Here is a 44,891-nt window from a genome sequence, read left to right on the forward strand (position 1 = left end):
CCCAAGCAAACCATTCCGCCGAGAGGTGCACCATGTCCAAATGCCACTGCGGCAACGACCTGCCTTTCAAGCAGTGCTGCCAGCCCATCATCGCCGGCCAGCCCGCCCCCACCGCCGAGGCCCTCATGCGCGCGCGCTACAGCGCCTACGTCGTGGGAGACATCGATTTCCTCACCACCTCCCTCGCCCCGGAGGAACGCCACGATTTTGAGCCTGAACAGGCCAAGGCCTGGAGCGAGAATTCCAAATGGATTGGGCTGACCATCCACGCCGTCAAGGGCGGCGGCCCGGACGACCAGGTCGGCCTCGTGGACTTCACCGCCAGCTACGAGTACCAGGGCGCCCGCCAGGACCACCGCGAACTGGCCAGCTTCAAGCGCATCGACGGCGTGTGGCACTACACCGACGGCCGGATGCGCACCCACGATCCCATCACGCGCGGTCCCAAGACCGGCCGCAACGATCCCTGCCCCTGCGGCAGCGGCAAAAAGTTCAAGAAGTGCTGCGGCAAGGCCCAATAGTTTTCCCGCCTAGCTTGCCCGCAACGCCCCGGCCCGGACGCGAATTGTCCAGGCCGGGGCTTTTTTTTAAGAAGCGTTGAGGGAATGGGGACCAGGAGCGGTGTTCCGGGAACGGCGCCTTGGGCGCAACAATCCGTCGCGGAGGGATGCGGGCAAGGGGCGTGCGCGGGATACGGCTGGGGGAGGCCCCCGCATTCCGGGTTGACGCTTTCCCGCAACATGCTGGCCGCGACGCGCGGGCGCTCCGGAACGCTCTTGCACAGGGCCGGGTCGCGGAACTGGTCGAGAAGGTCGCGGCTCACTGGCGGTCATCCTTGGCGTCGGCGACCGCGCCGCAGGCCGTTTCGGGAGCGGCCGGGGGTGCGGGCGCGGCGCACGCGTCCTCGCGCAGCATACGCAGGGATTCCCTCGCTTCCGCAAAATCCATGACGCGCAGAGCGAATCCGGCGTGTATGATGAGGAAGTCGCCAATGGCGGGGTCTTCGGTCAGAAGCATTGTGGACGCCCGGATGGTGGACTGGCTGTCGCCCAAACGGCAGGTGGCCACGCCGTCATGCAGGTGCAGTATTTCAGCGGGTATGGCGAGACACATGGGGAATCCTCCTCGGTTGGCGCTGGCCGCGCAGGCCGTGCCGCCCTGTTGTACGATGTCCGTCCGGCCCTGCGCCGCTATGCGGAGGCGAACAAGCGCCCGGCAAGATACGCATGGCCTTTTTCCACGGCGTACTCGTACGGCAAATTCCAGTTGAGCCGCGCGCTCATGGCGATGTGCGGCATGGGGATGAACCGGACCGGCCGCGTCAGCAGGGCCTTGTAACAGGGATCGGCGACGATGCAGTCCACGGACGGGTCGTTCATGAGCGCAGCCGTTTCGTGTTCGCCATCCGTACAAACATCGGCCTGGCCGCGCTCCGCCAGGGCCGCCAAGCGGCCTTCCGCAGGCGCGAACACAGCTGCGTCGGGCGTCACCGAGACAACGTCCACACGGGGAATGCCGAAGTCGTGGCGCAGGCAGCGCTGGATTCCATAGCTCATCACTGGCTCGCCGATGACCAAAGCGTGTTTGAAGGGCGCGGGCCTGGCTGGCGCGGGCGGGGTTGGAAGCGGCTCCCGGCGCAGCAGGGTCAGCATGTCGTCCCGGCCCCGCAGTCCCACGGGCATCCCCACCACGTAGGGAATGCCGAAGGTGGCGTACATGTGGTCCGCCAGGGCCAGCCCGCTGGTGGAGACCACCACGTTGAGCTCCGCGCTGGGAGCGTTGCGCAGGGACTCCAGGGGGTCCTCCTGCCCGGGCCGGGGCACGGAGAACACGCTCACCAGCGGAAAGCCCGCCTGCTCAATGGCCTGGAGCACCGGCTCGATGTGCTCCTCCCTGCCCGTGGACAGGTGGATCGCCCCAAGAACGTTGACGCCGTTTTTGACCTTGCGCTCCGGCGTGCGCATGAGCTTGCGCGCCAGGGCCAGGAAGGCCTTGGACGCCCCCTCGGGATAGGGTTCGGACCCGGCTGTGGGCACCATGAACACGGGCAGGCTGGTGCGCGATTCCAGGGTGCGGGAGAAGCCCCGCAAGTCCGTGCCGATGATCTCGGAGATGGGCGTGCCCGCCAGGGCCACGAAACGCCGGTCCAGCTGCGTGGACACCTCGGCGATGTTGTTGATGAATGTGCTGTCGTTGCCCAGAATGACATCCATTTCCAGCAGCCCGGCCCCGACCACTGTGGCCGGGCCACGGTACCAGCGCGGCTCGTCCTCGATGTTGATGTGCCAGGCCCCGCCAGCGGGACCGTAGACCACCACCAGGCCGTCGAAGGCGTACAGCGCGGAGCTGACCCCGAAGTAGCCCGTGGCCAGGGGGAGAAGCTTGTGATATGTCTTCATGTTTCGTTTCCTTGAACTGTTGTGGACCAAGACGCCGAAACGCTTGGTTGTGCTATTGTCGCCGCGCGTCCTAGATCAGGAAGTTGTGCGTGTAGATCCAGTCAGCGTTGCTGACGGGATTTTCAAGGGCTTCGCGGGTTTGCTCCAGCATCCACAAGGTGTTTTCGTAGCCGTGCTTCTGCTCCTGATAGCGCGACAGCGGCACGTTGGCCGCTCTAGCGCAGAAGATGCCCGCGTCCACGCCGTAGGCCACGTCGATGTGATCGAAGGGGGCGGTCTCGCCGCACATGCTGGGATGGGAGACGTTGCAGGCCCGGATGTGCGGTGCGGTCTCGCGCAGGCGCTCGATGATCCGCCATTCATAGGGGGTGAAGGTGCCGCGCGCGAAGACCGTGTCCACGTTCAGGCCAAAATCCACCAGCGCCGAGGCCAGCTCCCAGGGGCTGCCGTTGATGCTGCAGCCCACGGCCAGGGTCTTGTCCTTGAGCCTCGCGACCAGCGGCGCGGCGGCCGTTTTCGCGGCCGTTGCAAAGGCTTCGGTGTCAAGCTTGCGCCCCACTGCGGCGGCGATTTTTTCGTATTGTCCAGCAATGGCGTCAAGGCCGTATGCCGTTGGCACGAAGGCCGAGGGTATGCCCAGGCCTTTTTCCATGCGCCCGGCAAGCCCGTTGGCCAGCGGGTGCAGCACCAGCGAGGACGCGGCGCCCGCCATGAGCGCGAACTGCTCCAGGTCGGCGCAGAGCGGAATTTGATGGATGCGCCTGATTCCCGCGCCCCTGAGCGCCTGGTACAGCTCGCCGGAATCCGACAGGGGCATGAATGTGCCCAGGATGTTCACGGCCTCCGGGTCCGGTTGGCTCGACTCGCGCTTGAGGAAGTCGTAGAACGAGGTGTAGGCCGAGGTGAAGGGCGACTCCTTGAGCCCGATGGTGATGGGGGCCATGGCGCCGAGGATGATGCGCCGCCCGGTGTCCTTCTCCAGCCGCTCGATGACGCCGGTGAAGTCCGTGCCCAGAATGTAGTCCGGACAGCCCACAATGAGGAAGATGACCTTTTCCGGCCGCCGGGACGCGATGTCGCGGATGCCTTTTTCCACCTTCTCCAAGTGCCTGCCCATGGTCATGTCGATTTCGGGCGTGCAGAGCATGTAGAAGCGGTCGGTAAACCCGCGCGCGTGCGCCATGAACGCCGAATGCCGCAAACAGGCCGACGGCCCGGCCATGATGCACAGGGACTGCGGCAGCAGCAGGCAGGTCTCGATGACGCCCCAGCCCGCGAGGTTGGGGCCAACGCCTTCCAGTCGCGCGAAGGGGAAGTCCTCCTTGCGCTTCAGGTTTTCAATTTTGATGCTGGCACTGTCCACACGCATGGCGCTTCTCCTGCTTGGTGTCGCTGATTGGGGCCGCGCCGCGCTCCTGGGCGAAGGCGGCCACGGTCCGGGCCAGGTCGAAGAAACAGGCCGAGGTGGGCAGGCCGGGATCGCCTTCGACTATGGTTTTCCCCTGCTCCTCGAAGGTGTGGATGGCCCGGTCGCGGGGGATGACGCCGATGATGGTCGTCTCCATCTCCTTGGCGAAGTCCTGCACACGCTCCACCTCGTCGGGCATGTCGCGCCGGTTGAGGATGAGCCCGCCCAGCTCCGCGTAGTGGCGGTCGGCGAAGTTGCGCAGGGCCAGGATGATGTTCCTGGCCGCGAGCAGGGCCATTTTTTCGCCGGAGGTGACGATGAACACCTTGTCGGCGAAGCCTTCGCGCATGGGCACGGCGATGCCGCCGCAGACGATATCCGCCAGGATGTCGTAGAACACGATGTCCGGCGCATACTTGGCGTAGGCGTCCATCTCGTCCAGCAGCTCAAAGGCCGTGAGCATACCCCGGCCAAAGCAGCCGATGCCCGGCGTGGGCCCGCCGACCTCCATGCAGGTGGTTCCGCCAAAACCCTTGCGGACAACGGCGTCCAGGTCGTCCGGCCTGCCGTTTTCCTGAAGATACTGCAATATTGGCGGCGGCATCTGTCCGCCCAGCAGGTTGATGGTGGAGTCGCTCTTGGGGTCGCACCCGATCTGCATGACCTTGTGGCCATGCACGGCGAGGGCCGCCGAGATGCCGGAGGTCACGGTGGATTTGCCGATGCCGCCTTTTCCGTAAATCGCGATCTTAATCAAAACGTCCTCCCCGCATCTTGAGTGAGTCCCCTTTTCCCGCTGCAACGTTCCGTCCGGCGCGCCGCAACACCTGCCTGGCCTCGTCTACGGAAACGTAGCGTTTCCTCGTAGTTATCTGAAATTCGTATTCAACCTTGTCTGTCTTGCTTTTCAGGAACGGATTGCAATTGGGCATGATGACGTTGGCCCCGCCCTGCGTGAAGGCGCGGTACTGGCCGTCCTCGGGCATCAGGGTGGCCACGGTGTTTGCCGCGGCCAAGTGCGTGTTTTGGGTCACAATCCGCGCCAGGGCGAAGACCCGGAGCATGAGTTCCACGTCCGCGGGCGGGTGGTCGCGCAGGGGCGTGTCCGCATGGGGGATGAACGGGCCGATGTTGACCATGTCGGGCTGGAAGGACTGGAAGAACTCGATGTCCAGCGCGAGGTCCTCCAGGGTCTGGCCGGGCAGGCCGACAATGTTGCCTACGCCCACCTGGTAGCCCAGCTTTCGCAGCAAGTTGATGCAGCGTAGCCTGTCCGCCAGTTTCAAACCGGGCCGCATGACGGCATACAGTTCCGGGTTCATGGTCTCGTGCTTCATCAAGTACCGGCTGGCCCCGGCCTCCTTGAAGGCGCGCATGTCGGCCTCGGGCCGTTCGCCCAGGCTTAGGGTGATGGCGACATCGGCCTTGTCGAGAATGCGTCGAATGATGGAGCAGAGCATGTCCCGCGTGTAGTGGTAGTCCTCGCCGCTTTGCAGCACCACGGTGCCAAGGCCCGCCTCGGCAATGGAAAGCGCAGTCTGCACGATCTGGTCCTCGCTCATGCGGAAGCGCTTGGCCTTGTCGTTCTGTTTGCACAGGCCGCAGTACAGATCCTGGCGGCAACAATAGTTGGAAAAATGGACAACGCCGCGCAACTGCGCCGTGTCGCCGCAGTGTTCCTGGCGCACACGGTCGGCCTCGCGGAACAGGGTGTCCTGGTGTTGCGCGCCACGCAGGGCGGCAAGGATTTCTGCTCTCTCCATGGGCATGTCGTCTCCGGGGCTATGGCGCTGCGGCACAGGCGGCACGCCGCAACGGTTTGTTCATTTGGCTCGCACCGTCACGGTCTTTCCCGCATCGTCGTCTTCAAGCCGGATCACACAGGCGTTGCAGGGGTCGAAGGCGTGCACGGCCCGCAGGATCTCCAACGGATGCGCGCTGTCCGCCACGGGTGTGGCGGCCAATGCCCGCTCCAGCGGGCTTGGGGTCCCATCGGCGCTGCGCGGCGAAAAGTTCCACAATGACGGAATAAGGTAGTCGTGCTCGACGATGCGGCCATTTTCCAGGCGCACGCGGTGGGCCAGCGCGCCCCTGCCGATTTCCGCCAGGCCCACGCCCTCGCCGGAGTGCGGCAGGCTCCAGGGCGTCTGAACCGGGGCCTTGCCGCCGCCGAGCAGCGCATCCAGGGAATCCAGCCACCCAAGGGCCGCCTTGGCGACGCTGGCGGCCTCCAGCGCCCTGGCGAGCATTCTGCCAACGGTGGAGTCCAAGGATTGCGGGGACAGCCCGGCCTGGCGCAAGGCACGGTCCATCTCGTCGCGTACGGCCCTGCCGCCTTTGGCGTACGCGACGAGCATCCTGGACAACGGTCCGGCCTCGCAAGCCCGGCCCGCGTACCTGGGAACAGCGAACCAGTGGAAACCGTCGTTGGTCCAGCGGTATTCCGGCTCACCAGAGCCGAAGCGCAATCGGTACCGGCTGGCGTCGGCGTCGGCCCAGGCGGGTTCCTGTTCCACGCGCACCTGGTTCCATTGCGCCGCTTGGGCAGACAGCCCTTGGTCCAGGGCGACCACGCCGCCAGGCAGAAGCGCCTCGCCCCGTTCCCCGGCGGGAAAATCGCCCCAGGACAGGAATGCGCCGCTTCGACCGAGGTCGGCCTCGTGGCGGTACAGCCGGGCCACGAGCACCGCATCCGGCAGAAAGACGTTTCGGATGAATTCCGCGCTTTGGCGCAACAGCGCCGCGCAGCCGTTGCGCGCCTCCGGCGAGAGGTCCGGGCCGTCCGCCGCCTTGGACAGGCCGCCGATCTGATAGGCCGGGTGCCCCGGCCCGGTACATCGCAGCAGCTTCCGGGCCTCGGCCAGCTTGGCGCGTATGTCCAGCGCGGCCTGGCTGTGGCTGAACACCAGCAGGTGGTGTTCCGGGCCGCCCGCATAGGCCGGATGGTCCCAATGCTCGACCGCGAAGAATGCGCCGCCCTCGCCCTGGGCCAAGGCGGTCAAGCGTTGGAGCGCCTCGCTGGAGAAGGCGGCCCGCCCCTGGTCCGGGCGCGGGCAGGAGCACTCCGCCAGCTTCGCCGTTTTTCCGGCGTCGGCGCGCAGGGCGCGGCCCAGGTTCAGCCAGTCGGAGAGGGAGAAGTGGTAGAAGTGTGTCAGATGGTCGGAGAGCAGTTGCAGGCCTTGCGCCAGATTGCGCACCAGCCGCGCGGCTTCCGGGATTTGAACGTCGGCGAGGTTTTCCACCGCGCGCGCCGCGGCCAGGGCGTGCCCGTCGTTGCAGATGCAGGCGGGACGCTTGGCGAAGCGCGGCGCTTCCCCCTCGGTGGTCGCCCCGAGCAGAAAGTCCATGTTGTGGACCATCTTGCCCGTGCTCCAGGTTTTGGCCACACGCCCGCCAGCAAGGCGCGCGCTGATGACGAAGGTGTTCTCCGCGCAGATGATGTCGGGTGGCCGTTGGGGGGTGGTCATGGCGTGCGCTGCTCCTTGATCTTTCGGCCGTCCGGGGACGCGCCGTTGTCCATCGCCTGTGTTCAGCACCCTGGCGCGGCCTTGCCCATGGCCTGGGCGCGCGCCTCGCAGTAGGCGGCCCGCGCCGCCGGGAACGGGTCCAGCACGCGCGGCAGCACGCCCTGCACATAGGAGATGGCCAGTCCGTAATTGGTCATGGGCACGCCCTGGCTTTGCGCCCGGTAGATCCGGGTGAGCATCTGCCTGCGATTGGCCACGCAGGCTGCGCAATGGACGACGAGTGCGTACGGCGTGAGATCCTCGGGGAAATCCTTGCCCGCCTGATTGGTGATCTGGAGATCCCCGCCGGCGTATTGCCGCAGCCAGCGGGGAATCTTGACCCGGCCGATGTCGTCGGCCAGGGGGTGGTGCGTGCAGGCCTCGGCGATGAGCACCTTGTCGCCGGGCCGCAGGGCCTCAATGGCGGCGACGCCCCGCGCCAGACTGACCAGATCGCCCTTGAAACGGGCCATGAGGATGGAAAACGTGGTGAGGAGGACGTCGGGCGGCGTGTCTCCCGCTGTTTTGAGCACCACCTGGGAGTCGCAGATCACGATCCTCGGCTTGCGGTTCAGCCGGGCCAGGGCGTCGCGCAGTTCACGCTCCTTGACGACCATGCAGGAGGCGTCGCTGTCCAGTATGTCGCGGATGCTTTGGACCTGGGGCAGGATGAGCCGCCCCTTGGGAGCGCCCAAATCGATAGGCACCACCAGCACGGCCAGTTCCCCGGCGGGCAGCAGGTCGCCCAAAAGCCGGGGCTCCGCGAACCAGTCCTCCGGCGTCAGTTCGGCCAGGACTTCCTTGATGCGCCCCAGTCCCCGGCCAAGGGCGGCCGAGGCGGACACGGTTCTGATTCCGGCATTCTCAAGGGCCGCCAGAGCGTCCGGCGGCGGGGCGGAGAGGTCATCCTTGTTGAAAACCACGGCAAAAGGGATCTTGCGTTCGCCCATGAGCGCCGCCAGTCCCGCTTCGTATTCGCCCCAGGCCTCCGGCCCCGCCACAAGCAGGGCGATGTCGGTGCGGTCCAGAACCTTGAGCGCGCGCTCCTTGCGCTGTTCGCCCAATGCGCCTTCGTCGTCGATTCCGGCCGTGTCTATGAACACCACCGGCCCAAGCGGCGCAAGCTCCAGCGTCTTTTCAACCGGGTCCGTGGTGGTGCCCGGCGTCTGGGAGACGATGGCCACCTGCTGTCCGGTCAGCGCGTTCAGCAGCGAGGACTTGCCAACGTTGCGGCGGCCGTAGAGGCCGATATGCAGCCTGAGTCCCTTGGGCGTTTCGTTCATGTCCTGCGCTGTCCTTTGTTCCGCGCGCCCTGCGGCGGCTGTTGTCGGCCTTGTTGCATTGCCCCCTCCCGGTGCGGGAAAGGACCGTCGTTTCCGCATCTTGGATGCGTCAACGGTGTCCCAGGCTGGTCATGCTCTCCACCGAGAGCAGCCGGTCCAGCTCGGGCTGGTCCAGCAGCCCTCGCGACAGAACAACCTCGCGCACGGTGCGGCCGGATTGTTGGGCCTCGGCAGCGACGGCTCCTGCCTCGGCATAGCCCAGGCGCGGCACCAGCGCCGTGACCACGGCCAGGGAGCGCTCCAGGTGCGCGGCGCAGACGTCGCGGTCGGCCTGCAGGCCGCGCACGCAGCGGCGGGCGAAGATGCGGTTGGCCTGGATGAGCAGGCTGAGGCTGGAGAGCAGGTTCTCGGCCAAGAGCGGCAGAAAGGCGTTCAGCTCCAGCTGGCCGGACTGTGCGGAAAGGGTCACGGCCATATCGTTGGCCATGGCCTGGATGGCGGCCTGGGCCACGGCTTCGCAGATCACCGGGTTGACCTTGCCGGGCATGAGGCTGGACCCGGCCTGCACCGCGGGAAGCAACACCTCTCCGAACCCCGCGCGCGGCCCGGACCCAAGCAGGCGCAGGTCCGATGAAATTTTGAACAGGTTCACCGCGTGGGCCTTGAGGATGCCGGAGACCTCCACAAAGACATCGGCGTTCTGGGTGGCGTCCACCAGGTTCTCGGCCCTGGACAGGCCCAGGCCCGTGATCTCGCGCAGGCGTTCCACGACCAGGAATATGTATTCCCTTGGCGCGGTTACCCCTGTTCCAACGGCTGTCCCCCCCAGGTTCACCACGCGCAGGCGCTCCTCGCACTTGAACACACGCCAACGGTCTCGCGAGAGGCATTCGGCCCAGGCGGAACACTCCGCGCCCAGGCTTATGGGCACAGCGTCCTGCAGCTGGGTGCGGCCGACCTTGAGCACATCGCAAAATCGCTTCTCGCAGTCCTGGAACGCCCCCTGGAGCTCGGCGATGGCCTGCTCCAGCTCCCGCAGCAGACCGATCGCCGCAACCTTGACCGCCGTGGGGTACACATCGTTGGTGGACTGGTGCAGGTTGACGTGGCCGAGCGGTTCAATCCGCGCGCAACCGCCTTCGCCGCCGCCCAGGAGTTCCTCGGCGCGGTTGGCCAGCACCTCGTTCAGGTTCATGTTGGTGGAGGTCCCTGCGCCGCCCTGCAGCGCATCGACCACGATTTCCTCGCGCAGGTTCCCGGCGATCAGCTCCTCGCAGGCGCGGGTGATGGCCTGGGCTATCGGGGCGGGCACATGGCCCAACTCGGCGTTGGTGCGGGCGCAGGCCAGTTTGACCTGCGCCAGGGCCACGATGAGTTCGGGCCGGGGCGGACGGCCGGTCAGGGGAAAATTCTCCAGGGCCCGGGCCGTGTGGATGCCCCAATAGGCCGTGGTCGGCACCGTTCTTTCACCGAGCGCATCGCGCTCCAGGCGCGTTTCACGGGAAGGCCCGGCAGCGTCCTCGTCGTTCACGTTCTCACGTGCGATCATGACCGTTCCCGGAAGCAGGCGGGCTGCCATGTGGCGGGCAGGGCGGCTCTGCGGCAATGCCGGATTGCGCCGCGCGGCATACCCGCCCGCTTTCGCGTCCGGTTCGCAAGCGTATCGCCACTCTGTGCGCATGTGTCATGGCCCGTTCCTCATTGCCCCAAAGGCAGTTCTGTTGTGCGTTTCCTGCATACATTTCCTTAATTCATATCCATGTCAATAGCATGAATGAAATTTTAGTAGCACCACGCCCGACTTTGGAGCGGGCTATCGGTCAGAGGGCACGGAAGGCATGGGGGGATCCAGTGCCCAATGCCATCCACGCCGTTCTGGACGCCATGCCAAGAAGCCGCGGGAACAGGCAGGGACAGCGCGTTTCCCTGCGGGTCGTCATGTCGTCTGGAACAGGGCATGTCCGGGGCAGATGTCCTGGGAGGTCTGCGTGACAAGGCGCGTGCTCTTGGCGTTGGTTACGATACCCGCTTGGGCATCGCAGACCTGGGCCAATGGGGAGGGGCGTCAGCGGGGGGGCGTCACGCCTCGTGCGTGGGGACAGGGGCCCTGAACCGCCACATCAAAAAGCCCCCGACCGTGGTGTGCGGCCGGGGGCTTGAAGGGTCTGGGACGGTGGTGTCGGTCTACCAGTTGGCGTCGGCGAAGGGGTTGGAGCCCAGGCCGAAATCGGCTTCGGGCTCGCCGCCCACGCTGGGCGCGCCCGAGGCATCGCCGGAAGCGGCGGCCCCGGCATCGGCGCCAGCGGCTGCGGCGCCGCCGGCGACGCCGGCCACCACAACGCCCTGAGCCTTGACCTTGGCCACTTCTTCCATGAGCTGCTCAAGCTTCTTGATGTGCTCGTCCATTTTGGAGTTGGACACCTGCAGCTTCACGTCGCCCTGTGCGGCCTGTTCCTCAAGGGGCTTCAGCTTGGCCTTGAGGGCCTTGACCTCGTCGCCCTTGGCGGCGGCGTCGGCGGTAAGCTTCTCCACCTGGGCGGAGAGGGTGGCGTTCTGGGCGCGCAGTTCGGCCATCTGGGACAGAATGGCCTGCGCCTGGGCCAGGGCGGCATCGGGCAGGGGCTTGACGGCGACCTTTTCGCCAAGGGCGGCCACGTCGCCAGCAGCGGCCTTGGCCAGCTGGGGCTCCTGCTCGTAGATCCAGGCCTTGGACAGCGCCGCGGCGATGGGGGCGAACTCGGCGTCCACCTCGCCCTGGGTGAGGAAGGACAGCAGTTCAATGGTGGCCGCATCGGCGGCGGACGCGCCCTTCAAGCAGGACACGAAGGTGTTCATGGGGAAAACTTTCGCTTCAGCCATGGGATTTCCTCCTTATGATCGGGAAACCTGTTGTTCGGTTCGTTTCGCTTACCTTGCGCCGTCTAGTTCCGCGCGCCCATGGGCAGGCGGCCGATCTTGCGGGCGTAGGCCAGGGCCACAGTACGGTAGACCACGTGCCCGAGCTTGGACCAGGGCAGGTAAGCCAGCAGCATGAACACGAAGACCAGGTGCAGGTAGTAGGTGGGGTAGGCGAGCATCTTCTGGCCGATGAGGCGGAAGATCTCGGAACCGATGCCGGTGATGGCGATGCCCCAGATGACGGCGATGAGGTACCAGTCGTACCAGTTGCTGACGCTTTTTGAGGCGTCCAGCGCGCTGCGACGGCTGGTGAGCTTGGTGAGGCCGATGACCAGGGCCACGGCGCCCGCGTTGGCCAGAAGCTTCACCGGGCTCCACAGGGGCATGGGGGTGTGTCCGGCCCAGGCGATGAGCCCGGCGAGCCCGCCCTCAAGCCCCAGGATGTGTTGCAGGAACCACGCGCCGAACCAGTGGCCGAAGGCCACGACGCCGGTGACGATCATCAGCGCGATGAAGGCGTAGAAGACAAAGAGGTGGCCTTTGACGCGTTCCTTGTCCTTTTCGTCCTCGCCGCAGTTCACGAAGCGGCTGTGCAGCGCCACCTCGTTCTTGAGGGTGTCGATGAGGCAGGACAGGAAGCTGGGCTCCGGCCCGCGGCCGACAATGTAGGTTTTGGGCGTGGACTTGAAGCTCTTGAGCAGGTTGGAGATGCCGCCCGCGAAGGCGAAGACCATGAACAGGAACACGGCCCCGAAGATGGGGTCGATGGTGTAGTCGCCGGGGAAGAGGCCGCCGTAGATGATGGCGCCCTCGGCCGCGACCTTGAGCTCATGGCCGTCCACCACGAAGAGCGGGAAGGCCGTGCCCAGCTTTCCGGCCATGATGGACCAGATGGCCAGGTAGATGAGGGCCGGAATGGCGAAGAGGATGGGCAGGTACTTGCTGGAGCTCATCCACGTGCCGATGATGCTGGGTTTGGCCAGGTTGCGGTAGGCCATGTTGCGCAGGGCGGCCAGCAGGTCGCCCGGCTTGGCTCCGCGCGGGCACAGGTCGGAACAGGTGCCGCAGTTGTGGCACAGCCAAATGTCGATGTCGTTTAACAGGCGGTCCTTCAAGCCCCACTGCGCCCAGACCATCTCCTTGCGGGGATAGGGGTCGTCGGCCGGGGAAAGGGGGCACGCCACGGAGCAGGTGGCGCACTGGTAGCACTTCTTGAGCGACTCGCCGCCCACCTGCTGCAGTTCCTGAATGAATTTCAGGTCCGGTTGAACCCTGACGGTGTTCGACATGGTTCCAAACCTCCTAGTAGCCCTTGAACGGGTTGGGCCCGAACTTGGTGATGACTTCGGTCATGAAGCGCTCGATGATCCCCGGCACCTTGTCGTATTCGTCGATGGAGATCTCGTACTGCTCCACGCGCTCGGACTCCACGCCCAGGCGGCCCAGCGACTCGGCGATGTTGACCTTGCGGCGGCTGCACAGCTCGGAGCCTTTGACGAAGTGGCACTGGTAGTCCGGACCGTACTTGCAGCCCAGCATGATCACGCCGTCGATGCCCTTGCTCATGGCGTCGGCGATCCAGATGGCGTTGACCGAGCCCAGGCAACGCACGGGGATGAACCGCACGAACGGGCTCCAGCTCTTGCCGCGGAAGGCCGCCATGTCGAGGGCGGGGTAGGCGTCGTTCTCGCAGGCCAGCACAATGACGCGCGGGCCGCCCGCCACCATGTCGTCCGGAACGTAGACTTCCTTGATGGTGGAGCCGATCTGGTCGATGTTGTAGTTGTCGAAGCTGATGACGCGCTCGGGGCAGGCGCCCATGCAGGTGCCGCAGCGGCGGCAGCGCGTCGGATTCGGCTTCGGCGTTCCCTTTTCGTCGTCGTCCAGCGCGCCGAAGGGGCATTCCTCGGTGCAGCGCTTGCACTGGGTGCAGCGCTGGAAGTTGAATACCGGGAAGCTCATGTCGCCGCTTCTGGGGTGCACGGCCATGCCGCGGTTGGCGGAGCCGATGCACTGCACGGCCTTGAGCACGGCTCCGGCCGCGTCCTCGCGGGCGGTGGCCATGGTCATGGGCTGGCGCACGCAGCCGGCCGCGTACACGCCGGTGCGGCGGGTCTCGTAGGGGAAGCAGATATAGTTCGAGTCCGCGAAGCCGTCGAACAGATCCAGATCCGGGAAGCCGGGGCCCTGCCGGTACTGGAAGTTCATGGTCGCCTCGTGCGCGGTGACGGGCACCACGGCGGTGGGCAGCACCACAAGGTCGGCCTTGAGCTCGATGTCCGCGCCCAGGAGCGTGTCCTTGGCCCGGACGAGCACGCCGCCGTCGGAGTCGGCGCTGACGCCGGTGATGCTGGCCTTGGAGAGCATCACCCCGGCCTCGTCCTGCGCGGCCTTGTAGTAGCGCTCGTTGATGCCGGGCACCATCATGTGGTCGTAGAGCACGTAGGCCATGGCCTGCGGCAGCTTCTCGCGCACGTAGCGGGCGTGCTTCAGGGCCACCAGGCTGGTGAGCTCGGAGCTGTAGGCCAGGTGCTTGGCGCTCTCCTTGGAGGGGTACGCCGGGGCTTCGGCCTCGCCTTCGGCGGGGGCGGCCTCGGCCGGAGCGGCTTCGCCCTCGGCGCAGGGCTCCTCGGCTGGAGCGGCGGCGGTGCACAGGGACACATCGGTCAGGATGGCGACCGAGGCCGGGGCCTTGCCGTCGCTGGGGCGCTTGATCTCGCCCGCCTTGACCATGGCCTCGAACTCCGCGGCGGTGACCACATTCTTGATCGAGCCGTAGCCCATGGGGGCCAGGTAGTTCTTGTCGCCCGCCACCCAGCCGGTGGCCAGCACCACGGCGCCGATCTCAAGCTTCTGCTCGCCGCCTGCGTTCAGCGTGGCGGTGTACAGGCCGGGCGCGCCCTCAAGGGAAACGAGCTCGGCGTTCAGCAGAACCTTGATCTTGGGGCTGGCGGTCACGGCGTCGATGAGCGCGCCGATGCCGGTGTCCTCGGTCTGGGTGTACGGCGCGGAGAGCGGGAAGGACTTGTACATGGTCGCGGCCTTGCCGCCGAGCACGCCGGCCTTCTCCACCAGGACCACCTCGCGGCCGAGCTTGGCGGCCTCGATGGCGGCGGTGAGGCCGGTGAAGCCGCCGCCAAGCACCATGATGGTCTGGAAGGTCTCGGGGACCTCGGGCGCGGGGATGCGGCTCTTGGAGAGCTTCATCATGCCCATGCGCACGTAGTCCTTGGCGATGAGCGGGAGCTGGTTCGGGACCTTGGGGTCTTCCTGGTAGCTCCACACGCAGTGCTCGCGCAGGTTCACGCGCTCCACCTGCACGGCCGGGCCGAAGTTGAAGATGTCCCATTTGACGCGCGGCGAACAGGCGCAGAGCACCACGCCGTCCAGCCCGTTGGCGGCGATGTCGGCCTCGATCTCGGCCTTGCCCTCGGGGCTGCAGAGCACGCCGCTCTTCTTCACCACGGGGCAGATGTTGGCCAGCTTGCCTTTCTTCGCGTAGTCCACCAGCTCGTCCACGTTGAGGGACGTGCCGATGTCGCAGCCTTCACAGATATACACTCCAAGCTTTTCAGCCATGAGTTACCTCCCCACCATGGTTTGAATGGCTTTCATGGCGGCGCCGGTCCCGGTCTGGGCGGTCTTCATCACGTCCAGGGGCAGCTTGGCGCACCCGGCGGCGATAATCCCCTTGTCTTCCCCGCCGGTGATGAAGCCGTCTTCGTCAACAGGGACCTGAACGGGAAGCTTGGTCCCGGCACAGCTGGGCTGCATTCCGGTGGCCAGCACCACGAGGTCGTACTTCTCCTCGCTTTTGATGCCGGTGACCGCGTCCTCCACGGTGACGATGGGGTTCAGCCCTTCGTCCTCCACGATCTTGGCCACCTTGCCCTTGACCAGCGACAGCTTGTCGTCGGCCTCCACCTTCTGCTTGAAGTTGTCATAGCGGCCCGGGGTGCGCAGGTCGATGTAGTAGATGGTGACGCGCGCGTCCGGGTTCTTCTCGCGGATGTAGGTGACGTGCTTGAGGGAGGCCATGCAGCAGATGTAGGAGCAGTAGTTCAGGTGGTTTTCGTCGCGGGAGCCGGCGCACTGCACAAAGGCGATGCGCTTGGGCTCGCGGCCGTCGCCGGGGCGCAGGATCTTGCCCGACGTGGGGCCGTTGGGAGCGGCCAGGCGCTCGAACTGCATGTTCGACACCACGTTCTTGAGCTTGCCGCCGCCCAGATTGGTGAGCTTCTCCATGTCGTAGGGCTTCCAGCCGGTGGCCCAGACGATGGCGCCCACCTGCAGGTCCAGGGTCTTCTCGGCGTCGGCTGGCTCAACCGCGCCGTAGGGGCAGGCGGCCTTGATGGCGTCCATTTCGCCGGGTGCGCAGGCGGCGGCGTCCACCACGTAGCGCTGCGGGAAGGCGAACAGGTGCGTGCGGTAGGCGGTCTTGCGCTCGCAGATGCCGAAGTCGAACTCGCTCTTGACGGTGGTGGTTGCGGCCTTCTCGCACTCGCCGCACATGGTGCAGTTGGTGTTCACATAGCGCGGGCGGATCTTGATCTTCACGTCAAAGGCGCCGGGGCCGCCTGCAACGCTGACCACATCGGCCATGGTGAAGAACTTCACCCTGGGGTTGTTCTTGATGCGCTGGAACTGGATCTCCAGGCCGCAGGAGGGCGGGCAGAGCTTTGGGAAATATTGGTTGAGCTGCGCCACCCGTCCGCCGAGATATGGATTCGTCTCGACGATGTAGACCTCGTGGCCGACTTCCGCGGCCTCGAGGGCGGCGGTGATCCCGGCGAATCCGCCGCCGACGACGAGAATACTGTTGTTCGACATTCGCTGTCCTCCCTCTGTTGTGTGCCAGGCCGACTGTATTCGCCGTTCTGGGCCGATGGGCTCATCTGCCTCGGCGTGGGATTTCCCCGTGCCCGCTTGGGGCAAGCCCCGTGAGCGCCCCTTCCGCGGGCCCGCGCATGGCGTCGCCCCCATGCTGGCGGAAATTGCCCCAGCCGTGAAAATGGCCCGAACCCGGACTGCAACGGACGTTCCAGCACGGGTTCAGACCACTTCCCCGCCTGGGAAGTGTGGCGGCTGCGGGCTTGTGGCCCGCAGCCGCCGATGTCAACGGTCTATCCCTTACTGGGCGTCAGGGATGATCTGGATGTAAGGCTTCTTGAAGATCTTCACTTCTTTCTTGGCCGGGTCGTACTTCGAGTTCACGAAGCACTTCCACTTGCTGTCGTCCAGGCCCATGCAGTCGCCGCGATAGTAGAAGCCGGGGTAGCGGGTCTCTTCGCGGAACTCGATGTGCTGCAGGTGCAGGCGCACGGTCCACAGACGGTGGAACTGCTCCCAGCAGCGCATAAGCTCGTGCAGGTCGCGGGCGGCCAGCTTCTTGCTGTCCTCCTCGAGCATGCCCATGAGCCAGAAGGCGGTCTTCAAGAGAGCGCCGGAGGTCATGTACAGGGTGGCGCAGCCTCCGCCGTACTCGTCCGAGCACTTGATCAGGCGCATCATGAAGTTGCGCGGGGTGATGTAGTTGGGGTTGATCTCCGGAGCGGTGGAAGCACCCTTGAACTGCTCGTAGGTGTACCAGGGCTGGTAGATCTCCTTGGCGAGGTCGGCGGCCTTCACAGCCAGGGTGGGCTTGAAGTCCTTGTGATCCACGACCCAGCGGACCATCTGCTTGCCGGCGATGCGGCCTTCAGCGTGGGAGCCGGAGGAGAACTTGTGGCCGGAAGCGCCAACGCCGTCAGCGCAGGTCCAGAGACCTTCGACGGTGGTCATGCGGTTGTAGACCTTGCCGTTGCTGGCGCGGACTTTGTACTCCTCGGGAACCCAGGCCTCGTCCGGACCGGAAACCCAGATGCCGCAGCAGCCGGAGTGGGAACCGAGCAGGTACGGCTCGGTGGGCATGATCTCGGAGCCGCGATCCTCGGGAGCGCAGTTGGTGCAGGCCCAGAGGTTGGCCATGCCGACGCACATGTCGAGGAAGTCTTCCCAAGCCTCGGACTCCAGGTGCTTCCACAGGGGGCTCTTGAAGTCGTTGTTGATGGTGGTGAGCAGGGCGGTCTTGGTGTCCATGAAGATGGGACCGCGGCCTTCACGCATTTCACGCAGCATCATGTGGTTGCGCAGGCAGGTCGGAATGACGTGACCCTTGGCGTAGCCACGATCCTCGTAGGGCTTGAGCATGGCGCGGTTGGTGGCGCAGTAGTCTTCGCCCTTGTAGTTGGTGGCCTTGGCCTTGAAGAGCAGGAACCAAGCGCCGACCGGGCCGTAACCGTCCTTGAAGCGGGCGGGCACGAAGCGGTTTTCCATCATGGTCATCTCGGCGCCGACCTGAGCACACATGGTGTAGGTGGAACCGGCGTTCCACACGGGGTACCAGGCGCGGCCCATGCCCTCACCGGTGGAGCGGGGGCGGAACACGTTCACCGCGCCGCCGCACGCCACGAGGCAGGCGTTGCAGGTGAAGACGTACACCTTGTTCTCGCGGGTGCTGAAGCCAACGGCGCCGGCGATGCGGTTGGGGGTGTTGGCGTCCAGGAGCAGCTTCACGATGAAGACGCGCTCCAGGTAGCGGTCGTCGCCCAGGGCCTTTTTCGCGGCCTCGGCCACGATGACCTTGTACGACTCGCCGTTGATCATGATCTGCCAGCGGCCGGAACGCACGGGGGCGTCGCCGTTGCGCAGGGAGAAGCCCTGGGCCTTGGCCTGGGCGCCGTCGAGGTTGTGGCCGTCCTTCTTGATCCAGACGGGCAGGCCCCACTCCTCGAACAGGTGGACGGAGTCGTCGACGTGACGGCCGAGGTCGAAGATCAGGTCTTCGCGGACCAGACCCATGAGGTCGGTGCGGACCATGCGGACGTAGTCGTCGCTCTTCTGCTCTTTGCCGATGTAGGTGTTGATGGCGGACAGACCCTGGGCCACGGCGCCGGAACGCTCGAGGGAGGCCTTGTCGACCAGCATCACGGAAATGCCGCCGACCTTGTCGGCCCAGCGGCAGGCTTCAAACGCGGCGCCGCAGTTGCCCATGCCGCCACCGACCATGAGAACGTCAACATGCTTCTCGACGATGGTCGGCTCAGCCAGGGGCACGCCTTTGACGACTTCTTTAGCGGGAATCTGAGGCATAGCTACCTCCGTATGCTCTCTCTGGAGTTGATTGATTGAAAACCCTTGCAACTCAAATCAAGCGGATGTCCGCCGTCGAAGCTAGTCGCAGACGGCGTCGAGCCAGCACTGGCTCTTGTCGGAGTCGGCGAGCTCGAACTTCTTCATGATCGGGCTCTCGGGCAGGGCCAGAGCGGTCTCGGTGAAGAGCAGCTCGTCGTCCAGGCTGCCGCCCTCGGGCTTGCCGCCGAACGGGTCGATGGAGCCTTCAGGGGTGGTGCGGATGGGGAACTTGAAACGCTTCACGGAGCCGTTGCGGAACTTGACGGTCCACATGATGTCTTCGGCCGAACGCATGGGGATGGAGGTGCCACCCATGGGGGCGAAGTCGGCGTAGGGGCGGGCTTCAATGGCGCCCTGGGGGCAGATTTTCACGCAAGAGTAACATTCCCAGCACGCGTCAGGCTCCTGGTTGTAGGCCTTCATGGCCTCGGGATCCAGGATCATCAGGTCGTTCGGGCAAATGTACATGCAGGCGGTCTTCTCGCCACCCTTGCAGCCGTCGCATTTTTCCGGATTGACAAAGGTCGGCATAACACTTCCTCCTAACAGGTTTAAATTAAAGCAGTTACCGACACGATCCACAGCCAACTACGTGCTCGAAATGGGCACGGTCTTGTGAAAACAGACGATTACCCGGCCTGCAAAGGGGTGTCAAGGTGAAAGTGAATTTTTGAACAAGGGTGACACCCCATCGCAGCGCTTTCCCCGGAAATCGGGGCGAGACTTTTCGCTCACGCCGCGCAAATCCAGGAGATTTCCGGGAAAAAAAGCGCGGAGAAACGAAACCGGCGTTTCGCGAGCATTCGCAAGCCGTCATTTTTGCCGTAGCATGTTCCTGCTTAGTCCACCTCGTCCAGGTTTCGCAAGCATTTTTTAGGAATCCCCGGCAACTCTCGACAAAATGCTCTGTCCAGCCCATAGGTCGCCTACGAAGAAGGGCTTTGCGTCGGTCTTGAGAAAATGCTCTTGACACAACTTTCACAATCAGCGCATAGTACGTTCGCGTTCAATGTCGATGATCTGCGGTTCGCCGCACCGGGCCGCCAGCCGACAGCTGGCCGCGGCCAAGGACAAGACCCCTAGAGCCCCAGGCGTCGTTGCGCGCCGTCACGGGGCCACGGTTTCGGCAGAGGAACAAACCCATTAACCTGGTTATTTTCAAGGAGAAACGGAGATGGCATCGAAACTCGTCCCCCCTCATGGCGGAAAAGGCCTTGTCTGCTGCTTGCTGGAAGGCGCCGCGCTCGCCGCTGAACAGAAGAAGGCCGAGGGTCTGAAGAAGATCGAAATCTCCTCTCAGGAGAAGGGTGACCTGATCATGATGGGCATCGGCGGCTTCAGCCCGCTGACCGGCTTCATGGGCAAGGCCGACTGGAAGAGCGTCTGCGACAAGATGACCCTCACCGACGGCACCTTCTGGCCCATCCCCATCATGCTCGCCACCGACGACGCCTCCGTCAACGCCGGCGACGAGGTCGCCCTGGTGCGCAACGGCGTCACCATGGCCACCATCAAGGTCTCCGAGAAGTTCGAGCTTTCCGAGGACGAGAAGAAGTGGGAATGTGAGACGGTCTACAAGGGCGAAGGCGCCGACTCCCAGACCGACTTCATGGGCACCGCCATCAAAGATCACCCGGGCGTGCAGATGGTTCTCGCCCGCAAGAAGTTCTGCCTGGCCGGCCCGGTGAAGGTCCTCTCCGAGGGCGACTTCCCCCAGAAGTTCCCCGGCGTGTACAAGAGCCCCGCTCAGCTGCGCGCCGAGATGGACGAGCGCGGCTGGAAGAACGTGGCCGCCCTGCAGCTGCGCAACCCCATGCACCGCTCCCACGAGTACCTGTGCAAGATCGGCGTCGAAGTGTGCGACGGCGTGGTCATCCACTCCCTGGTGGGCGCGCTGAAGCCCGGCGACATCCCGGCTGAAGTCCGCGTCGACGCCATCAACACCCTGGTCGAGCACTACTTCGTGAAGAAGAACGTCATCCAGGCCGGCTACCCCCTCGACATGCGCTACGCCGGTCCTCGCGAGGCCCTGCTGCACGCCCTGTTCCGCCAGAACTACGGCATGAACAAGCTCATCGTCGGCCGCGACCACGCCGGCGTGGGCGACTTCTACGGCATGTTTGAGGCCCAGGAGATCTTCGACCGGATCCCCTACGCCACCCCCGAGGCCAAGTGCGCCGTTGATCCTGGCAAGGTTCTGCTGACCGAGCCCCTGAAGATCGACTGGACCTTCTACTGCACAAAGTGCGACGGCATGGCCTCCATGCGCACCTGCCCGCACACCAAGGAAGACCGCGTCATCCTCTCCGGCACCAAGCTGCGCAAGATCCTCTCCGAGGGCGGCGCCGTGCCCGACCACTTCGGTCGTGAGGAATGCCTCGTCATCCTCAAGAAGTACTACGCTGGCCTCACCGAGAAGGTCGAAGTCAAGATGCAGAAGGCCGCTTCCGGCGCCGGCATGTAATCGATTCGACCAGCCTCACCGTCCATTCGGGGCGCCCCACGGGGCGCCCCTTTTTTGCGCCTCGCGCCAGCGATCGGCCAAAGCGCCCTTGCCATGCGCCGCGCACTCCTGCTAGCCTTGAATCATGAGCACAATTCTCGTCACCGGCGGGGCCGGATACATCGGCTCGCACACGGCAAAACGTCTCGCGGCCATGGGGCGCAACGTGGTCGTCCTGGACAACCTCTCCACCGGCCACAGGGACTTGGCGCGCTACGGAGACTTGCTGGTGGGCGACTTGCTGGACCCGGCCGCCCTTGACCAAGCCTTCGAGGGCCGCCGCGTCGAGGCTGTGCTGCATTTTGCCGCAGCCAGCCAGGTGGGCGAAAGCGTGCGCCAGCCCCTGCGCTACTACCAGAACAATATGGGCGGCGCCCTGGCCCTGCTCGCGGCCATGCGCCGCCACGGCGTGCGCCGTCTGGTGTTCTCGTCCTCCTGCTCGGTGTATGGCCCTCCCTTCGAGGGGCTGCTGACCGAGGACCACCCCCTGGGGCCTCTCTCTCCCTACGCCTGGACCAAGCGCATGATGGAGCAGGCCATGGCCGACATGGCCGCCAACGGCGAACTGGACTACGTGGCCCTGCGCTACTTCAACGCCGCCGGGGCCGACCCGGAAGGCGAACTGGGCGAGCGCCACGAGCCCGAGACCCACCTCATCCCGCTGCTGCTCCAGGCCGCTCTGGGCCTGCGCGGCGAGCTGGAACTCTTCGGGACCGACTACCCCACGCCGGACGGCACCGCCATCCGCGACTACATCCATGTGCAGGATCTGGCCGAGGCCCACGTGAGCGCCCTTGCCCACCTCGAACGCGGCGGACAGTCCGGCCCCGTGAACCTTGGCAACGGCCAAGGCCATTCCGTGCGCCAGGTCATCGAGGCCGCGCGCGCCGTGACCGGTGTGGACATTCCGGTGCGCACCGCCCCCCGCAGGGCCGGCGACTCGCCCCGGCTGGTGGGCGACGCCACCAAGGCGCGCGCCATGCTGGGCTTTCGGCCCGCCTTCCCGGACATTCGGGACATCATCGCCACGGCCTGGGCTTGGCACCGCACAGAGGCCCGGCGAAAAACCGAACCCTAGCCGCCCTTTGACATTTCCGACCGGACAGGTATTGTGCCCCTTACCGAATAAACGCCAGGAGGCAGCCGCCTATGCTCGTACGCGACTGGATGACCAAGAACGTCATCACGCTGGGGCTCAAGACCACCGTCGTGGACGCGGCCGAAATCATGCGCACCAAGAAGGTGCGGCAGTTTCCGGTCATCGATGACAAAGGCGCGCTGGTGGGCATCGTCTCCGACCGGGACATACGCGACGCCATGCCCTCCAAATATCTCCCCGGCGACTCCGCCGGAGGCGGCAGCCTGGGCAGCCTGCGCGCAGCGGACATCATGACCGCCGAACCCATGACCGTCTCGCCGGTCACGCCCGTGGATCTGGTGGCCAACCTCCTGCAACGCCACAAGTTCGGCGGCCTGCCCGTGGTCGATGCGGCCTCCCGTCTGGTGGGCATCATCACCGTGGCCGACGTGCTGCGCTTCCTGTGCTCCGCCTCGGGCGTGCAACGCGGCGGGCCGCAACTCGCCGTGCGCCTGGACGCCAAGCCCGGCCCCCTCACCGCCCTGCTGCAGCGCCTGCGCACCGAGGGCATCCGCTTCGGCAGCGTGTTCACTTCCCACGAACCGACCTCGCCGGACCACCGCATCGCCTATGTGCGCATTTCCGACCTGGGCGAACACAGCATGGACTCCCTGGTCGCCACGCTCAAGCACGACTACTCCATACAGTTTTTCGTCGAAGACGGCCGCACCACCCTGCTGGAAGGCTAGCCTCCCCGCGTCCGGGGGCCAAGCGCCCCCGCGCCGGGCAGAACCCGGACAGCGCGTCGCAGGGGCGTTTGCGTCTTTTGCTAGCATCCGGGGTTGCGGAGCGGGCGCGCCGTCCGCCTTGTGTCCATGGCCGTGACGCGGCGGAAGAATTCCGACTATTTTGATAAAGTTTAATGCGAAGCCCTTGCGCCTTGCGCGCGCGTGTGTATCTATGCCGGTAGCGTCGGGCGTTCGGCCTGCGCAATCGACGAGAGTGGAGACGGCCATGTGGGAGTACACGGACAAGGTGAAGGAGCACTTCCTGAACCCGAAGAACGTCGGGGAGATGCAGGACGCCAGCGCAGTGGGCGAGGTTGGGTCCATTGCCTGCGGAGACGCGCTGAAGCTCTTTTTGAAGATCGAGGACGGCGTCATCAAGGACGCCAGCTTCCAAACATTTGGCTGCGCCAGCGCCATCGCCTCCAGCTCCGCCCTGACTGAGCTGGTGAAGGGCAAGACCGTGGACGAGGCGCTCAAAATATCGAACAAGGACATTGCCGCCGCCTTGGGCGGCCTGCCCAAGGAAAAGATGCACTGCTCGGTCATGGGGCAGGAGGCTCTTGAGGCGGCCATAAAGAGCTGGCGCGGCGAGAAGGTGGCGAGCCAGGAGCACTCCGAGGGCGAGGTGGTGTGCGAGTGTTTCGGCGTCACCGACCAGCAGATTCTGGAGGCCGTGCGCGAGAACGACCTGAAGACCGTTGAGGACGTGACCTACTACACCAAGGCGGGCGGCGGCTGCGCCAAGTGCCACGAGAAGATCGCGGAGCTCATCGCCCAGGCCAGGGGCCAGGCCGCGCCCACGGCGGCGCCTGCGCCGAAGCGGCTCTCCAACATCCAGCGGATGCGCCTGGTTGAGGAGGTGCTGGAGAAGGAGATCCGGCCCAGGCTGCAGCTTGATGGCGGCGATGTGGAGCTTGCCGACATCGAGGGGGCGGTGGTCTCGGTATCGCTGCGCGGGCGCTGCGTGGGCTGTCCGTCCAGCCAGGCCACGGTTCACGGCGTGGTGGAGGCCATCCTGCGCGAGAAGGTGGACCCGGAAATCCAGGTGCGGGAGGTGTAGCATGGCACAGCAAGTGGTCTACATGGACAACAACGCCACCACGCGCGTGGCCCCGGAAGTGCTGGACGCCATGCTGCCGTTTTTTTCCGAGTGCTACGGCAACCCGTCCTCCATGCACAGCTTTGGCGGCCAGGTGGGCAAGGACATGGTTCAGGCCCGGGAAAGTTTGGCGGATTTGCTGGGCTGCGGCCCGGACGAGCTCATCTTCACCTCCTGCGGCACGGAGTCCGACAACACGGCCCTCCGCTCGGCCCTTGCCGCCCAGCCGGACAAACGGCACATCGTGACCACGCGGGTGGAGCACCCGGCGGTGCTCTCCCTGTGCAAGCACCTGGAGCGCGCCCAGGGCTACCGCGTCACCTATCTGGGCGTGGATGCCGAAGGGCGGCTGGACATGAAGGAGGTGGAGGAGAGCCTCACCCCGGACACCGCCGTCATCAGCGTCATGTGGGCCAACAACGAGACCGGCGTGCTGTTCCCCGTGCCGGAGATAGCGCGGCTGGCCAGGAGCAGGGGCGTCATCTCGCATACGGACGCGGTGCAGGCCGTGGGCAAGGTGCCCATCAACCTGGCGGAGCTGGACGTGGACATGCTGTCGCTTTCCGGCCACAAGCTGCACGCGCCCAAGGGCGTGGGCGCGCTGTACGTGCGGCGCAGGCTGCCCTACCGGCCGTTTCTTATCGGGGGGCACCAGGAGCGCGGCCGCAGGGCAGGCACGGAGAACACCACCGGCATCATCGCCCTTGGCGCGGCGGCCCGGGCGGCCAAGGCGCATTTGCCGCTGGAGAACACGCAGGTGCGCGCCCTGCGCGACAGGCTGGAGAACGCGCTGCTTGCCGCCGTGCCGGACAGCAGGCTGAACGGCCACAAGCTGGAGCGTCTGCCCAACACGTCCAACATCAGCTTCAAGTATGTGGAAGGGGAGGCCATTCTGCTGCTGCTCGACCAGTTGGGCATCGCGGCCAGTTCGGGCTCGGCCTGCACCAGCGGCAGTCTGGAGCCCTCGCACGTGCTGCGCGCCATGGGCGTGCCCTTCACGTATGCCCACGGCTCCATCCGCTTTTCGCTCTCGCGCTATACCACCGAGGCCGAAGTGGACCATGTGGTCCAAAGCGTGCCGGGCATCATCGAGACCTTGCGCACGATCTCGCCCTACAAGGGCGGCGGGGCGGAGCCCCTGGATCCCAAGCCCGCCTGCGGCTGCTGAACGGGCGCATCTCCTCGCGGCGGCATTATGCGATCGCCGTCGCGAGGGCGTCCGTTCGCGGCCGGGTTACGCCAGTCCCATGCCGCGCGCTTCCTGTGTGCCTTCGCCGGGGTCGTCCAGGGTCTTGAAGAGCGCGCGCAGGTCGCCCAGGGTGAGGTCGGCCGCGGCGTCGAAGGATTGCGAAGCCTTGTCGGCCTCCGTGTCGAGGGCGGCAAGGGCACGCTCCTCGCGCACGATGACGTGGGCGTCGCCTGCGTTTCCTTCGCTTGTGCCCTCGGAGCGCGTCCAGAGGTGGTACACCCCGCGCTCGTCTTCCACCACTTCTTCCGAGCGGTCGATGGTGGCGCTGGCGGTCATCTCGCCGTGTTCGTCATAGGCCTCGTCGGTGTGGCTGGCCTGGCGCAGCAGCCTGGGCGACTCGTCCTCGGTGAGGCCCGCGCCCACGGCGAAATGGAGGAAGCGGGCGTCCGGGTTTTCCTCCGCGCCCTGGGTGTCCACCTGGCGCGAGGCGAGCTTCCCGTCTTTGTAGGTCTCGTCCGTCCAGCTGAGGGAGTAGGGATCGGACTGGTTCTGGAAGGATTTGAGGTTGCGCAGGCTGCCGAAGACGCCTTGGCCGTTGTTTCCTTCCAGGTCCTCCAGGAAGAATTCTGGCGATTGCGCCGACTCGCCGTAGGTCGCGGCGAGCAGCTCTCCGGCCGTCTGCGGCGAGGCGGTGGCGTAGTCCTCCTGCTTGATTCCCAGATTCTCCAGGAACAGCTCGGCGTTCAGTCCGTGTCCGTCCGGAACCTTGCCCTCGAAGACCCCTTCGGTTTTTTTCACCAGCTCGCCATTGTTGTACCACGTGGTGGACGCACGCTGCGTCTTCTCCCCGTCTTCGCCGATCTCCTCCGTGAAGGAGGCCGCGCGCAGCACCTTGCCGTTGTGGTCATAGTTGGTGATGCTGGCGCTGAACGAGTTTTCGCCCGAAAGCGCCTGGGTCGTCCAGGCCGCAAGGCCGTCCACCGCCGAGGGCCCGCGGTTGGTCTCCAGCTCCATGCTGGTGTCCTGCCGCACAAAGGCGTCCGTGACCAGCTTGCCGCCGGAATACTGGCGCAGCTGCGCCGTGAACTGGGTGGCGGCGTTCTCGCGGGTCAGGGCGGAGGCCAGTCCGGCCATGTCCTGCGCGCTGTCCACATCGGGATTCAGGTCGTCCGCGGAGAGCGATTCCATGTCGAGGCTCAGGCTGTCCGAATACTCCCGCACAAGTTCGCCGTTGGAATACCAATTGGCCGAGCGCGTCAGCACGGCGTTTGTGGTGCCTCCGCTCATGTCCAGGCCGCTCAGCTCGGAATGGACCGACTGGGCGATGCGGCCGTTCTCGTCGTAATACTCGATGTCCTTGGTGAGCGTGCCGCCCTTGATGACCCCGGTCTCCTTGCGCACGAGCCTGTCGCCGTCATACTCCATGACGGACAGCTCGCCGTTTTCAATGCTGGTCACCTGCTTATTGCCGTTTTTGAGCACGGTTGTGCCGCTGGAGAGGTTGAACAGCGACTCCCAGCTGATTTGTGTCTTGGCGGCGGCAGCGGTCTTGGCGGAGTTTTCCTCGTACTGGCTGCGCACCCAGGCCCGCAGGCCTTCGCGGGAAATGGTCGCCGTGTCGCCTCCCGTGGTGGTCTGCGTTGATGCGCCCGCAGACGACAGCCGCGTGTTGACGCCGGAGCCGCCAGCGGCGGCGGAGGAGGAGAACGCCAGCGTGCCGAGACCTTCGATTGGTGTGCTCATTGGATGTCCTTGGCCGTGCTGTGTGTCGGGGTACTCCGACAGGTATATGCAGTCTGTTATCGGTCGATTTCTGCCTGGGCTTTAGGGGCGGGAAATGAAAGCGGGTATCGGATTCGTGCATTGGATAGCGTTTTGGCATAGAAAATCTTGACGGGAACGCCGGGGGAGAATACTGGACAAAGCCGGGAAGCGTTCGGGTAAAAAGAGGGGTTATGTCATGGGAATGGCCTTGGAAATCCGGCTGCGCGAGGAGCGAGGCTGGGTGCGCGTCACGTTGTCGGGCAAGCTTTCCGCCGAAGCCGGGAAAGGACAGTACCAACGCATCGCGGGGCTGACGCAGGCCAAGGGCATCAACCGTGTGCTGCTGGACACGCGCGCCGTTACCGGGCGGGAGAGCATTCCCGAAATCTTCGACTTCATGCTGCGCACGTATCCGGCCGAACCGGGGGGGCGCCGCACCGCCTGCCTGGACCTGCCCGAGCATCATGTCAGCGCGCGCTTTTTCGAGCACCTGATGCAGAACAACGGTCGTGACTTTCGGCTCTTTTTCGACGAGCAGGAAGCCCTGGCCTGGCTGAACTCCGGCCAGCCGTAGACGCCCGCGGCGCTATATCCCGCAGGACGCCCGCGCCAGCCCCGCACCCGGCCCGAGGGCAAAGCCCGTCAGCGCGGGTTCCGCACGCAGGCGCACCCGCGAGAGCTCCAGCCGGACCCAGGGCGCGCGCTCGCCGTTGCGGATGCGCGCCACCCCCGGCGCGAACTCCAGGCGCATGGGCGCGCTTTCGCGCTCCGCATCGCCGCACAGGCTTTCCCGCGTGCCTGGCGCAAACACCTGCTCGCTTCCGTCATCGCGCCGCGCCAGCACTCGCGTCAGGCTGGTGGTCACGCCCTCCACGCGTCCGTCCGGGGCGAAACAAAGGGAATTGGCGTCCCCGCAAATGCCCACCGCGTCCAGGTCGTAGGCCATGATGCTCCCTGCGGGCGTAGGCACGGCCTGGGGCCGCGCGGGCTCGATGGAGCGCAGGCTCCCGTCCGGCCGGAAGGCCATGCCCACGCGCGCCGCGAGCGTTCCCGCCGGGGTGGGGAGCGCCACTTCCTCTCCCGGCCATAGCGTGATGCTGGCCAGCGTGCCGCACGGGTGGAAGCACAGGCTGATGATCTTTGCCGTCAGCCGTCCCAGCGGTGTGGACACCTCCATCGTCTTGGCCAGCGCGCCCTCGTCCGCCTCGGTCCAGTAGCCGGAGAGCTTGCCGTTCAGCGGAAAGGCCCTGCGGAGCGACCCGTCCGGGTGGAAGGTGAGCAGTTCCGCATCAATGACCCCGGCCGGGGTCTCGATGCGCGTGGGCTGCTCAAGCGGCAGACAGCGGGGCAGGCCGCCCGGATGAAAGGTCAGGGCCTGTACGGTGCGGCGGCGCAGGTCGTCGGTGCTGTGCTGCGGGACGAGCGTTCCGAAACGTGTGGCCAGGGCGGCCGGGCCGCAGGGCGTGCAGGAGCGTGGCCCGCCGTCGGGGAAGCGCTCCACCGGGCCATGGACCGGGATGCTCCCGCAAGGGGTGTCGAGGCTGGTGGCTGTCGTGTTCATGGTGTTTCCTCCAGCCACGGGGAAGCAAGAACAGCGCCATTGAGGAAAAAGCATGATTTCAAGGACATGCCAGATCGACACGCCAAATTGCGCCGACAAACCTGTCGGCCGGGGACAGAAGTGTCGCTACAGGGCCTTGCCCAAGAGGGGCAGCCGCCGGAGCACGTAGTGCGCCAGGGGGAAGCTGATGCCGATGCCCAGCACGGAGATGATCAGGAACTGCGCCATGGGGCCAAGCTCCGTGCGGCCGAAGGCGTACTGCAAAAGCGCCACCACGGGCACATGGAAGATGTAGACCGCAAATGAGCTGTTGGAAAGCGCCTTGGCCAGGGGCGATTGGGTGGGGAAGCGCTCGCGGGCGAGGGTCAGCAGGCCGGCGCAGAACCCCACGCACAAGAGGCTTTCCCACGCGGCGCGGATGATGGCGAGCGGGTCGGCCCCGCCGTTCCAGAAGGGGATGGGCAGGCCGAGCGCGCGCGAAAAGAAGAGGAGCGCGCACCCCACGCCGATCCACAGCCAGACCCAGCCCGCCGCGGCCGGGAAGCGCTCGAACCAGTTTCTGCGCGCGGCGATGACGCCCAGCACGAACATGGTGACGTACTGCGGAAAGTGCGCGAACTCGATCTCCCAGAAGCCGAAGAGCACGGTCCAGTCGTCCACGCTTTTCCAGATGCGGATGAGGTAGGTGCTGGCGGTGAGCCAGAGCGCGAGCGCGAGGAGCGCCCGGTGGGCCGTGGCCGGGGCGATGGATTCGTGCGGGAGGGCTTTGGGCCGTGCGTCGCGGCCGCCAGCCAGCGCCCGGTACAGCGCGTACGCGCAGCCGTAGAGGAAGAGGTTCTCGATGAACCAGAGGTGCACGAACTCCTGGTTGGGGCCGACCGGGCCGGTCCAGCCCGCCGGGGGCGCGGTGAGGCCCAGGTAGGCGCCAAGGTAGTAGTCCAGGTAGGAGGTGAGCTCCATGTGCTTCCAGGTGATGTCGTGGACGTACATGAACACCGGGGTGATGGCGAGCACCATGACGGCGATGGGCAGGCCGAAGCGCCAGAACCGGTCCAGGACGAAGGTGAGCGGGCCCTTGCGGTCCACGCTGCCGGGGTGGAAGTATCCGGCCATGAGGAAGAACAGCCCCATGAAGAAGGCCTCGTTGACCCCGAAGAACAGCCCGATCCGGTAGTCCTTCAAGGCCGATTGGTAGAGCCACCAGCCATCGTGCCCGAAGGGCTGCCCCGCGTGGTGGGCCACCACCAGCATGGACAGGAAGATGCGGACGTTGTCGATGTAGGCCAGACGCTGCTTGGCTGGGGCGCTCACGTGCTGCTCCTCGGTCTGCTTCGCGCGGCTAGGGCCGCGTGGGAATGCCCGCCCCGCGCAGAATGGCGAGGGCGATGTGGTCGTATTCCTTGTTGAAATGGTGCCCGCCCGGCACCACCATGGGCGTGACGTTGGGGGCCTCGTAGTTCTGGCACAGGGTGCCCTCTTCCTCGTCGCCGCAGACCAGCAGCACCGGGGTCTTGGAGAGCTTCTCCATCTCCGGGATCATGGGCGCGCCCTGGGGCACGTTTTCCGTGGTCAGCCAGTTGGAGAGGTGGAACTCGAAGTCCGCATGGGTGCCGGGGCCAAGCATGGCCACCAGCGCCAGCCTGGCCTTGGCGGCCTCGCTCATGCGGCCGGTCATGAAGGGCAGCACGTCCGCCCCGATGGAATAGCCCACCACGATGTAGCGCTCCGCACCCCACTTGGCCGCGTAGTGCGTGAGCGTCAGCTCAAGGTCGTGCGCCATTTCCTCTGGCGTGCGCGCGTTCCAGAAGTACTTGAGCGAGTTGAAGCCCACCACGGACACGCCGTGGGCGGCCAGGATGTTGCCGATCTGCTGGTCGATGCCCGCCCAGCCGCCGTCTCCGGTGACGATGACGGCAAGGGTCTTGCCGGGTGTGGCCGCTGGCGCCTCCACCAGGGGCAGGTCGTCCACGCTTTTGGCCGCCTGGGGCTTGGCCGCGCGGGTGGCCGGGGCAACGCTGTCCAGGGCCTCGCGGAAGGCCGCGCGCCAGGTGTCCGCTTCGGGCCGGGCCTGGTCCGCGCCCGCAAGCACGCTCACGCGCGCCCGCGCAATGCGGCTGGCGAAGGCGTTGGCCTCCGCCGGGGAGAAGCGGGGGTCCTTCTCGGCTTGCACCAGCACCAGCAGCCCGTGCGGGTGTTCCACCGGGTGCATGACGATGCCGGTTTCCGGGCTGGTGGCGTTGTCGTAGCGGTAGCCGTTGGCGGTGCAAAAGGGCTTCTGAATGCCCAGGCGCGGGGAGAAGCCCAGCGTCACCGCTCCGGCGAAGATGTCCTTGGGGGCCTGGGCGAAGGTGGCGTAGGCCACGGCCGCGCCTTCGCCGAATCCGGCCAGCACGGGCTGATGGTAGCCGGTGTAGCCCAGCGTCTTCTGCACGATCTTGGAGAGGCCTTCGAACTCCCAGGATTGGTAGAAGCAGCCCCCGGACGGGGCGCGCAGCGGACCGAGCAGGCGGGCTGTGTCGATGCCCACCACTGTGGCGTCCATGTCGGCCATGGCGCGGGCGGCCGTGTCCATGCGGGCGTCCCACGCTCCGTCGGAAAGCAGCAGCACCGCGCGGCCGGGTTCGGAATCCGGGGCGCGGTAGATGCGCACGTCGCCGAACACGCCGAAGTTCAGCTTTTCGGGTTCGGCCTCTGGCCTGGCGCAGGCCGAGGCGGCCAGGCAGAAGAGGGCAAGGGCCAGCAGGGCGCGCGTGGTCCGTCTCATTTGGCGATGACTCCCGTGACGCCGCCCGAAACCAGGGTGGCGATGTTGGCCAGGGCGCGGGGGGGCACGGTGCCGCCGGGGCTGGCCAGGTATTTGGATTCCCAGACCGGGTCGAACTTGTCCTTGAAGCGGCGCAGACCCTGGAAATTGTAGAACTGCCCGCCGTGCGCGTACAGCAGCGAGCCGAGCCGCGCCCAGGTGGGGGCCAGGGCGTGGCTTTCCAGACCGGAGAACGGCGCCATGCCCAGGTTGAACCACTGGTAGCCCTGCTCGCGTCCCCAGAGCATGAGCATGATGTAGAGGTATTCCATGACGCTTGCCGGGGCGTCGGGCGCATAGCGCATCAGGTCCACGGAAAGCTCCTGGCGCACGCCGTTCGCCATGCCGCCTTCCCAGATGTTGGCGAAGGCCACGATGCGGCCCTCTTTCCGCACGATTGCCTGGGGGCACCGCAGCATGTAGGCGTCGCTGAAGTAGCCCAGGGAGAATTTCTTTTCCCTGGCGTGCTTGGCCGCAAGCCAGGCATCGGAAACGGCCTTGAGCTCCGGCAGGATGGCGGGCACGCCTTCCCTGGGCACGATCTCGAAGCCGGCCCCTTCCTTCTCCACCATGTTGCGGGTGTAGCGCAGGCCCTTGCGCGCCTGTCCCGCCAGCGAGAACTCCGGCAGGGGCACCCGCGCCTCCTCGCCGATCTTCATGAGCGAAAGGCCCAGGTCCAGGTACAGGGGCAGGTTTTCGCGGCCCGCCTGATAGAACACCGTCCACCCGGCGTAGAGGTCCACCATTTCGCGAAAGCGCCAGGCCAGCTCGGCGCGCGTGGCGGGCGGCCCCACGGGATCGCCCATGCACACCCAGCTGCGGCCGCAAATGCCATACATGAGGAAGCCGTCGCCCTTCTTGCCCAGAAGCACGCTCTTGTCGCCCAGCAGGGCGAGGTGCGGCGGGGTTTCTGGCGCTGCGGCCACCAGGGCGCGCACAGCGGTCATGTCCTCCTCGCTGGGCGGGGCGTGGCGTGGCCGGGCCGAACGCATGAGCCGGAGCACCGCCACGGCCAGCACCGCCACCGCCACGCCCGCGGCGGCGCGCAGGAAGCGGCTGGCTTCGTCCTCGTAGGCGAAGGCCCACCACAGGTCGGTGGCCAGGCTGTCGAGGCCGTAGGCCAGGTAGCCCAGAAGCGCCGTGCAGCCCAGCGCGGTCACGATGGCCGTGATCCAGCCGGGGGTGAAGCCCTCGGACAACAGCGAGGCCTTGCGGTAGAAAAACTTGTGGCAGGGCAAGAGCGCCAGCAAAAGCAGGGTGAGGAGCAGGGCCTCCTCGTAGTCCCAGCCTTTCAACAGGCAGGAGATGATGCCCGCGAAGAGCAGTCCGGAGGTGACGAAGTAGGCGGCGTCGAGCCGCTTGTGCAGGCCGCGCGCCAGGATGATGAGTCCCAGGCCCGCCAGGCTGCCCACGAAGTGCGACGCCTCCAGCACGCCCAGGGGCAGGAACTCCTCCAGCCAGCGCAGCCGCTCGTGCACCGAGGGCGTGGCCCCGGAGAAAAGCAGCACCAGTCCGGCCAGGAAGGCCAGCACAGCCAGCACGCGCGGCACCACCACCGGGAACCATTGCGTCAGGAACGCCCCGATTTCCAGCGCGGATTCGCGCGCCGCCAGGGACTTGCGGGCGGCCAGGGCCTCGCGCGCGGCCAGAAGCGCGGCGGCCAGCACCAGCGGCACAAGGTAGTACACCACACGGTAGGCCACCAGCGTGGCGAAAAGCGCCGGAGCCGGGATGCGCGGGCTGAGCAGGAAGAGCAGGCAGGATTCGAACACGCCGAGCCCGCCGGGCACCTGGCTCACGAGTCCGGCGATTTGTCCCAGCAGAAAGGCCCCGAGCAGCAGCGGAAAGCTGACGTTGGCCCAGGGGGGCAGCAGCGCATAGAGCACCGCCGCGGCCAGCGCCCAGTCCAGGGAGGCCACGGCCACCTGCAGCAGCGCGCTTTTGAAGGGGGGCAACAGCAGGGTCAGCTTGCCGATGCGCCAAGGGGTTTCTTTGCGGGCTGCGGCGTACAGGTACAAGGCCGGGGGGACGAGCAGCGCCAGCCCCAGCGGCCGGGTGGTGGAGAAGGGCAGGGTGATCCAGTCGGGCAGGGGCAGGGGCCGCACGGTGAAGATGATGCCGCCGATGGAGAAGAGCCCGAGCCAGAGCGTGAGCGTGGTGAAGACCACGATCTTGGCGATCTCCCCGGTGGAGAGCCCCCAGGAGGAATAGAGCCGGTAGCGCACCGTGCTGCCAGCCAGGGTGGAAAGTCCGATGGTGTTGCTGAAGGCGTTCCCCGCGAAGGAGGCCAGCACGGGCCGATGCGGCGGCAGCGGGTGCCCGATGTAGCTGAGGGCCAGGATGTCGTATCCGGCCAGCACGATGAAGTTGGCCGCGGTGAGGCCGAAGGCCAGCAGCACGTCCCGGTCGGTCTCGGAGAACAGGGAGGCCATGATCTCGTCCAGATTGTACTGGGCGAGCTGGGCCGAAATGGCCCAGACGGCGGCGGCAAGCAGCGCCAGGGCCAGGGCCGGGCCGAAAAATGGCTTGAGGCGTGTCAGCACGGGAGCGGACATGCGGCCTCCGGACATGGGGCCTCGGGCCTTTCCCAAAGGGGCGGGCCTGGACGATGGAGCACTGTGTCTGGCGTCATGCTCAAGGGAAATCCGTGGGAGGCAGCGTCTCCGGCGGAACGCCGGGGCAATTGCACAATATAGCCCCTCTTCGGCCGCTCAGTCAAGTATCGGGACGCGTGGCGCGGAGGCTGCTCAGCCCGTCCGGCCGGGGCCGGAGAACACCGCCTGCCACAGGCGCTCCAAGGCGTGGCCGGTGTTCTCCGCGTCGTGCGGGTCCGCAAGCACCAGCGACAGCGCCCGCTGGTAGAACTCCGGCGGCCGGGCCAGGATGCGGTCGCGGCGCACCAGCATGTTGCCCGTGGGCGCGCGCGCGATGAACTGCGCCGGGGACGGAAGCCCGAAGAGCGCCTCGAAGACCCGCCCCACGGGAATGTCCTTGCCCCAGCCCTCCCAGCGGCCCTGCTTGGCCGGGTCGGCCAGGTCGTGGGGACGGCCCAGGGCGTCGCAGCGCAGGCGGAACCAGGCCAGCCCGCAGAAGGGGCGGTCTTGCGCGACAAGGTCGAGCAGCCGTGCGCGCAGCGCGGCCGGGGGCAGGCGCGGTTCTTCCGGTGGCGTCAGGTGGGCGAAGGGGTCGCCCTGCACAAAGGCTGTCCAGCGGGGCAGGGCGTCGTAGTGGGCGATGATGTGCGTGAGGTAGGTGTGGGCCTCGCGCCCCACGTTGGGCAGGGCCTCGCGGCGGATGCCGGGCGCGAGCGCCGCCGGTGGCTCCGGGCCCTTGTCGTAGAGCACGCCCGGCAGGCCCAGCTCCGCCAGCCAGGCCGTGTCCTCCCGGTAGCGGGCCACCACCACGCCGATGTCCGGCGTTGCGGGGCTAGTCCCGTCCGAAGCGTATCTGGTCGAGCCCGTCATCCTCGTCCCTGCCGAATTCGCGGCCGCTGCTCGTGTGCGCGGTGGGACCGTAGTGCGGGTGCCCGTGCGGCCCGAAGAGGTCGGCGCGGCCGCGCACCGGTCCGTCGGGAACCTCGCGTTCCATTTCTGGCGTCTCCCTGCGCTCCGCGCGGCGCGCGCGCGCTTCTGGCGCATCGGCGATGCGATAGGCGCGCAGGAAGGTTGGGTAGGCCCCGGTGGAGTAGGTGCCGGAGCCGTAGCCCACGGCCTCGACGCGGCCCAGCGGCAGGGGGCCGTGGGTCTGCGCCAGGGTTTTGAGCACCGCCAGGCCCGTGGGCGTGGCCAGCTCCATGCCGGATTCCGTGGCGAAGACGACCATGCTGCGCGCAAGTTCGGCGCAGGCGGGCGCGGGCACGGGGAAGCGTCCGTGGCTGAAGGTGACGAAGCCCGAACCCAGGTTCACGGGCGAGGCCACCACGCGGTCCGCCCCGCTGGCGTGGGCCAGCAGTATTGCGCCCATGGCGTCCACCACGGTGTCCACCGCGCCCACCTCGTGGAAGTGGATGCGGTCCAGGGGCTCGCCGTGGACCTTGCTTTCGGCCTCGGCCAGCCGCGTGAGGGCGGTCAGGCCAAGCTTCTTGACCCGCGCGGGCCAGTGGGCCTCGGGCGCGGCGTGCACGATGTCCGTCAGGTCCCGCAAGTGCCGCAGGGGCTGCGGCGCCTGCTCCAGCACCTCCACGCGCCGGGTGCGGATGCCCTGGACCATCTGCTCGGAGAAGCGCACGGACACCCCCGGCAACCCCAGGGCGGCCACGGCGTCGGCCAGCAGCTTCGCACCGCCGGGAACAAGGTCGCTCAGGGCGGCCAAAAGCATGTCCCCGGACACGCCCAGGGTGCATTCGAGATACAGCGTTTTCACTGGGTCATCCTTTTCGTGCGGCTTCGCATTGGGCGTTGATCACATGGGCCGAATACCCGGCCCCGAAGCCGTTGTCGATGTTCACCACGCACACGCCCGAGGCGCAGGAGTTGAGCATGGTCAAAAGGGCGGCCAGGCCGCCGAAGCTCGCGCCATAGCCCACGCTGGTGGGCACGGCGATGACCGGCGCGGGCAGCAATCCCGCCACGACCGAGGGCAGGGCCCCGTCCATGCCTGCCACGGCCACCACGCAGCGCGCCTCCAGCAGGTCGTCCAGCACGGAGAGGACGCGGTGGATGCCCGCCACGCCGCAGTCGTAGCGGCGCAGCACGCGGCTGCCCAGGAATTCGGCGGTGCGGGCGGCTTCCTCGGCCACGGGCAGATCGGCCGTGCCCGCGCTGACCACGGCCACCAGGCCGGTCAGGGCGATGGGCGCGGTCTCGATGCTGAGCACCCGCGAGAGCGGATCGTACTGCGCGCCGGGCATGTGGCGCACGGCCTCGAAATGCATGGCGTCGGCGCGGGTGCCCAGGGCCCGCCCCGTGCGCCCGGCCAGGGCCTCGAAGATGTGCGCCACCTGCTCCGGGGTCTTGCCCTGGCAAAAGACCACTTCGGCCTGGCCCTTGCGCAACAGGCGGTGGTGGTCCACGCGGGCGAATCCGGCGTCGGCCATACTCTGCCCGAGCAGCTGGCGTTTGAGTTCGGCCGCGTCGACGCGGCCCTGGCGGAAGTCCTCCAGCAGGGTGTCCAGGTTCATGGGCGCACTCCAAGGGAAAGGTCGGCGAAGCCCGCGGCGCGGGCTCGGTCCGCCAGGGCGGCCGCCTGGGCCTGGGCCAGGGGCAGCTGGGCCGCGCGCACCAGCAGCAGCGCGGCGTCGCCGCCGGGGCCGGGGGTCAGCCGCGCGCGCAGGTCGGCTAGGCCAAGCTCGCGCGCGGCGCGTTCCAGGGCCTCCACAGCGGCAAGACGCCCGGGGGTCAGCTCCAGGCCTTCGGGAACGCGGGTGGCCAGGCAGGAATCGGACGGGTCGTCGGCGCAGGGCAGGCCTGACAGGCGGGCCAGTTCGCGCACTTCCGCCTTGGAAATGCGGCAGGCGGCCAGCGGCGAGAGGGCGCGGGCCTCGGCCACGGCGCGCAGGCCCGGCCGGGCCGGGTCGTCGTCGGCGTTGGTGCCCTCGGCCATGGCGCTGGATGCCCCAAGCGCCTGGTCCGCGGCGTGGCGCACCTGGGCCAGCACAAGGGCCTTGCACCGGTAGCAGCGGTCCGCCGGGTTGCCGCGCAACCGCGCATCGGCCAGCGCGGAGATGTCCCGCGCCACCACCCGCACGCCCGTGGCATGGGCCAGAAACGCGGCCATGCGTTCGGCGCGCTGGCGTTCCTCGGCGCTCATGAACTCCGAGCGCACGGTGACGCCCATGGCCTGGCCGCCCAGCGCCGTGGCCGCGGCCCAGAGGACCAGGGAGCTGTCCACGCCGCCGGAAAAGGCCACGGCAGTCGGCCCGGTTGCGCGGAAAAAGTCCAGAAGGCGTTGGAGGCGTGCGTCCATGGTGCGTTGGTTCCGGTCTGTTTGCACAAGGCGGGGTCGGGGGCCGAAGCTGTGTGTATAGTCGGCTTTCGGCTCGGGCACAAGCCGGGCTAGGGCAGCACGCTCCGCAGGGCGCGGCCTGCCAGGTAGCGGACCATGCGCGTGGGGGTCAGGGCGCGGATGAAGTCCAGGCCCACGAAGGGATCGGCCATGCGCCGCAGCGCGGCCAGGGAGCCCGGTCCGGGCAGGGTGTCCGGCGCGGAGAGGATGGCGCGCAGGGCGTCGATGGTCTGGGCGTAGGCGTCGCGGGTGGTGTCCAGCCGGACGCGCGCGCGCGCGGCGGCGTAGTCCGCTGGCGTCGGCGCGGGCGGCGGGTTTTGGAACAGGGCGGCCAGCTCGGCGGCCTCGTCGCGGCCGGGGAGATGGGTGAAGCAGCGCCCCACCAGCCGCGCCTGGGCGTTGACGAGCCGAACGTAGCTGGTTGGCGGCAGCAGCGCGCCGGGCTTTTCCCAGAAGGGCAGCTCCAAAATGGCCGCCGAGGCCCGCACCAGGGCAAGGTCGCAGAAGCGGTAGGCCCAGGCCCCGTCGGTTTCGTCCACGGCGGGCACGTTCCAGACGCGGTCGCTGGCGTCGCTGAGGCCCCAGGGGTGCGCGCCGCCGTGCTTCTTGAAGGCGTACTCCCAGGGGTGCAGCTTGGCCAGCAGGTTCACGCCCGCCTGCCGCGCGGCCCGGGCCACGCGGGCGTAGGTCTCGGACCGGGCGTCCAGGGAGTTGGGCAGCCACAGGCACAGAGGGCGGGCGGGGGCCAGGGCGTAGCGCGCGCAGAAGGCCTCGCGGTCCGGGTAGTCGTTCACCAGCCGGTTTACCGTGGGCTCGAAGAAAATGTTGCCCGTGAAGTGGACGCCCTTGGCCGCGGCCAGAGTGCGCGATTCCGGCGTGTGGTTGAAGTCCAGCTCGAAAAACAGGGTGAGCGGGTGCTGCAGGAGCAGATGTTCGGCCCCGTGGTGGCAGAAGTCGCCCAGCAGGGTGGCCATCTGCGCGGTCTTGCCGCCGCGCGCGCGCGTGGCGGCCATGAGCCGGGGCAGGTCGGCGTCGTGGTGGGCGTCGGCCACGGTGAGCTCCGCCGGGGTCGCGTCCGCGTGCTTGAGGACCTCGGCCCTGGGCAGGAGGCGCACCCCGCGCCCGGCCAGCTCCTCCGCGCGCGCGCCCGGCACGTCCAGGCCCAATTTGAGGCCGTGCGGCGGGCCGACCGCGATGAGGGTCTCGCAGGAGAACCCCGCGGCGAGCAGGCGGTCGTGCAGGCGCAGGAGCTTGTGGAACGCGCCGCCGTGCACGTTGAGCCAGACGAAGCGGATGTCCGGGACGCTCATGTGCTCTCCGGCAAGGCCCGGCTAGGCGGGCCTGCGCCCGGTGGCCAGCAGCTGGCGCTCCACGGCCCAGCGCAGGAATTTGACGCCCGTGGCCTTGGCCAGGCGGCGGGCCATGGGCACGGAGAGCACGGCGTAGAGCAGGTCGGCCAAGATGCGCACCGGGCCTGTTTCCCACAACAGCTCGTGGTGGCAGAACTGCTCGCTTTGCGCCTGTTCGAAGCCGTGCATGGCCAGGGCCTCGGCGATGCCCTTGGCCATGTAGGGATGCACATGGGTGGCGTCCTCGAAGAAAACGCGCCACACCGAGGCCCAGTCCGGGGTGAGCACCAGGATGAGCCCGCCGGGCTTGAGCACGCGCTTGACCTCGGCCAGCAGCGGCGTGGGGTCCACCATGTGCTCGATGACGCTCTTCATGATCACGGCGTCGCAGGAGGCGTCGGGCACGGGGAAGGTCTCGGCCGTGACGTTGCACAGGCGCACGGGCACGCCCGGCGCCAGGCTGCCCGCGCTGGGGGCCATGTCCAGGCCGGAGCAGTCGAGCCCCAGGCGGGAGAACGCGCCCAGCATCTCGCCCCGGCCGCAGCCCACGTCCAGCAGGCTCATGCCGGGCCTAAGGCCATAGCGGCCCATGAAGAAGCGCGCCAGATTGTCCGGGTAGGCGGTAAGGGGCTTCGCCGATTTGGTGTAGACGACCTCAAGGTAGTCCTGCTTCTTGCGCTCCATGGCTTACTCCACCCCTTGCAGGCCGGGGGTCTGCAGTCCGTAATAGTCCCAGCAGCGGCGGCACAGGGGGAAGCGGTCGTACTCGCCCCTGGCCAGGGCCTCGCGGTACATGTTGGCCTTGGCCGAGGCCCAGATCTCCGCAAGCGGCTTTTCGCGCACGTCGCCCACGCCCATGACGATCTCGAAGTCGCGGCAGCACACGCTCACCCGGCCGTCCCAGAACACGGAGAGCTTGTCGAACACCTCGGCGCAGCGCGGGTGCTTCTTGACCAGCTGGTCCTCCTTGCGCATCCGCTCCAGCACGGCCAGCTCCTCCGGGCTCAGCTTGGCGCTGGTGGCGTCGAAGCGGTCCAGCTCGGTGCGGCCCACGGTGACCTTGTCGGTGAAGGCGGCAGCGCGTTTGCGGAAGGCCGCCACAAGCTCCGGCCCCTCGTAGGTGATGGTGGTGGAGACGTGGATGAAGGGATGGGGCGCATCGCCGCGGATGGCGTGCAGCTGCTCGATCTTGGCCAGCAGCTCCTCGTAGTAGTCGGTGTTGCGCATTTCGCGGTAGCTTTTGCGGTCCACGCCCTGGAAGGAGAATTTCACCGACTGCACGCCAAGCTCCACCATGCGGCGCATGTCCTCCGGGGTGAGGCGGCTGCCGTTGGTGTTGAAGTGCACGGCCACCCCGGCCTGCACGGCGCGGCCCATGTACTCCAGCCAGCGCGGGTGCAGGGTGGGCTCGCCCCAGAGGATGAAGCGCAGGGGGCACTTGTGCTCCGCCGCCTGGGCCAGCACGGAGGCGAAGACCTCCTCGCTCATGTAGCCCTTGGGGCGGCGCTGGGTGCCTATGCCCACCGGGCACATGAGGCAGTGGAAATTGCAGACGTTGGTCAGCTCCACGTCCATGAGCCGGGGGAAGGGCGGCATGGCGGCCAGCTTTTCGGCGGGCTCCACCGTGTTCAATATCTTGTAGACGGGATCAAAGGGGTTGCTGCGGTCCATGGACCGGTCCTCCTGGAGGTGTTGGGCGGCCCTGTGGGGCGCGTCGCGGGCGGGGAGACAATCGGCGGGGCGGCTGTGGCCGCGCGACGGGCGTCCGCGCAATCCGGTTTGATACCCGCGCGGCCAAGGGCTTGTCAACGGAGGGCTTGCCTGCGCCAGGCCTAGCGGCAGCCCTGGCCGGGCGCGGACTCGATGACGCGGATGCGCGCCCAGGCGCCGCTGCGCCAGCGCAGGCCGAAACAAACGGCCAGAAAGCCCACGTAGGCCGCCAGGCACAGCCACGGGCCGTGGATGCCGCCCACGGCGTTCTCCACCACCCACCAGGCGGGCAGCACCAGCACGCCGATGCTCGCCGCCAGCATCACCAGCATGACGAAGCGGGTGTCGCCCGCGCCCTTGAGCGCGCCGAAGCAGACGATGGTCACCGCGTCCACCAGGCCATACAAGGCCACGTAGCGCAGGAGCAGCACGCCCATGTGGCGGATGTCCGCGAACGGCGGCGCGCTTGCGGCCTGCGGCCCGGACGGGCGGAACAGCTCCAGCAGGGGGCCGGGAACAAGCAGGAAGATCAGACCCACCGCGGCCATCCAGCATACCGCCAGAAAGAGCGCATTGGCCGTGGCCCGCCGCGCCAGGTCCGCACGGCCCTGGCCCTGGCTGCGGCCCACCAGCACGCTTACCGCGATGGAGAGTCCGATGGCCGGAAGGTAGGTGAGCCCGTTGACGGAGAAGGCGATGTTGGTGGCCGAGAGCTCCACCAGGCCCATGCGGCCGATGAGCAGCGAAAAGCCGGTGATGGCCATGATGTCCAGGAAGAACTGCACTCCGGCGGGCAGCCCGATTTTTGCGAGCCGGGCCAGCATGTCGGCCTCCGGCCGCCAGGCCGTGCGCACATGGTGGCGTTTCTGGGCCTCCGGCGCGAGCAGCAGCAGGACAAAAAGCAGACAAGTGATCACCGCTCCCAGCAACGTGGCTATGGCCGCGCCCCGGATGCCCATCTCCGGCGCGCCAAAGGCCCCGAAGATCAGCGCGTAGTCCAGGGGGATGTTGGCCGCCGTGCCGATGATGTTCACGGCCATGACCGCAACGGTGCGGCCCAGGCCGGAAAAATAGCCGGACAAGGCCGTGCCCAGGATGACCCAGCCGCCGCCAAGGCTCAGGATGCTGAAGTAGTCGGCCTCCAGGCCGCGCACGGCTTCGGGGTGTCCGGCCAGCTCGAAGAGCGGGCCGCCCAGACCCGCCAGCAGGGCCAGCAGGGCGCCAGAGGCCAGGCTGAACCACACCCCGGCCCACAGGGCCGGTCCTACGCGCTCCGGTCGGCAGGCCCCGTGGTACTGGGCCACCAGCACCCCCACGCAGGAGGCCACGCCCATAAAGAACGACACCAGCAGGAAGGCGGCCATGCCGCCAGGAACCGCCGCCGCCAGCTCGTTCACGTCGTGGCGGCCCAGAAAGATGCGGTCCGTGAACTGCATGAGGGTGTTGCTGCCCATGCTGACCATGAGCGGAGCGCCCACGCGCAGCACCTCGCCGCAGCCGCATGGCCCTCGCCAGCGCGATTTGAGTTCCGCCGCGTTCATATGGCCTCCCCGGCCGCAAAGCCCGAGGCCCAGGCCCAGTGCAGGTTGAAGCCGCCCAAGTCTCCGGCCACGTCCAGGGCCTCGCCCAGGGCGAAGAGGCCGGGAATCGCCCTGCATTCCATTGTCTTGGGCGAGAAAGAGCGCGTGTCCAGGCCGCCGCTGGCGGCCTCGGCCCGGGCCATGCCCGCCGTGGCCTTGGGCGTCGCGCGCCAGTGCGCCGCCAGGCGGACCAGGGCGTCCAGCTCCGCGCGGGAGCACTCGGCCAGGCGTTTGCCCGGCAGGGCGGAAAAGCCGTCGGGCAGGGCGGCCAGGCGGGCCTCGGCCAGCCTGCGGGGCAGGATTGTGGCCAGGACCGTGCGCGCCAGGGTCTTGCCCCGGCCGGGTTGGCGCAGCAGGGCGGGCAGGTCCGCGCCCGGCGCCAGGTCTATGGTCACGGTCTCCCCGCGCCGCCAGTGGGACGAAATGCGCAGGGCGGCCGGTCCGGAGAGCCCCTGGTGGGTGAAGAGCAGGTCGTCTTCCACGCGCACCGCGCCGCGCCCCTCCGCCGCCTCCAGGCTCAGGGCGGCGGGAACGCTCAGGCCGGAGAGCGTCCGGCTGGTCTCCAGGTCCGCCCCGGAGAGCAGCAGGGGCGTGAGGGCCGGGCGCGCGGGAACGTGGGCCAGGCCGAGCATTCCCGCCAGTCGCGCCGTGATGTCCGTGCCGCCCAGGGCGGGCCAGGCCGGACTGCCCAGGGCCAGGGCCACGCGCGGGGCGAAAAGCGGACCGGCCTCGGTGTCCGCGCGGAACAGGCCGCCGGGATCGGCCGGGGCGGCCAGGCCGGTTATGGCGCGTCCGGAGATGAAGCGGCAGCCCGCGCGGCGGCAGGCGTCCGCCAGGGCGTTGGTCAGGGCCTCGGCTCCCTGGTCGCAGAACAGCTTGCCCTGGTCTTCCTCGTGGGCCGAGAGACCGAGCCCGCGCAGCAGGTCAAGGATGCGCTCGGCCGGGCAGGCTTTGAGGGCCGGGCCGGGAAAGCGCGGGTCGCCGCAGAGGTAGCGTTTGGGGGCGGCGTTCGTGTTGGCGCAGTTGCAGCGTCCCCCGCCGGAGGCGCGCAGCTTGTGGGCCGTGGTGCGCTCGCGGTCCACCAGGACGATGGCGCGGGAGACTCCGCGTTTTTGGTCCCGGCGTGCGGCGGCAAGGGCGCACAGCATTCCGGAGGGGCCTGCGCCCAGCACGAGCACGTCGGCGTCTGGCCGCACAGGTTGGATGATATGGTCGGTCCGCTTGGGCATGTCGGCCTTGTAGGCGATGCGCGGCGGGAAGACAATGACGGGAAATACGGACTTTGCGAGCAGCGCCAGCCCCTTTGCATCCTTTGGGATTTATGCTATGTACGCAATTGGAGCGCGGCTCCGAATACTTCGCGCCCTCTGGCGCACAAGGGGTGGGTCATGGATTTCACGTTCTTCTTTTTCGGTTTGCTCAGCACCATCGCTGGCCTTGTGGTCATCAAAAAGACCAGCAAGAACGAGCACTAGGCGGCAGCCTTTCCGCCTGGTCCGGCCTGGTTTGGCCGAGCCCGCCGCGCCACGGCCCACGGGGTCGGCGTGACGTGTTGTTTTTCGGCCCGCTCTGGCGGGCCTTTTTCTTGCGCCACGGCCTGGGCTTGCGCGTCCGGGGCGCAGCCTGTATGCGAACCGTGCGCGCTCCCGCATGTCGGCGTGCGCGCCACGTCAGCACCACATCCCCGTGGCCGCGAGCGGCCCATGCACGGAGGCCCCATGCGCATTCTTTCCTGGAACGTCAACGGCTACCGCGCCGCCTTGGGCAAGGGCTTTCTGGACTGGCTGGCGGCCTCCGGAGCCGACGTGGCCATGCTGCAGGAGACCAAGGTGGAGCCGGAGCAGCTGGCTCCGGCCGAGCGCGACCCGGCCGGGTACTCCGGCATCTGGAACTGGTCCAAGGGCAGGAAGGGGTATTCGGGCACGGCCTGCTTCGTCAAAACCCCACCCCTGGCGCATTCCTTTGGCCTGGAGGACCCCCGCTACCGGGGCGAGGGCCGGGTGATCCACCTGGAGTATCCGGACTTCCACCTCTTCAACATCTACTTCCCCAACGGGCAGAAGGACGAGGAGCGCCTGGCCTACAAGCTGGGCTTCTACGACGCCTTCCTCACCCAGGCGGAAGCCCTGCGCAGGGCCAAGCCTGTCGTGGTGGGCGGCGACTTCAATACCGCGCACACCGCGATCGACCTGAAGAACGCAAAAGCCAACGAGAAGACCTCCGGGTTTTTGCCCATAGAGCGCGCCTGGATCGACCGCTTCATCGCCCACGGCTACGTGGACACCTTCCGCCTGTTCGAGAAAGGCCCGGGCCACTACTCCTGGTGGAGCTTCCGGGCCAATGCGCGGGCCAAGAACGTTGGCTGGCGCATCGACTACTTTTTTGTCTCCGGCGAGCTTGAGGGCCGCGTGAAGGCCGCCTGGATCGAGCCTGCGGTCATGGGCAGCGACCACTGCCCCGTGGGGGTGGAGATCGTCTAGGGGTGGAGAGACAGGGAGGCGCTTGGCCTGAACCGGCCAAATCGGGATTGCGATGGCGCAACAGCCTGCGGGAGAGCCGAGTGAACGCGAGGCCGGCGCCAGATTGCCGGATGCAGGCCGCTCTCCACATGCTTGAGTCCGAATAGCGTGCCCCGATTGGATGTCTTGGGCTTTGTGGCCATCGCACACGCCCAAACCCGCCCCTGGCCCGTGCGAACCGACCCTTGCCAGCGCGCCGCGCCCAGTGTATATCCCCCCTCTCGAAACGGCATCACGCCCGCCTTCTCAAGCGCGGAGAGGTAGCGAAGTGGCCGTACCGCGCCCGACTCGAAATCGGGTTACGGACTCATAATCCGTACGTGGGTTCGAATCCCACC

The 44,891-nt window shown here is 67.1% G+C and carries 37 protein-coding genes and 1 tRNA gene; 10 read left to right on the forward strand and 28 right to left on the reverse strand.

The features are described from left to right. Positions 1–32: 32 nt before the first annotated feature. Positions 33–521, forward strand: a complete 489-nt coding sequence (locus tag CHB73_RS08675; protein WP_089274143.1) for a YchJ family protein — start codon at positions 33–35, stop codon at positions 519–521. A 298-nt stretch (positions 522–819) separates the two neighbouring features. On the opposite strand, the gene CHB73_RS08680 is transcribed toward CHB73_RS08675, so the two are convergent. The 14 genes from CHB73_RS08680 to aprB form a co-directional block, all read right to left on the reverse strand. After that, positions 820–1,113, reverse strand: coding sequence for a HypC/HybG/HupF family hydrogenase formation chaperone (locus CHB73_RS08680; protein ID WP_089274145.1), 294 nt, complete (start codon positions 1,111–1,113; stop codon positions 820–822). Between the two features lie 77 nt (positions 1,114–1,190). Then, positions 1,191–2,399 (reverse strand): nitrogenase component 1, encoded by a 1,209-nt coding sequence (locus tag CHB73_RS08685; RefSeq protein ID WP_089274147.1) that lies wholly within the window; start codon positions 2,397–2,399, stop codon positions 1,191–1,193. 70 nt (positions 2,400–2,469) lie between these two features. After that, a complete protein-coding gene (locus CHB73_RS08690) occupies positions 2,470–3,768 on the reverse strand; it encodes a nitrogenase component 1 (protein WP_089274149.1) in 1,299 nt (432 codons plus the stop codon). Further along, positions 3,737–4,564 (reverse strand): nucleotide-binding protein, encoded by an 828-nt coding sequence (locus CHB73_RS08695; protein ID WP_089274151.1) that lies wholly within the window; start codon positions 4,562–4,564, stop codon positions 3,737–3,739. The genes CHB73_RS08690 and CHB73_RS08695 overlap by 32 nt, the downstream gene beginning before the upstream one ends. Further along, complete coding sequence (hydE, locus tag CHB73_RS08700) at positions 4,557–5,576, reverse strand: [FeFe] hydrogenase H-cluster radical SAM maturase HydE (protein WP_089274152.1); 1,020 nt, start codon at positions 5,574–5,576, stop codon at positions 4,557–4,559. Before hydE ends, CHB73_RS08695 begins: the two co-directional genes overlap by 8 nt. A 54-nt stretch (positions 5,577–5,630) precedes the next feature. Beyond that, entirely contained in the window at positions 5,631–7,274 is a 1,644-nt protein-coding gene (locus CHB73_RS08705; protein WP_089274153.1) for a nickel-dependent hydrogenase large subunit, read from the reverse strand. A gap of 62 nt (positions 7,275–7,336) precedes the next feature. Then, positions 7,337–8,596 (reverse strand): [FeFe] hydrogenase H-cluster maturation GTPase HydF, encoded by a 1,260-nt coding sequence (gene hydF / locus CHB73_RS08710; protein ID WP_089274154.1) that lies wholly within the window; start codon positions 8,594–8,596, stop codon positions 7,337–7,339. A gap of 109 nt (positions 8,597–8,705) precedes the next feature. Then, positions 8,706–10,145 carry an aspartate ammonia-lyase gene (locus tag CHB73_RS08715; RefSeq protein ID WP_089274155.1) on the reverse strand — a complete coding sequence of 480 codons (1,440 nt, stop codon included), beginning with the start codon at positions 10,143–10,145 and terminating at the stop codon, positions 8,706–8,708. A 635-nt stretch (positions 10,146–10,780) separates the two neighbouring features. Further along, positions 10,781–11,455 (reverse strand): hypothetical protein, encoded by a 675-nt coding sequence (locus tag CHB73_RS08720; RefSeq protein WP_089274156.1) that lies wholly within the window; start codon positions 11,453–11,455, stop codon positions 10,781–10,783. Between the two features lie 62 nt (positions 11,456–11,517). After that, entirely contained in the window at positions 11,518–12,783 is a 1,266-nt protein-coding gene (gene qmoC / locus CHB73_RS08725) for a quinone-interacting membrane-bound oxidoreductase complex subunit QmoC (protein ID WP_089274157.1), read from the reverse strand. 13 nt (positions 12,784–12,796) lie between these two features. Then, entirely contained in the window at positions 12,797–15,073 is a 2,277-nt protein-coding gene (locus CHB73_RS08730; RefSeq protein ID WP_089274158.1) for a hydrogenase iron-sulfur subunit, read from the reverse strand. A gap of 3 nt (positions 15,074–15,076) precedes the next feature. Further along, a complete protein-coding gene (locus CHB73_RS08735) occupies positions 15,077–16,324 on the reverse strand; it encodes a CoB--CoM heterodisulfide reductase iron-sulfur subunit A family protein (RefSeq protein WP_089274159.1) in 1,248 nt (415 codons plus the stop codon). Between the two features lie 300 nt (positions 16,325–16,624). After that, complete coding sequence (aprA, locus tag CHB73_RS08740) at positions 16,625–18,625, reverse strand: adenylyl-sulfate reductase subunit alpha (protein ID WP_089274160.1); 2,001 nt, start codon at positions 18,623–18,625, stop codon at positions 16,625–16,627. 81 nt (positions 18,626–18,706) lie between these two features. After that, positions 18,707–19,198, reverse strand: coding sequence for an adenylyl-sulfate reductase subunit beta (gene aprB, locus CHB73_RS08745; protein WP_089274161.1), 492 nt, complete (start codon positions 19,196–19,198; stop codon positions 18,707–18,709). 643 nt (positions 19,199–19,841) lie between these two features. Between aprB and sat the strand changes: the two genes are divergently transcribed. The 5 genes from sat to nifS all read left to right on the forward strand — a co-directional run bounded on the left by sat (position 19,842) and on the right by nifS (position 25,303). Next, complete coding sequence (gene sat / locus CHB73_RS08750; protein ID WP_089274162.1) at positions 19,842–21,131, forward strand: sulfate adenylyltransferase; 1,290 nt, start codon at positions 19,842–19,844, stop codon at positions 21,129–21,131. A gap of 124 nt (positions 21,132–21,255) precedes the next feature. Continuing rightward, the gene (gene galE, locus CHB73_RS08755) at positions 21,256–22,248 is read left to right on the forward strand and encodes a UDP-glucose 4-epimerase GalE (RefSeq protein ID WP_089274163.1); all 993 of its coding nucleotides are present in this window, start codon (positions 21,256–21,258) and stop codon (positions 22,246–22,248) included. A 71-nt stretch (positions 22,249–22,319) separates the two neighbouring features. Continuing rightward, positions 22,320–22,997 carry a CBS domain-containing protein gene (locus CHB73_RS08760; protein ID WP_089274164.1) on the forward strand — a complete coding sequence of 226 codons (678 nt, stop codon included), beginning with the start codon at positions 22,320–22,322 and terminating at the stop codon, positions 22,995–22,997. Between the two features lie 265 nt (positions 22,998–23,262). After that, the gene (gene nifU / locus CHB73_RS08765) at positions 23,263–24,096 is read left to right on the forward strand and encodes a Fe-S cluster assembly protein NifU (protein ID WP_089274165.1); all 834 of its coding nucleotides are present in this window, start codon (positions 23,263–23,265) and stop codon (positions 24,094–24,096) included. Between the two features lies 1 nt (position 24,097). Beyond that, entirely contained in the window at positions 24,098–25,303 is a 1,206-nt protein-coding gene (gene nifS, locus CHB73_RS08770) for a cysteine desulfurase NifS (RefSeq protein ID WP_089274166.1), read from the forward strand. A gap of 66 nt (positions 25,304–25,369) precedes the next feature. Here nifS and CHB73_RS08775 read toward each other — a convergent pair whose 3' ends face one another. After that, positions 25,370–27,067 (reverse strand): hypothetical protein, encoded by a 1,698-nt coding sequence (locus CHB73_RS08775; RefSeq protein ID WP_089274167.1) that lies wholly within the window; start codon positions 27,065–27,067, stop codon positions 25,370–25,372. Positions 27,068–27,290: 223 nt separating this feature from the next. On the opposite strand from CHB73_RS08775, the gene CHB73_RS08780 reads away from it, so the two are divergent. After that, positions 27,291–27,662 (forward strand): hypothetical protein, encoded by a 372-nt coding sequence (locus CHB73_RS08780; protein WP_143337345.1) that lies wholly within the window; start codon positions 27,291–27,293, stop codon positions 27,660–27,662. A 12-nt stretch (positions 27,663–27,674) separates the two neighbouring features. On the opposite strand, the gene CHB73_RS08785 is transcribed toward CHB73_RS08780, so the two are convergent. From CHB73_RS08785 to CHB73_RS08845, 13 genes are all read right to left on the reverse strand, one after another. Then, positions 27,675–28,649, reverse strand: a complete 975-nt coding sequence (locus CHB73_RS08785; protein ID WP_089274169.1) for a hypothetical protein — start codon at positions 28,647–28,649, stop codon at positions 27,675–27,677. A gap of 126 nt (positions 28,650–28,775) precedes the next feature. Then, positions 28,776–29,960: an acyltransferase family protein gene (locus CHB73_RS08790; RefSeq protein WP_089274170.1), complete on the reverse strand. Its 1,185-nt coding sequence runs from the start codon at positions 29,958–29,960 to the stop codon at positions 28,776–28,778. Between the two features lie 28 nt (positions 29,961–29,988). Further along, the gene (locus tag CHB73_RS08795) at positions 29,989–31,413 is read right to left on the reverse strand and encodes a virulence factor family protein (protein WP_089274171.1); all 1,425 of its coding nucleotides are present in this window, start codon (positions 31,411–31,413) and stop codon (positions 29,989–29,991) included. After that, positions 31,410–34,007 (reverse strand): bifunctional lysylphosphatidylglycerol flippase/synthetase MprF, encoded by a 2,598-nt coding sequence (mprF, locus tag CHB73_RS08800; RefSeq protein WP_179216975.1) that lies wholly within the window; start codon positions 34,005–34,007, stop codon positions 31,410–31,412. Before mprF ends, CHB73_RS08795 begins: the two co-directional genes overlap by 4 nt. A gap of 192 nt (positions 34,008–34,199) precedes the next feature. Further along, a complete protein-coding gene (locus CHB73_RS08805; protein ID WP_089274173.1) occupies positions 34,200–34,916 on the reverse strand; it encodes a DUF3431 domain-containing protein in 717 nt (238 codons plus the stop codon). Beyond that, positions 34,879–35,814 (reverse strand): nickel pincer cofactor biosynthesis protein LarC, encoded by a 936-nt coding sequence (gene larC / locus CHB73_RS08810; RefSeq protein ID WP_089274174.1) that lies wholly within the window; start codon positions 35,812–35,814, stop codon positions 34,879–34,881. Before larC ends, CHB73_RS08805 begins: the two co-directional genes overlap by 38 nt. 4 nt (positions 35,815–35,818) lie before the next feature. Further along, on the reverse strand, positions 35,819–36,571 hold the full coding sequence (gene larB / locus CHB73_RS08815; RefSeq protein ID WP_089274175.1) for a nickel pincer cofactor biosynthesis protein LarB: 753 nt from the start codon (positions 36,569–36,571) through the stop codon (positions 35,819–35,821). Beyond that, a complete protein-coding gene (locus CHB73_RS08820) occupies positions 36,568–37,356 on the reverse strand; it encodes an asparagine synthase-related protein (RefSeq protein WP_089274176.1) in 789 nt (262 codons plus the stop codon). Before CHB73_RS08820 ends, larB begins: the two co-directional genes overlap by 4 nt. An 89-nt stretch (positions 37,357–37,445) precedes the next feature. Beyond that, a complete protein-coding gene (locus CHB73_RS08825) occupies positions 37,446–38,705 on the reverse strand; it encodes a hypothetical protein (RefSeq protein WP_089274177.1) in 1,260 nt (419 codons plus the stop codon). Positions 38,706–38,726: 21 nt separating this feature from the next. Continuing rightward, positions 38,727–39,428: a class I SAM-dependent methyltransferase gene (locus CHB73_RS08830; RefSeq protein WP_089274178.1), complete on the reverse strand. Its 702-nt coding sequence runs from the start codon at positions 39,426–39,428 to the stop codon at positions 38,727–38,729. Positions 39,429–39,431: 3 nt separating this feature from the next. Continuing rightward, positions 39,432–40,415 (reverse strand): radical SAM protein, encoded by a 984-nt coding sequence (locus CHB73_RS08835; RefSeq protein ID WP_089274179.1) that lies wholly within the window; start codon positions 40,413–40,415, stop codon positions 39,432–39,434. A gap of 161 nt (positions 40,416–40,576) precedes the next feature. Beyond that, the gene (locus tag CHB73_RS08840) at positions 40,577–41,995 is read right to left on the reverse strand and encodes an MATE family efflux transporter (protein WP_179216976.1); all 1,419 of its coding nucleotides are present in this window, start codon (positions 41,993–41,995) and stop codon (positions 40,577–40,579) included. Then, positions 41,992–43,263, reverse strand: coding sequence for a BaiN/RdsA family NAD(P)/FAD-dependent oxidoreductase (locus CHB73_RS08845; RefSeq protein ID WP_089274181.1), 1,272 nt, complete (start codon positions 43,261–43,263; stop codon positions 41,992–41,994). Before CHB73_RS08845 ends, CHB73_RS08840 begins: the two co-directional genes overlap by 4 nt. On the opposite strand from CHB73_RS08845, the gene CHB73_RS16450 reads away from it, so the two are divergent. From CHB73_RS16450 to CHB73_RS16785, 3 genes are all read left to right on the forward strand, one after another. Beyond that, positions 43,243–43,509 carry a hypothetical protein gene (locus tag CHB73_RS16450; RefSeq protein ID WP_143337346.1) on the forward strand — a complete coding sequence of 89 codons (267 nt, stop codon included), beginning with the start codon at positions 43,243–43,245 and terminating at the stop codon, positions 43,507–43,509. The two genes, CHB73_RS08845 and CHB73_RS16450, sit on opposite strands and share 21 nt — an antisense overlap. Before the next feature lie 243 nt (positions 43,510–43,752). Then, positions 43,753–44,514 carry an exodeoxyribonuclease III gene (locus tag CHB73_RS08850; protein ID WP_089274182.1) on the forward strand — a complete coding sequence of 254 codons (762 nt, stop codon included), beginning with the start codon at positions 43,753–43,755 and terminating at the stop codon, positions 44,512–44,514. Between the two features lie 301 nt (positions 44,515–44,815). After that, positions 44,816–44,891 (forward strand) — tRNA-Ser (locus CHB73_RS16785).

Origin of the sequence: Humidesulfovibrio mexicanus (genome assembly GCF_900188225.1) — a bacterium.
Taxonomy (GTDB): Bacteria; Desulfobacterota; Desulfovibrionia; order Desulfovibrionales; family Desulfovibrionaceae; genus Humidesulfovibrio; species Humidesulfovibrio mexicanus.

Coding starts and splice junctions, on each gene's coding strand:
- CHB73_RS08675 (WP_089274143.1), top strand. CDS start 33: ATGTCCAAATGCCACTGCGGCAACGACCTGCCTTTCAAGCAGTGCTGC.
- CHB73_RS08680 (WP_089274145.1), bottom strand. CDS start 1,113: ATGTGTCTCGCCATACCCGCTGAAATACTGCACCTGCATGACGGCGTG.
- CHB73_RS08685 (WP_089274147.1), bottom strand. CDS start 2,399: ATGAAGACATATCACAAGCTTCTCCCCCTGGCCACGGGCTACTTCGGG.
- CHB73_RS08690 (WP_089274149.1), bottom strand. CDS start 3,768: ATGCGTGTGGACAGTGCCAGCATCAAAATTGAAAACCTGAAGCGCAAG.
- hydE (WP_089274152.1), bottom strand. CDS start 5,576: ATGCCCATGGAGAGAGCAGAAATCCTTGCCGCCCTGCGTGGCGCGCAA.
- CHB73_RS08705 (WP_089274153.1), bottom strand. CDS start 7,274: ATGACCACCCCCCAACGGCCACCCGACATCATCTGCGCGGAGAACACC.
- hydF (WP_089274154.1), bottom strand. CDS start 8,596: ATGAACGAAACGCCCAAGGGACTCAGGCTGCATATCGGCCTCTACGGC.
- CHB73_RS08715 (WP_089274155.1), bottom strand. CDS start 10,145: ATGATCGCACGTGAGAACGTGAACGACGAGGACGCTGCCGGGCCTTCC.
- CHB73_RS08720 (WP_089274156.1), bottom strand. CDS start 11,455: ATGGCTGAAGCGAAAGTTTTCCCCATGAACACCTTCGTGTCCTGCTTG.
- qmoC (WP_089274157.1), bottom strand. CDS start 12,783: ATGTCGAACACCGTCAGGGTTCAACCGGACCTGAAATTCATTCAGGAA.
- CHB73_RS08730 (WP_089274158.1), bottom strand. CDS start 15,073: ATGGCTGAAAAGCTTGGAGTGTATATCTGTGAAGGCTGCGACATCGGC.
- CHB73_RS08735 (WP_089274159.1), bottom strand. CDS start 16,324: ATGTCGAACAACAGTATTCTCGTCGTCGGCGGCGGATTCGCCGGGATC.
- aprA (WP_089274160.1), bottom strand. CDS start 18,625: ATGCCTCAGATTCCCGCTAAAGAAGTCGTCAAAGGCGTGCCCCTGGCT.
- aprB (WP_089274161.1), bottom strand. CDS start 19,198: ATGCCGACCTTTGTCAATCCGGAAAAATGCGACGGCTGCAAGGGTGGC.
- sat (WP_089274162.1), top strand. CDS start 19,842: ATGGCATCGAAACTCGTCCCCCCTCATGGCGGAAAAGGCCTTGTCTGC.
- galE (WP_089274163.1), top strand. CDS start 21,256: ATGAGCACAATTCTCGTCACCGGCGGGGCCGGATACATCGGCTCGCAC.
- CHB73_RS08760 (WP_089274164.1), top strand. CDS start 22,320: ATGCTCGTACGCGACTGGATGACCAAGAACGTCATCACGCTGGGGCTC.
- nifU (WP_089274165.1), top strand. CDS start 23,263: ATGTGGGAGTACACGGACAAGGTGAAGGAGCACTTCCTGAACCCGAAG.
- nifS (WP_089274166.1), top strand. CDS start 24,098: ATGGCACAGCAAGTGGTCTACATGGACAACAACGCCACCACGCGCGTG.
- CHB73_RS08775 (WP_089274167.1), bottom strand. CDS start 27,067: ATGAGCACACCAATCGAAGGTCTCGGCACGCTGGCGTTCTCCTCCTCC.
- CHB73_RS08780 (WP_143337345.1), top strand. CDS start 27,291: ATGGCCTTGGAAATCCGGCTGCGCGAGGAGCGAGGCTGGGTGCGCGTC.
- CHB73_RS08785 (WP_089274169.1), bottom strand. CDS start 28,649: ATGAACACGACAGCCACCAGCCTCGACACCCCTTGCGGGAGCATCCCG.
- CHB73_RS08795 (WP_089274171.1), bottom strand. CDS start 31,413: ATGAGACGGACCACGCGCGCCCTGCTGGCCCTTGCCCTCTTCTGCCTG.
- mprF (WP_179216975.1), bottom strand. CDS start 34,007: ATGTCCGCTCCCGTGCTGACACGCCTCAAGCCATTTTTCGGCCCGGCC.
- CHB73_RS08805 (WP_089274173.1), bottom strand. CDS start 34,916: ATGACGGGCTCGACCAGATACGCTTCGGACGGGACTAGCCCCGCAACG.
- larB (WP_089274175.1), bottom strand. CDS start 36,571: ATGAACCTGGACACCCTGCTGGAGGACTTCCGCCAGGGCCGCGTCGAC.
- CHB73_RS08820 (WP_089274176.1), bottom strand. CDS start 37,356: ATGGACGCACGCCTCCAACGCCTTCTGGACTTTTTCCGCGCAACCGGG.
- CHB73_RS08825 (WP_089274177.1), bottom strand. CDS start 38,705: ATGAGCGTCCCGGACATCCGCTTCGTCTGGCTCAACGTGCACGGCGGC.
- CHB73_RS08830 (WP_089274178.1), bottom strand. CDS start 39,428: ATGGAGCGCAAGAAGCAGGACTACCTTGAGGTCGTCTACACCAAATCG.
- CHB73_RS08835 (WP_089274179.1), bottom strand. CDS start 40,415: ATGGACCGCAGCAACCCCTTTGATCCCGTCTACAAGATATTGAACACG.
- CHB73_RS08840 (WP_179216976.1), bottom strand. CDS start 41,995: ATGAACGCGGCGGAACTCAAATCGCGCTGGCGAGGGCCATGCGGCTGC.
- CHB73_RS16450 (WP_143337346.1), top strand. CDS start 43,243: ATGGTCGGTCCGCTTGGGCATGTCGGCCTTGTAGGCGATGCGCGGCGG.
- CHB73_RS08845 (WP_089274181.1), bottom strand. CDS start 43,263: ATGCCCAAGCGGACCGACCATATCATCCAACCTGTGCGGCCAGACGCC.
- CHB73_RS08850 (WP_089274182.1), top strand. CDS start 43,753: ATGCGCATTCTTTCCTGGAACGTCAACGGCTACCGCGCCGCCTTGGGC.